The organism is Amycolatopsis thailandensis, from assembly GCF_002234405.1.
GTDB lineage: Bacteria > Actinomycetota > Actinomycetes > Mycobacteriales > Pseudonocardiaceae > Amycolatopsis > Amycolatopsis thailandensis.
Map to the genome: position 1 here is coordinate 1 of NZ_NMQT01000061.1, position 56,145 is coordinate 56,145.

Sequence of the window (56,145 nt, forward strand, 5' to 3'; positions counted from 1 at the left end):
TGACCGGGACGCCGATGCCGTGGGAAGACGGCATCGGCGTCCCGGTCACTCTCGGTTCTGCCTGATCGGGGCGCTCGTCGACACGGTTCAGCGATTACGGAACCGGGGCCGGATAACTAGCTTCAGCCCTGTGAAAAGGGCACTGGTGTTGATGACGGCCGGAACGCTCCTGCTGGCCGGGGGCGCTTTTCCCGCGCACGCGCAGGCTGTGGACATCCCGTCGGGCTGCACCGGCGGGGCCGCGCCGAACCCGAGCGTGGAGCAGGGCAGCCCGCCCACCGGGTACAAGTTCAACCCTGCCGCCCCGGTGCCCGCCGGCACGCCGAAGAGCAAGCACCCCCGGCTGTCGACGGCGGGCGGCTATCAGCAGGACGGCGGGAAGTACGCCCTGATCTCGACGCCGGACAAGATGGTCAGCACCGCCTACGCGGCGATGAAGTTCGTGCCCGGCGCCGTCTACACGCTGACCGACTGGACAGGCACGAACGACGTCAACCTCCGGCGCGCGGACGCCGTCGGAGAGACTGGACTGCGGTTCTACAACGCGTCGGACAAGGTCGTCCTGGAGAACAAGCTCAAGGTCGCGCACGCCGTCGAGACCGACGGCAAACTGGCCCGGCAGGACTTCGAGCCGTCGATCGCCCCGGCGTCGGCGAACTCGGTGAAGTTCTTTGCCGCCACCGACCACAACTGGGTCATGTGGGACTGCGTCCACCTGCGGATCGACTCGTTTTCGGCGAAGGCCGAGGTGCGGGATCCGGCGAGCGGTGCCTGGGGCGCCACGGCCACCCTCGAGGCGGGCACCACCGCGAACTACCGCTTCACGGTGACCAACGACGGCACCACGACGCTGACCGCGGTCAAGGTCGACGACCCGTACTGCGACGTCCAGCCCACACCGATCGCGGCGCTCGACGCCGGCAAGTCCGCGACCGTCACCTGCGACCACAAGAACGTCACCGAAGCCGACAACGGCCACGTCAGCACCGTGACCGTCTCCAGCGGCAAGCTGCCGAAGAAGACCTCCACCACCACGATCAAGGTCACCCCGCCGCCCGCGATCGACGAGATCGGCGAGTTCGTCTGGAACGACGTCGACCGCAACGGGCTGCAGGACTCCGCGGAGCCGGGCGTCCCGGGCGTGAAGGTGACGCTGAAGGACGCGTCGGGCACGGCGCTCGGCACGCTCACCACGGACGCCGACGGCAAGTACCGCTTCACCAAGCTGAAGGACGGCATCTACCAGGTCTGTTTCGACATCGGCGCGCTTCCGTATACGTACACGGCCAAGGACGCGGGTGACGACGCGAAGGACTCCGATGCCGATCCGGCGACAGGCTGCACGGCGACCACCACGGTCGGCCCTCGCAAGCGAACGGACCTGACGCTCGCCGCCGGCCTCAACGCGCCGACGAGCAAACTGGGCGACTTCGTCTGGCTGGACAAGGACAAGGACGGCCTGCAAGGCCGCGACGAGCTCGGCGTCCCGGACGTGAAGGTGACACTGAAGGACGCTTCCGCGAAGGAGATCGGTTCGACCGTGACCGGGCCGGACGGGCGGTACTCGTTCGGAAGCCTGCTTCCGGGCTCGTACCAGGTGTGTTTCGACGTCGGTTCCCGGCAGCTGACCAAGTCCGGCGCCGCGAAGTTCGACGGCACCGACTCGGCGGCGGATCCCGCGACCGGGTGCACGCCGCCGGCCGAGCCGGGGGTGCCGGAGGACCTGACCAGGGACGCCGGGCTGATCGAGCCGTGAGAATTGTCGGTGGGTGGCGCTAGCGTCGCCCACCGTGACCACCTCACATCTCGATGCCACCCGCGAGTCCTACGACACCGTCGCCGAGGACTACGCGGTAAGGGTCAGATCGCTCTTCGACCAGGAGCCGATCGGCCGCGCGATGCTGGCCGCGTTCGCCGAGCAGGTGCGCGGCCCGGTCGTCGACGTCGGCTGCGGGCCGGGTCATGTCACCGCCCACCTGGCGTCGCTCGGTCTCGACGTCGCCGGTGTCGACTTGTCGCCGAAAATGATCGAGGTCGCCCGCCGTCAGTACCCTGACCTGCGGTTCTCTGCCGGCTCGATGACCGCCCTCGACCTCCCGGACGGCGAGCTGGGCGGACTGGTCGCCTGGTGGTCGATCTTCCATCTGCCACCCGAGGAGCTCCCGGCGGTGTTCGCGGAGTTCCGCCGCACGCTCGCGCACGATGGTCGTCTGCTGGTCGGATTTCACGTCGGCGAAGAACGTCTGAGCCCGGAGACGGCGTACGGCCACCCGGTCACCTATGACGCGTACCTGCTGGAACCCGGCAAGGTCGCCGAGCTGATGGAGAAGGCCGGGTTCGAGGTCACCGCCCGGCTGACCATGGAAGGGAGGAAGCGACCCCAGTCCTGCCTGTCCGCCCGCGCGGTTTGACTCGCGGGCCGCGCGCCTGATCTCCTGCGCACGCAACCGAGCCGGGCGGAGCCATGACGCAGACGAACACGACCACGGGCGAAAACGCGCCTGACTGGCCTTCGCGCGCTTGGTTCCGGCGTCCGTCGACCTGGACGTGGTTCGGGTTCGGCCTGGTGCTGATGGTTTACGCCGACCTCGCCTGGCGTCGCCGCTGGATGAGCGACGACGGGCTGATCGTGCTGCGGACGGTCCGGCAGATCCTCGCGGGCAACGGGCCGGTCTTCAACATCGGTGAGCGGGTCGAGACCAACACCAGTCCTTTGTGGACGACGGTGCTGAGTGTCCTCGGGCTGATCCCGGGAGTGCCGCTGGAGTGGATCTCCGTGGTCACCGGGTTGGTCTTCTCGGTCGCCGGACTGTTCTTCGGCCTGGACGGCGCCCGGCGGCTCTACCAGCCGCTGGCGTTCCACGGGCTCGCGCCCGCCGGGGCGCTGGTGGTCTGCGCGCTGCCGCCGTTCCGCGACTTCGCGACGTCCGGCCTGGAGACCGGTCTGATCACGTTGTGGCTGGGCGGCACCTGGTGGCTGCTTGTCCGCCGTATGTCCACAATGGATGATCTGCGCACCTGGCCGGTCGCCCTGGTCGCCGGGCTGGGACCGTTGGTGCGGCCGGATCTCGCGCTCTTCAGCGCCGTCGCTCTGGTGGCGCTGCTCGTGCTTGCGTGGCCGGGACGTCGTCGCGTGGTGGGCTTGCTAGCCGTGGCGGCCGCGCTCCCGTTGGCGTATCAGGTGTTCCGGATGGGCTACTACGGTCTGCTGACGCCGAACACCGCCCTGGTCAAGGAGGCTTCGGAGGCGAACTGGGCTCGTGGATGGGCGTACTTCGTCGACCTCGTCCAGCCGTACTGGCTCTGGCTGCCGCTCCTGTTGCTCGCGGCCGCCGTCGTCACCGTATCGTCCACTGTGGACAAAACATTCGCGGTGCTGACCGCGGTCCCGGTCGTCGGCGCGGCGCTGCTCTCGCTGTACGTGGTCAGGGTCGGCGGGGACTTCATGCACGGGCGCATGCTGCTGCCGGCGCTGTTCTGCCTGCTGCTTCCGGTGCTGGCCCTGCCGGTGACGAGGCTGACCACGGTGTTCCTGGTGGGTGCCGGGATCTGGGCGTTCGTGGCCGTCGGGTCGCTCCGCCCGCCGTACTCCGCCGAGCCGCGTGCCGTCGGCATCACCGACGAACGGTCGTACTGGTCGCGCGCGACGGGGCACGAGTATCCGATCCTGGCCGAGGATTACGCCGATCACCCGCTGATGCCGTCGGCGCTGGACGCCGTCCACGGTGTGGACGGCCCGGCGGTGCTGGTCCAGGACTACGCGACCAGGCGCTGGTACGCGTACCCGACGGACCGGCCGTACGTGACCGTCGCCGCGGACAGCATGGGCGCGCTCGGCCTGCTGATCCCGCTCGACATGCGGCTGCGCGACGGTTACGGCCTCGCCAATCCGTTCGCCGCGCATTCGACGCCGCTCGCCAATGGCCGTCCCGGCCACCAGAAGTGGCTGCCTCCGGTGTGGGAGCTGGCGAATTCGGCGCGGCTCCCGATCGCCGAAGGCGGCCCGGCCCGCGCCGTCGACGTCGCGGCGGCGCGGGTGGCGCTCAGCTGCCCGGAGATCGCGGCGATCGACGCGTCCGTGCGGGATCCGCTGACGGCCGGACGGTTCGCGGACAACCTCATCGGGTCGTTCACGCGCGGTTCCGTGCGGTTCCCGCGGGTGGCGACACCGCCGGTCACCTGCGCCCCCTGACCGCCCCGCGATGTGTCGTCCGCCCAATCACACGTGATCGCCTTCCAATCACGCGAGATCGCTCTTCAATCACGCGAGTTCCGTCTCTGATCACGCGAGATACGCTTTCGAGCACGCGAGACCGCCGTACTAGCGTGGCGGCCATGGCTGATCTTCCCTTCGCTCTCGTCACCGGCGCCACCCGCGGTATCGGTGCCGCGGTCGCCCGCGCGCTCGCCCCCACGCACCGGCTGCTGCTCGGCGGCCGCGACGCCGACGCGCTCGGCGAACTGGCGGGCACGCTGCCCGGCGCCCGGGCGTGGCCGGTCGACCTGACCGATGCCGAGGCACTGGAAGCGGCGACAGCCGAGTTCGGCGAACTGAACGTCCTGGTGCACTCGGCGGGTGTCGCGCGACTCGGCACCCTCGAAGCCACGACCGACGCCGACTGGCGGGCGAACTTCGAGGTCAACGTGCTCGCCGTCGTCACGCTGACCAGGCAGCTGCTGCCCGCGCTTCGTGCCGCGAAGGGGCACGTCGTGGTGATCAACTCGGGCGCCGGGCAGAACGCGCGACCGGGCTGGGGACCGTACGCGGCGAGCAAGTTCGCCGTCCGCGCCTTCGCCGACGCGCTGCGAGAGGAGGAGTCCACGCTGCGGGTGACGTCGATCTACCCCGGCCGCACGGACACCGAAATGCAGCAGGCGATCATCGCCGACGAGGGCCGCGCCTACGAGCCGGAACGCTTCCTGCGCCCCGACTCCGTCGCGGCCGCCGTGCTCTCCGCCGTCACCGCGACCGGTGACGCGCACCCGACCGAAGTGACCCTGCGCCCTCGCGGCCTGGTCTAACCCACGTGCCGTTGTCCTGAAGGCCACGCGCCATTTCCGGTGGCGCCGTCCGCGTGTTCCCAATGTCGCATTTGAGTCGCTGAGCGTCCCGAATGCGACATTGGGAACCCTTGCTGCGCCCCGGCTCAGGCCGACGTGTCGCGAAAGCCACTTTCGGGACATCGGCACCCGCTCGGCGCCAGTTGTCCACAGCCTCGCACGGTTGTGGACAACCCCGCCCCCACCAGCACTTTCCCCCGGGTCCCGCCCCCAACTCCCGATAGACTGGCCTCGGGGCCGCCCCCTGGGACGGGTGGGGGGCTGGGTAGGTGAGTTAAGAGCGCAGGCGTGCGGAGGTTTCGGCGACTTCGGCCTGGACTTTCGCGCGGTCCACCCGCAGGGATTCGCCGTCGCCGACGACCTGCTCGCCTGCCACCCACACGTCGCGCACCCGGCGCGAGCCGGCGGCCCACACCAGGTTCGAGAGCAGTTGCTCGTCCGGGACGTCGAGGCCCGCCGCGAAGGCCGGGTCGTCGAGGTCGACGTGCACCATGTCCGCCCAGCGGCCGGGTTCCAGCGCGCCGATGTCGGTCCGGCCCAGCGCGTCGGCGCCGCCGCGGGTGCCGAGCAGGAAGGCGTCGGCCGCGGTCAGCACGGTCGAGTCGCCGGTCGCGAGCCGCGCGAACATCGCCGAGAGCTGGAGTTCCTCCCACAGGTCGATGTCGTCGTTCGACGCCGGGCCGTCGGTGCCGAGCCCGATGGCGACGCCCGCCTTCCGCAGCTCCGTGACCCGCGCGATGCCCGAAGCGAGCTTCGCGTTCGAGCCGGGGCAATGCGCCATCCCGACCCCGCGCGCCGCGAACAGCGCGATGTCCTCGTCGGACAGGTGGATGGCGTGCGCGGCCAGCGTCCGGCCCCGCAGCATCCCGACCTTCTCCAGCAGCGCGGGCACCGAACCATGCGCTTCGCGCTGCTTGACGTCTTCGAGTGCCGCCTCGGCCACGTGGATCTGCACCAGGGCGCCGCGTTCGGCCGCCGATTCCGCGGTCGCGCGCAGCGCTTCTTCGTTCAGCATGTACGCCGAGTGCGGCCCGTAGCCGACCTCGATCCGCTCACCGGGGCCGAACCGGAGACCGTCGGTGTCGATCCAGCGTTCGATGCCCTTCAACATCGCGCGCCAGTCCATCCCCGGCAGTTCCATGATCGGCGGACCCAGGATCACGCGGCCACCGGTGGTGAGCACCGCGTCGGCGAGCTGCTCGCCTTCGAAGTACATCTCCGCGCTGGTCGTGACACCGTGCCGCAGCATTTCGACCGAGCCCAGCACCATGCCGGTGCGGATGTCGGCGGGCTTCAGCTTCGCTTCGGCGGGCCAGATGATCTCGGTCAGCCACCGCAGCAGCGGCAGGTCGCCGCCCATCCCGCGCAACAGCGTCATCGGGCTGTGCGCGTGCGCGTTGACCAGACCGGGCAGGAGAAGACCGCTCAACCGGGTCACGGGAGCGGACGTTTCGGGAGCCTCGGACACGGGACCGACATGGGTGACACGCCCCGCCTCGTCCACGTCGACCACGGCGTCACGCAGCAACGAGCAAGCGGGGTCGGCGGGGAGAACGACAGGAGCGTGGAAACGGCGTTGCATAACCGAGAGCTTACTTTCAGTCGACGACGCCGCTACGCCACGCCCACGCCGCGATCTCCACCCGGTTCCGCGCACCCACCTTGCCCTGCACCGACGCCAGATGCGTCTTCACCGTCGACAGCGACAGGAACAGCTCCGCCCCGATCTCGGTGTTCGTCAGCCCCTTCGCGGCCGCCTTGACGACGTCCAGTTCCCGCGCGGTCAGCGGCTCCGAAGGCGGGACGACCTCGCGTTTCACCGCGCCGCCGTCGAAATGCTTCAGCAGCCGGACGGTGATCTGCGGCGACACCAGCGCGTCCCCGCGCGCGGCCGCGCGCACCGCCTCGATCAGCAAAGCCGGGCCCGCGTCCTTCAGCAGGAACCCGCTCGCGCCGTTCCGCAGCGCGGTGTGCACGTACTCGTCCAGGTCGAACGTCGTGACCACCACCACCTTCAGCGGATCGGCGACGTCCGGGCCCGCCAGCTGCTTGGTGACCTCGAGCCCGTCGATCCCCGGCATGCGGATGTCCAGCAGGCAGACGTCCGGCCGCAGTTCGCGCGCCTTCGCGACCGCCGAGACACCGTCCGGGACGTCGGCGACCACCTCGATGTCGTCTTGGGCGTCCAGGATCATCCGGAAGCCGATCCGCACCATGTCCTGGTCGTCGGCGATCAGTACCCGGATCACTCTTCTCCTTCAAGTGGTAGCCACGCTTCGACGCGCCATCCGCCGCCCGGCGCCCGGCCGGCGGAAAGCCGGCCGTGCAGCAGGGCGACCCGTTCGCGCATGCCGATCAGACCGTAGCCGCCCGACCCACCGGCCGGACGGCGATCCGGCTCGCGTCCGTCATCGGTCACCTGGAGGTGCAGTTCGCTCCCGGCCACCTCGGCGATGACCAGCGCCTCCTTCGCGCCCGACGCGTGCTTGCCGATGTTCGTCAGCGACTCCTGCACCAGCCGCAACGCCGATCGCCCGACCTCGTGCGGCACGTCCGACGGCAGTTCCAGCTTCATCGACGTCTTCACGCCGTGGTTCGACCGTTCGATCAGCGACCGCAGATCGGCGGCGAGATCGGTGGTGGCCTGCTCGCTGAACTCGCTGCTCCCGGCGGGCGCGTCACCGCGCATGCTCCGCACGAGCCGCCTCATCGCCGCGAGCGCCTCCACCCCGGCGTCCTCGATCCGGCCCATCGCCTCGACCGCGACCTGCGGGTTCTTCTCGCCCATCATCTTCGCCGCCTGCGCCTGCACGACGATCCCGGTGACGTGGTGGGCGACGACGTCGTGCAGTTCACGCGCCAAAGCCATCCGTTCCGACGTCTGCGCGTCGCTGATCGCCGACTGGATGACCTGCGTCCGCTCCGAATCCCGCGAACGCAGCGCCAGGCCGACCGCCACCGAGATACCGAGCAGCAGCAGACCCGCGATCGCGAACCCCGCGATGTCGTCCGGGTTGGTCATCAGCCGCGGATTCGGCCGCTGCGTGTTGAGCACGCAGGCGCCCATCACCACCCCGGTCAGCGCCGCGAGCCGTGACGTGGCCTTGCCCAGTCCGACCGCGCGGACCAGGGTGACGATCGCGCCCATCCCCGCGACGACCTGCGTCCCCGGCACACCGCCGGGCGTCGGGTAGTCGTAGCGGAGCCGGAGGAACGGGGTCACCAGCGCCGAAAGCAGCATGACCGCGGTGAGCGCGATCATCGCGTCGGCCGGCCGCCGCGGCGCCGCGATCGCGATGATCGCGGCGACGATCGAGCAGACCAGGATGGGCAGACCGTGCGCCCCGCTGGCGTAGGTGAAGGTGAATTCCAGGATCAGCGCGACGCTCAGCATGCCGATGAGCGGCCACTGGCCCAGCACCAGCTTGTTGAGCTTCTGCAGCTTCTCGTAGCTTCTCGGATTCGTCATGCGGTCGCGCCCGGGAATCGCGAAGACCAGCGTGCCGCCCAGCAGGATGCCCCCGAACAGCATCGCCTGCGCCATGGTGCCGCCCGACATGCCGTCCATGTACCGGCCGGACACCGCCGTCAGCGTCGCCAGCACCAGACCGGAGATCACCGCGAACGCGACGCCCGGCCGCGTCCGGCGCGCGGCGTAGAACAGGATTTCGACGCCGGCCACCACTTCGGTGATGGACAGGTTCGCGAGCACGCTCGAGTAGGTCGGGATGTTGAAGTAACGGACGACCAGCGTGTAGGCCACCAGCACGACCGAAGCCGCGACGGCGGCGACGGCGGCGCGTTTCTGCGCCCAGAGCGCGCAGAACACCATCCCGAAGATGCCGGGGAACAGCAGCAGGTCGATGACCTTGGGGCCGGCGTCGTCGAAGGCGGCGTCGGTGATGAACGCCAGGTCGAACGCGAACGCGGCCAGCAGGACGACCACGGGCATGCCGATACGGCGCGTGAGCGCGCTCGCCCGTGCGTAGAGCTTGTTCTGGGATGGACCTGCTGTCACACCGTGACGGTAGAGGATCCGCCACCGTCCGCACCTTGGCCGACCGGTCCGAGTCGCCTCGGCCGATCGGCCGAGGCGGGCGTGATCAGCACTGGCCGTCTGCCCGAAGTGGACACAGGCGGTTCACCGCGAAGCTCTTCCCCGAAGCGGAACACAAGTGACTGACTAGGGAGAATCACGGTGGTAGATCCACAGTGGACAGGGCAGCCGGTGCTTTCGGGCCGGGGGCTGGTGAAGCGGTACGGCACACAGCACGCGCTGGCCGGGATCGACATCGACATCCAGGCGGGTGACGCGGTCGCCATCGTCGGGCCCTCCGGCTCGGGCAAGACCTCCCTGCTGCACGTGCTCGCCGGGATCCTCCGCGCCGATTCCGGGCAGATCTTCCTCGCCGGGCAGCGCGTCGATCAGCTCAACGAGCGCAAGCGCAGCGAACTGCGGCGCACCGAGTTCGGTTTCGTGTTCCAATCCGGGATGCTCGTCGCCGAACTGAGCGCCGAGGAGAACGTCGCGCTGCCGTCGCTGCTGGGTGGCAAGGGGCGCAAGGAATCCATCGAGGCCGGCCGCGAATGGCTCGCGAAGCTCGGCTTGGCGGGCAAGGAAAAGCGCCGCCCCGGTGAGCTTTCCGGCGGTGAGGCGCAGCGCGTCGCGATCGCCCGTGCCCTGACCCACCGGCCGAAGGTGATCTTCGCCGACGAGCCGACCGGCGCGCTCGACACCCGCACCGGCCGCGCCACCATGGACGCGCTGCTCGCGGCGGCCGCCGACAGCGGCGCCGCGGTGATCGTGGTGACGCACGACCGCGAACTCGCCGAGGCCATGCCGCGCACGGTCTCCATCCGCGACGGCCTGATCGCGACGAGGCTGGCTGCCTGATGAACAGCTTCCAGCTGGCCATGCGGGTGCTCCGGGTCGACCGCCGGACCCGCACGTCGGCCATCCTCACCGCGGTCGGGGTCGCCGTCGCGACCAGTCTGGTGCTCCTGCTGGCCTCCCTCCCGGGTGCCACGCAGGCCCGCTCGCAGCGGGCGATCTGGCAGGACATCGGCAGTTACTACTCCCAGTCCGGGGAGAGCCAGCGTCCGGCGCCGCTGCTGATGGCGGCCAACAAGGACTACTCGGGCGACCGCGAGATCATCCGCGTCGACATCGCCCAGACCGGCACTTCGCCGATCCTCAGCCTGCCGCCGGGCATCCCGAAGCTGCCCGGCCCCGGCGAGGCGATCGTTTCGCCCGAACTCGGGAAACTGATCCAGTCGGCGCCGCAGGCCCAGCTCGGAGACCGGTTCGGCAAACTCGTCGACGCGCTAGGACCCGACTCCCTGATGTATCCGGAGCAGCTGGTCGCCGTGGTCGGCCACACCCCGGAGACGATGCCGAAGACGGCGCTCGCCGCGGACGGCTTCCCCGACAAGCAGGCGAAGCCCGACCCGATGCTCGAACTGCTCGCCTGGGTCGGCGTGATCGTCCTGCTCGTGCCGAGCCTGGTGCTCGTCGCGTCCTCGGCCCGGCTCACCGCCGCCCGGCGTGAGGTGCGGATGGCCGCGCTCCGGCTGGCCGGGGCGACCCCGGGGCAGGTGATGAAGATCGTCGCCGCCGAGACGGCGTTGTCCGCGGTGATCGGCGCCCTGCTGGGCATCCTGGTGGCACCGGCGCTCCAAGGCCTCTCGACGTTCGTTCCGTGGGCAGGCGGGACCTGGCTCGCGTCGGACTTCAGCCTCCCGGTCGGTTCGACCGTCGCGGTCGCCGTCGTGATCCCGTTGCTGGTCGTCTTCGCGGGTGTCCTCGGCATCCGTCGCGTCCTGAAGACGCCGCTGTTCGCGGCCTCGGCACACGCCCGCAAACCACTGCACTGGTGGCGGCTGCTCGCGGTCCCCGTGGCCGGTGCCTTCTTCCTGTTCGCGGTCACCCAGGACAACGGCAGCCTGGGGATGGTGATGCTCGGGCTGTTCCTGCTGGTCGGGTCGGCCGCGATCGTCGGGCCGTGGGTCACCTCGGCGGTCGGCGGCACCTTCGTCCGGATCTGGCGCAAACCGGCGTCGCTGCTGGCCGGACGCAGGCTCCGCGACGACCCGAAGAGCGCGTACCGGGCCACGGCGGGTGTCGTGCTCGCGGTGTTCACCGGCTCGATGGCGCTCACGCTGCTGCCCTCGTTCGAGTCGATGGCGGGCGGTGGACGGACCTTCAAGGACAACGTCCTCTACGCCGAATCCGACGCGACCCAGGCCCAGCGGATCGCCGACGACACCAACGCGTCCCTCGCCCGCAACGGGGTCACCGAAAAGGCCATCCCGGTGGGCCAGGTCTACCTGTCCACAGGCGCGCCAGGGACCCGTGACCAGACGCTGAGCAGGGCTTTCGTGATGACCTGCGAGGACGCCACGAAACTGCTCCGGGTGAACATAGGCGGCACCTGCCAGCCGGGTCCGGCGATCTACAGCCGGACCAGCCTCGACCCGGCGGTCTACAGCGTGACGAACGACTACGACAAGGCCGGCACGCCGCTCGACGCGAAGGCCCCGGTGCACCTCTTCCCGTCCAGTGACGAGGACACCTACGGCACGATCGTCATCGACCCGGCCCTGGTCCCCGCGGGGGTCACGCCGGAAAGGTTCGACGTGATCGTGCCGACGACACCGCAGAACGGCGAGGTCGTGCGAACCGCGCTGGTCGGGGCGGCCCCCGGACAGGAGGTCGGCAGCCGCGGCCTGCACCTGATCGGCCAGCAGCAGGAACTCGGCGACCTGCGCCGGGTCACCGTGATCGGCCTGATCGCCGCCGGCGTGCTCGCCGGATGCAGCGCCGCCGTGGCGACCGCCGGTTCGGTGATGGACCGCCGCCGCACCTTCGGGGCGCTCATCGCGGCCGGGACACCGGTCCGGGTGCTGGCGAGGGCGCTGCGGATGGAAGCGGCCCTGCCCGCGATGGTGGCCACCATCGGCGCGGGTGCGGTCGGGGTCGGAGTCGGCATCGGGCTCTACAGCCTGGTCGAGAAGGACGGGATCGTGCTGAGCCCGTGGCTGCTGGCGCCCGTGGTGCTGGGAATCGGGGTGGCGTTGCTCGGGGCATCCGTCTCGACCCCGGCGCTCAAGCGGGTGCAGTCGGAGCCGTTGGCCGACGAGTAAAAGGTTCGTCCGAATGGCGTCATGACGCCGGGGCGGGCAGGTCTCGTGGGTGGAGTCGGAGGTAACCACCCACGAGCCGGGTGCCCGGTCATCCCTCTGTCGGGGGATGGATGAACGGGCACCGGGGATGCGCAGGGGGCATCCCAAGGCACGGGGGTGTGAAGAAAGGGCCGGTCAGCGACGTGGGGACGCCGCTGACCGGCCCTTTCAGGCGTTTCTAGGCGCGTTCGAAGATCAGGTCGTGCGAGATCCGGCCTTCGACGTCGGCGCGGTTCTCGAACTTCGTGACCGGGCGCCACTCCGGACGCGGCGCCCAGCCGCCCGGCTCGGCGGCGTGGCGGTTGCGCAGGAGCGGCTCGGCCGAGCAGACCTCCATCATCTGCTCCGCGTAGTTCTCCCAGTCGGTCGCCATGTGGAACGTCCCGCCCGGCGCGAGCCGCGACGCCACCAGCGAGACGAACTCCGGCTGCACGATCCGCCGCTTGTGGTGCCGCTTCTTCGGCCACGGGTCCGGGAAGAACAGCCGGACCCCGGCCAGCGAACCCGGCTCGACATGCGAGGTCAGCAGCACGACGGCGTCACCGTGCATCAGCCGCAGGTTCTCCACGCCGAGCTTCTCCGCGCGCAGCATCAGCTGGCCGAGACCCGGGTCGTACACCTCGACCGCGACATAGTTGAGTTCCGGCGCGGCGGCCGCGAGCTGGGACGTGGTCTCGCCCATGCCCGAGCCGATCTCCACCATGACCGGGGCCCGCCTGCCGAACCAGTCGTCGAAATCCACCGTGCCTTCGGGCAGCTCGCCGACCGTGCGGCCGAGCGACGGCCAGAGCTCGTTCCAGGCTCGCTGCTGCCCGACGGTCATCCGGCCGCCGCGTTTGACATAGCTGACCACGCTGCGCATCCGTGGCTGGTCCTCGTTTTCCACCCGCCCATTAAACGCGGGGGCTGTGTTCACCGGCGAACCCGCGTCCGCGATCACGTCGGCAGGGCGCTCGTCGGCAAACTCCGTCGCCTCGGTCGGAGGGGCGCCCTGCCACCGCGATAGCGGGGCCTTCGGCCGGGGCGGGTTCGGCTTTTGGCTGATTTCCAGAATGCGCCTTCAGCTCCGCCTGCCGGTTACCGCACCGCTTCGAACTCCCCCAGCCGCGACCGCAGCCCGGCGAATCCGCCGACCGCGATCGGCGGCGGCGTCGTACTGGAATGGGCGGGGAGGACGTCGATCCAGCCGTCGTGACGGCTGGTGTTCAGCACCGTGGTCGGGATCGAATGCCCGGAAGCCCCGCGTTCGGAAGGCATGAACTCCCAGTAGCCGGATTCACCGTCCGCGGCCCACGGCACGAATTCCCAACCGGGACGCCTGCCGAGCAGACCGGAGATCCGATCTTCGATGCGGAAACCGAGTTCCCGCGATTCGAGCCTTCCTTCCACGACGGCGCGAAGCCACCACGGCGCGGGGATTTCGCCGTGCATTCCACTGGACGCGCGGTACAGCGCGACAACGAGATCTTCGGGTGCGCGGTGCACCCAGGCACGGCGGATATCGGACGGCCGGGTCGCCGACGCCACCGTTCGGGGTAGTTCGATCGCTTGGGACCATTCGAGGTCGAGCATGGGCTCGAGTCGTGGCCGGGTACTTTCCGTGCGGGCTTTCGGGATCGTGCGTTCCACTCCCTGACCGGAATCCACCGTCAAGGATCACCTCCGGGGCCGAGAGCCGAAAAAGCGGCTCATCCCGAGCATCGCCCGGTCAGGAACAGTATGTCCGCATCCTGTGAGAGAAGCCACAGGCTCTTAACGTGGACTTAACTCCTTTGGCCGCGGTAAAAGCTCACGCATCCCTTCGATGGGTGATCATCAGCGCGATCGCATAAACAATCACGCAGATGCCGCCGAAATAAGCCAAATAACCCCACGGCCCCAACGGCGGGTCGAGTTTCAGCATCGAAACCGTCAGATCCGGCCCCGAAAACTGATTCGCCGCGAAGAACGGCATCCACTGGTAGATGTCGTCGCCCACTCGCGGAATCAGGATCACGAGACCTTCGATCACCTGCGTCCAGGCCAGCGCGAACCCGAGGGCGAACGCGGGACTGCGGAACAGCAGGCCGAGGCCGACCCCGAGGAGACCGGTCAGCAGGAAGGTCAGTCCCTGGCCTGCCACCGCGCGCCAGTCGGCGCCCGAGTGCAGTCCGAGATCCGCGGCCGGTTTGACCAGGTACGCGATCCCCCACGAGCAAAAGCCCACGAGCAGGCCGATCAGCCCCGAGAAGACCCCGACGACGACGCCCTTCGCCACCAGCGCGGGCACGCGCGACGGCACCGCCTGGAAGGTGAGCTTCATCGTGCCCCAGTTGAACTCGGTCGCCGCCGCGAGGATGGCGAGCACGAGCACCACGGTGCGGCCGAGGTTGCTCGCGGTCTGCGTCGAGGCGACGGTCGCCTGTCCCTCCAGCGGCACCAGACCGAAGAACAACGCGGTGTAGCCGATCGCGAGCACCACCGCGATGGCCGCGCACCACCAGGGCGCCCGCGTGCTCAGCAGCTTGATCCGCTCCGCGCGGATCAGGTTCGCCGTGCTCATCGCGCCACCTCCGGGACACCGGCGCCGTACTCGACGGCTTCGGCGGTGAGTTCCATGTACGCCTGTTCGAGCGAGCCGGTGAGCGGCTTCAGCTCGTGAAGGGTCGCGCCCGCGGCGAACGCGAGCTCGCCGAGGTGATCACTGTCCATTTCGGACACGATGAGCGCGCCGTCCTCCTCGCGGAACTCGGCGCCCTTCTCGGTCAGCGCCGTCCGCAGTTCGGCGAGATGCGGGCTGCGGACCCGCACGCCGAGGCCCTTCGCGCGGCCGACGAAGTCCTCCATCGTCCCCTGATAGATCAGCTTCCCCCGGCCGATCACCACGAGGTCCTGCGCGGTCTGCGCCATCTCCGGCAGCAGGTGGCTGGACACGAACACGGTGCGGCCCTCGGCGGCGAGCGCGTGCATCAGCTGCCGGATCCACACGATGCCCTCGGGGTCGAGCCCGTTGACCGGCTCGTCGAACAGCAACACCCGCGGGTCGCCCAGCAGCGCCGTCGCGATCCCGAGCCGTTGCAGCATCCCGAGCGAGAACTGCCCGGCCCGCTTGCGCGCGACAGACTCCAGGCCGACCAGGCGGAGCACCTCGTCGACCCGCTTGTCGGCCAGCCCGTTCGTGGCGGCGACCCAGCGCAGATGCTCGCGGGCCGGTCGGCCGGGATGCCGCCACGCCGCGTCGATCATGCCGCCGACCGTCCGAAGTGGATCATGCAGCTCGCGGTAGGCCTTGCCGTCGATCGTCACCGAGCCGGACGTGGGGCTGTCGAGCCCCAGCATCATCCGCATCGTGGTGGACTTCCCCGACCCGTTGGGGCCGAGGAACCCGGTCACCCGGCCCGCTTCGGCGGTGAAAGAAAGATCGTTCACGGCGAGTTTGTCGCCGTAACGCTTCGTGAGTCCAGTGGCCTCGATCATCGACCCTCCCGCCAGTGGATTGCGACATTACCAACGGGGAAAGGACCGGGCTGCCCCCCGATCGGCGGCCCGGTCCTTGTTCCCCTTTTTCTCCCCGTCCGGATGTCCAGCTCCCCCGAGCGGACGTCCGGCCTTCTCCCCTGCGGAAGTTTCTTACGCGTCGCGTTTGTCGGCGACGACCAGCGAGATGATCAGCAGCACCAGCGCGAAACCGGCGAAGTAGGCCAGCGACCCTGCCTGGCTCAACGGCGCGTTCGCGGCGGCGGGACCCGAACCGGTGAGGAACCGGTCGGCGACGTGGAACGGCATCCAGTCGTAGATGTCCTTGCCGACCTTCGGGATCAGCTGGATCAGGTTCTCCACCGCGAGGGTGTAGATCAGCAGGAGCGAGATGGCGCCGGCGCTCTGCCGGATCAGGATGCCGACGGCGACCGCGATCACCGAGGCGAGCGCGAACACGACGCCGACACCGGCGACGCTGATCCACTCCGCGGTGGTGTTCAGCATGAGGTCTTCCGGCCGCATGATCGAAGCGAGACCCCAGGCGGCGAACGCGGCGATCTCGCCGATCACGAGCGAAAGCAGCGCGACGACGCCGGTCTTCGCCAGCAGCGCCGACTTGCGGTTCGGGACGGCCTGGAAAGTGGTGCGGATGGTGCCGAAGCGGTATTCGGTGGTCACCGAAAGCGCCGCCAGCACCATGATCACGGTCATGCCGAAGACGTAGCCGAACTGGGAGTTCGAGACGTCGGTGAACTCACCCGCCGGGGCGGCCCCGGCGAAGATGGCGGCGAAGCCGATCACGACCGCGAGGGTGATCAGCGCGCACCACCAGGGTGAGCGTGTGGTGAACAGCTTGATGCGTTCCACGGCGAGCAGAGTCATGGCTTTTCTTTCCTCGAGAGAGTGAGCGGCAGTGTTGGCTACTGGGCGGCGGCGACCACTTCGGCGGCTTCGGCTTCGAGACCGGTGTGGTACTCGACCGAATCGCCGGTGATCTGCATGAAGGCCTGCTCCAAGGAGCCGGTCTGCGGGCTGAGCTCGTGCAGCACGATCTGGTTGGCCGCGGCGATCTCGCCGATCTTCGCACTGTCCAAACCGGACACGATGATCGCGCGGTCCTCGTCGGTGACCTGGGCGCTCGCCTGCGTCAGCGCGGTGCGCAGCGCGGGCAGTTGCGGCGACCGGACCTTGACCGTGTTTTCGGCGGCCCGCGCCACGAAGTCCTCGGTGGAGGACTGGGAGATCAGCTGTCCCTTGCCGATCACGACCAGCTGGCTCGCGGTCAGCGCCATCTCCGAGAGGAGGTGCGAGGAGACGAACACCGTGCGGCCCTCGTCGGCCAGCCGGTGCATGAACTTCCGGATCCAGAGGATGCCCTCGGGGTCGAGGCCGTTGACCGGCTCGTCGAAGAGGAGGACCTCCGGGTCACCCAGCAGCGCGGCCGCGATCCCCAGCCGCTGCGACATGCCGAGCGAGAACCCGCCGGCGCGCTTTCCGGCGACGCTGGTGAGCCCGACGACGTCGAGCACCTCGTCGACCCGGCCCGCCGGGATCTTGTTGGACTTCGCCATCCACTGCAAGTGCGCCCGCGCCGACCGGTTGGGGTGTACCCACTTGGCGTCCAGCAGCGCGCCGACCGTCCGCAGCGGCTGCTTCAGCTCGCGGTACTGCTTGCCACCGATGCGAACCTGACCCGAGGTCGGATTGTCCAGGCCGAGGATCATCCGCATGGTCGTCGACTTTCCCGCCCCGTTGGGGCCGAGGAAACCGGTGACCTTCCCGCTCGCGACGGAGAAGGAAAGGTTGTTCACCGCCAGTGTCTTGCCGTACCGCTTGGTGAGGCCCGCTGCCTCGATCATGTCTGCTCCCCTCGGCGACTGCGAGAACAATCGTCGTCCATGTGGGTGGCCGAGCGCGTCATCCTGAGGTGCCAACCTGGTACCCGACCTGAGAAGTAGCTTGCCGTCTCCGGACGGCGTACGCGATCGGTGACACCCCTGAGAGTGACCCTGAATCGCCAGGGTTAATGAACCATGGTTCACTAATGGCATGGCGAGACCCCGTTCCATCACCGACGAACGACTGCTGGAAGCGGCGGGGACCGTGATCGGCAAGGTCGGCCCGGGTTTCACGCTGGCCCAGGTGGCGGCGGAGGCCGGGGTCGCGGTCGGCACGGTCGCTCAGCGGTTCGGCTCGAAAAACGGCCTCTTGCAGGCGTTGAGCCGGTTGAACACGCGATCCGTCGTAGGGCTGATGCGGGACTGTGGCGAGCTGGCCGACCCCGTGGAGGCCCTGCGCGCGGCGGTCATCGTGATCTACGAGGGCTTGGGGACGGCGGAGACCGCGGCGAACCACCTCGGGCAGTTGGGAGTGGACATCGGCGATCCGGACCTCCGCGCCCTGCTGGGTGACCATTTCACCGCCGTGGAAGCGGAACTGCGGCGGCTGACGCGGGCCGCGGCGCGTGACCTGCCGGGCGCGCCGGGGGTCGTCCGTGCGGCGCGAGTGCTGATGGGGGTGGCGAACGGGGCCGCGCTGGATTGGTCGATCCGGCCGAAGGGCCGGATCGTCGACCGAATGGGGCAAGACGTGGACGCGGTACTGACCGCGTGGAAAGGAGCGTCCTGAATGGACCGGAAAGTGGCCGTCGTCACGGGGGCGACGCGAGGATGTGGCCGGGCGATCGCGGTGGAGCTGGGCAGGCTCGGCTGGACGGTGTTCGTCACCGGCCGCACGACGAGGGATCAGCAGTCGCCGATGAAGCGGTCGGAGACGATCGAGGACACCGCGGAGCTCGTCGACGCGGCGGGTGGCTGGGGGATCCCCGTCCGCACCGACTTCACCGAAGTGTCCGATGTGGACGCGCTGAAGGCGCGGATCGAGTCCGAAGTGGACGGCCGGATCGACGTCCTGATCGACGACGTCTGGGGTGGCGACCCGCTCGCGGACTTCGACGGGGCGTACTGGAACTCCAGTCTCGACGACGCGCTCACGCTGGTGCACAACGCGATCGACACGCATCTGATCGCGTTGCACCGGCTGCTGCCGCTGGTCGTCCGGCAGGAGGGCGGACTCGTCATCGAGGTCACCGACGGCGACCACGACGAGTACGTCGGCGCGGGAATCCCGTATTTCCTCGCGAAATGCGGGATCCGCGCGATCGGCAGGGCGCTCGGCGCCGAACTGAAGAAGTACGGCTGCGTCGGCATGACCGTCACGCCGGGTTTCCTGCGGTCGGAGGCGATGCTCGACTACTTCGGGGTCACCGAGGAGACCTGGCGTGACGCGGTGGGCAAGGCCGCCCCGGTCGACTTCGCCATCTCCGAGACCCCGGCGCTGCTCGGGCGGGGTGTCGCGAAGCTGGCGACCGATCCGGAAGTGTCGCGGTTCGCGGGCAAGACGCTGGCGTCGTGGACGCTGATGAACGAGTACGGCCTGACCGACGTCGACGGCTCGCGCCCGGACTTCGGCAAGTGGATGGCCGAAGTCCGGGAGACGGGCAAGGACACGGCGACGGCCGACCACTCGCTCTACCGCTGAGCCCCGGCGGGAAGACCTGGGCTGGGTGGGTCGTGAGTGGTAAGTGTCGTTCTAACGACACTTACCACTCACGACCACCTGTACCGACGCGCTTCCGCACCGCCACTTCTTCCGCCACCGTCACCGCTACTTCTTCCCGGCCAGCACGTCCAGATAGTGCTGGTTGAACATGACACCGAGGACGTTGCCGAAGGGGTCGACGACGGCCGCGGTCACGAAGCCCGGACCGCGCTCGATGATCGGCTCGTACTCCTTCGCGCCCTTCTCGAGCAGCTTCGCGAAGGCGTCCTCGACGTCGTCGACGGCCCAGTTCGCGATGGCTCCGCCAGGACCGGGCTGGGCCGTCGACGGCCGGTAGTCGCCGCGGACCAGGCCGAACTCGTGCTGGTAGTCGCCGATCCGGAACTCGGCGTACGCCGGCTTCCCGTCATGGCCGTCGCGCACGAAGTACGGCTCGATCCCGAACAGATCCGAGTACCACTCGATCGCGGCGGCCATGTCGTCGGCGTAGAACGTGGTGGTGGTGAGACCTCGCAGCATTTCCTTCTCCTCCGGTAGTGGCACTGAGAAGAAGGATCCGCCGTAAAGTGCTCACCGAATGACCACTTTTCCGGACGGGTCTCGTGAGTGGCAAGGACGGTTAGAACCGTCCTTGCCACTCACGAGGCTCAGGTGACCCCGGGACGCGCCAGCCCGGTCTCGTAGGCGAGCACCACGGCCTGCACCCGATCACGCAGGTCCAGCTTGGACAGGATCCGCCCGACGTGCGTCTTCACCGTCGCCTCGGACAGGAACAGCGTCTCGGCGATCTCCAGGTTCGAGAGGCCCTTCGCGATCAGCACGAGCACCTCCCGTTCCCGCTCGGTGAGGACGTCGAGCTCGGCCGCGTCCCGCATCGGCTTCCCGCCGCCGCCGACGAACCGGTCGAGCAGCCGCCTGGTCACCGAAGGCGAGACAACGGCGTCGCCCGAAGCGACCGCCCGCAGCGCCGACACCAGGTGATCGGGCTGGGTGTCCTTCAGCAGGAACCCGCTCGCCCCGCCCTGCAACGCCGAATAGACGTACTCGTCCAGGTCGAACGTCGTCATCACGAGCACCCGTGCCGTCCCGGCCTCGACGATCCGCTTCGTCGCCTCGACCCCGTCCAGCACCGGCATCCGGACGTCCATCAGCACGACGTCGGGCCGCAGTTCCTCGGCGAGCTTGATGGCCTGCGCGCCGTCACCCGCCTCGCCGACGACATCGATGTCCGCCTGCGCGCCCAGGACCATCCGGAACCCGACGCGCATCAATTCCTGGTCGTCGACGACCACCACCCGTATCACGTCGCCAACCTAACCGGGAGCCTCGCGTGCACCTGCCACCCTCCACCGGGAGCGGGCCCGACCTCCAGCGTGCCGCCGAAGACGTTCGCCCGTTCCCTCATTCCGATCAATCCGTTCCCGCCTGGAACGGACAGCTTCCTCGGCGGCGCCGCCTGCGACGCCGTCTTCGTGGCGGCGGGCACCAGCTGTTTCGCGCGGCCGGCGCCGTCGTCGGTGACCCGGACGTCGATCACGTCCTTCTCCCGGCGCACCAGCACCTCCGCCTGCGCGCCCTGCCCGGCGTGTTTCAGCGTGTTCGTCAGCGACTCCTGCACGATCCGGTACACGCCGAGCGAGACACCGGCGGGCAGCCCCTCCAGCGCGTCCGACCCGATCGCCAAGGTCACCGGGACACCCGCCTGGCGGATCCGGTCCGCGAGGTCAGTCAGCGCGCTGGCGTCCGGCTGCGGCACGCGCGGCTCGTCGTCGCCGTCGCTGCGGAGCACGTCCAGCAGCCGCCGCAGCTCGGCGAGCGCGCCGCGGCCGGTCTCCGAAATCGTCTGCAAGGCCCGTTTCGCCATCTCGGGATTCCCGTCGACCGCGTAGGACGCGCCGTCGGCCTGCACGACCATCACGCTCACCGCGTGCGCGACGACGTCGTGCAGCTCACGGGCGATCCGTCCGCGTTCCTCACCGACGGCGATCCTGGTCGCCTGGTCCCGTTCCGTCTCAAGTAGATGCAACCTGGCTTCCACCTCCTCGTGATAGGCGCGCCTCGCTCCCGCGAACTCGCCGAGCGTCCAGCACAGCGCGGCGGAGAAGACGCCGATGATCACCAGCACCCACATGTCCTCCGGCGGGTCGATCCACATCTGGACCCCGGAGACGACGAAGGTCGCCAGCAGATAGAACAGCCCCTGCTTGCGTCCCACGTAGACGAGCACCGAGTAGATGCTGATCATCAACGCGAACGCGCTGGCCGCCCCCAGCTCCAGCGCCCCGTGCGGGATCCCGATCAGCAGCAGCAGGTACGCCGACCACAGCGGTGCCTTCCGCCGGAAGACCAGCGGGGCGACCATCGCGATGTCCAGCGGAAGGACCACGTACCAGGGCGGCATCGGGACTTCCGGCGTCTCGACCGCCGCCACGTAGAACAGCAGGTCGGTCAGCAACAGGACGACGGCGATGAGACTGTCCCCCGCCATGGGGTGGGCACGCATCCAGAGGCTCAACCGTCGCACCTGGTAACACTATGTCGGCCCGGGACGTCCCCGCGTCGGTCGCCGGTACCACCTTCGGTGCGACCCGAGGATGAGCGGCATGGCACGATTCGGGTCGGCTTGCTCGACGACTGGGAGGGTGTGGGCGCCGTGACCTCAGCGACGGAGCAGGGCCGTCTCGCCGGCCCGCTGTCGATGTCGGTGGCGAACCTCTGCCACCGCCTCCAGCCCCAGGTGTCCGCGCGCACCGCGGCCGGCTTCGCCGAAGTGCTGCGCAGGCTGGGCGGCCCGCTTCAGGTCGCCGTCGCCGGCCGGATCAAATCGGGTAAGTCCACGCTGGTCAACGCGCTGATCGGGCGCCGGGTCGCACCGACCGACGTCGGCGAGTGCACCCGGCTGGTGACCCGGTTCCAGTACGGCACGGTCGACCGCGTCGAGATCGTCTTCAACGACGGCCGCAAGCAGGTGCTGCCCTTCGCCGCCGACGGGATGATCCCGGCCGAGCTGGGCATCGACATCGACAAGGTCTCGCATATCGAGGCGTACCTCACGAACGCGGTCCTCCAGGGCATGACCGTCATCGACACCCCGGGTCTCGGGTCGCTCGACGCCGCTTCGGTGTCGCGGACCGAGCAGCTGCTGGGCGCGGCGAAGCACCGCAAGCCCGATGACGGCGACGAGGACGACGAAGAGGGCTCGGACGAGCTGGACGACACTTCGCGCAACGCCGTCGCGGGCGCCGAGGCCGTGCTCTACGTGGTCACGCAGGGTGTGCGCGCCGACGACCAGCAGGCGCTGGCCGCGTTCACCGCCGCCACCGCGAGCCGCGAGGCGGGCCCGGTCAACGCGATCGCCGTCCTCAACAAGGCGGACACCATCGCGCCCGAGTCGGTCGAAGGCTCGGGCGGCGACGTGTGGAAGGCCGCGACGCTGTTGTCGGAGAAGCAGGCCGCGACGCTGAAGCCCCGCATCGCGGACGTGCTGCCGGTGATCGGGCTGATCGCGGAATCGGCCGAGTCCGGCGGATTCACCTCAGGCGACGCCGAGGCGCTGCGGCAGCTGGCCGAGATGGACGACGACATCCTCGAAACCATGCTGATCTCGGCGGACATCTTCACCAGCTGGGAATGCGACGTCGCGTCGGGCACACGGCTGCGGCTGCTGGAGAAGCTGGACCTGTTCGGCGTCCGGTACGCCGTCGAAGCGATCCGCAAGGAACCGGAGATCACCGCGGGGTCGCTGCGGCGGAAACTGCTCGACGCCTCCGGGCTCGAAGCCGTCCGGCAGCGGCTGAGCATCGTCTTCGCCGCCCGCGCCGACGGCATCAAGGCGGCCGCCGCGCTCGCTTCGGTGACCGCGCTTGCCCACGCGTCGGGCGACCCGGCCGAACGGCAGCGCGTCCACGACGCGATCGAGGTCCTGCTCGCCAAGCCCGAGGCACACCAGCTCCGGCTGCTCGAAGCGCTCACGCTGGTTGCGTCCGGCGCCGTCGACATGCCCGAGGACCTGTCCGAGGAGGTCCTGCGGGTCGGCAGCAACGCCGACATCGGCGCCCAGCTCGGCAAGCCGGGCGCTCCCCGGGCCGACCTCGCCGCCCATGCGCTGGAACGCGCAGGCTGGTGGCGCTCCTTCGCGTCCTTCGGTGCGACGCCCGCCCAGAGCCGCGTCGCGCACGTCGTGCACCGGGCGTACTTCCTCATCTGGCAGCAGATCCGCGACTGACCCCCTCCCGCGTTTCGTCCTCTGGATGCGGTAGTTCGCGTTGCCAACTACCGCATCCAGAGGACGAAACGCGCCCTAATCAGGCCCCTGGATTGATAAACCGAGCGCTCGGTCTAATAATGGGCACCATGGAAACGATCGTCGACGAGCCCCAGTGGCTGCGCACGGCCTCCTGGCTCGGCTGCCCGCTGCTGGGCGCCGCCCTCGGCTGGTTCCTCCAGTCGATCTCGGGCTGGGTGGCCTCGCTGAGCTGGGTCCCGTTCAAGGGCCCGTTCCAGCTCGTCTCGGACATGCCCAGCCCCTGGGGCCTGGTCACCGGACTCGGCGTGGGCGTGGCCCTCGGCCTGGCGTTCGCCGCGGTCTGGGCGCACGAGCGGCTGATCGTCAAGGTGACGCCGACCCGCGTCACGCTGACCACCAAGGGCCGCAGCCGCGCTTACGAAGCCGAGCTCCAGGCGGTCTTCCTCGACGGCAAGGAGCTCGTCCTCATCGCCTCGGACGGCCGCGAACTGGCGCGGCAGAAGGGGGACGTCGACCGTGAAGCCGTCGCCAAGGCCTTCACCGAGCACGGCTACCCCTGGCACGCGGAACCGCCGGCGGTGAAATGAGGACGGTCGACCCGGCCAAGCACGAGGCGAAACGCCGCGCCATCCTCGACGCCGCCGCGTGGTGCTTCTCGGAGAAGGGCTTCGAGAAGACCACGACGGCGGAGATCTGCCGTACCGCGGGGATCAGCACCGGCAGTCTGTTCCACTACTTCCCGAACAAGCGCGCGGTGTTCGTCGGCATCTTCGAGCAGGACGGCGACGAGACGGCGGCCCTGATCGCGGCCGCTCACGAGCTCGAAGATCCATGGGAGGCGATCCTCCACGTCCTCTTCACCGTCTCCGAACAGCTCTTGAACCCGATGGCGGCGAGGCTCGTCCTGGAAGTCGCCGCCCAGTGCGCCCGCGACGCCGAGCTGGCCGAACTCGTCCAGGGCAACGACCGAGCCCTGCGTGACGCCCTGATCGGCCTCGTACGGCGGGCGGTGGACGCGGGCCGGATCGATCCCGGCCTCGACCCGAAGACGGCGGCCAGCTGGCTGGTCGCGCTGATCGACGCGCCGCTCTCCCGCGTGATTCTGGAGCCGGACCTCGACCCGGCCGCGGAACTGGCGGTGTTGAAGGTGCTTCTCATCAGATTCCTCCGCCCCGTTCTGCCGATTTCGCCCCCGGCGGGCGGCCGGGTGTCCGACACTGGTGAAATCTCCCCGGGCTGATCGGTCGGCCCGGGACACCAGTAACGGGGGTCGATTCGGTGGGTGCCTGGCTGCGCAAGAAGGCGGTCGAAGAGGAGAATCCTGACGACGTGCCGACCGGCCAGATCTCCGCGGTGAACATCGCGGCGATCATCGCCGAGGTCGACGGGGAGACTTCGCCGCCCGAGGGAACCGAGGCCGCCGAAGCCGCGTCGAACACCGATGTGGAGTCCACGACCACGGGTCCGGCCGACCTCGAACAGGCTCTCGCCGACAGGCAGGCGCTGATCCAGCTCTGCCTGTACGCCCTCGATCGCGCCCGCAGCGGCGGTGTCGTCGAGCGGCTCGAACACGGTCTCGCCGGGATCGGCGTCCGTGCCCTGCGTCCGGACGGTGAGCGGTTCGATCCCGCCGTGCACGAGGCGGGCGGCGCGGTCGCCACCGAGGACCCGGCGCTCGAAGGGCTCGTCGCGGAGACGGAGGTCGTCGGTTTCGCCGATCACGACCGTGTCCTGCGCGCGCCGATCGTCATCGTCTACGCGAAGAAGGCCCAGTGACCGCTCCGAGCGCGGCGGCCAACCTGCCGGCCCTCGTCAAGAGCACGCGCGAACAGCTCCTCACCGTCGTCCGCGAAGCCGATCCTCAGGCCGCGAAATGGGTCGAGGACATCCGGAAGGCGCGGCCGAAGAAGCCGTCGGTCGTGGTGGTCGGCGAGACCAACCGCGGCAAGAGCTCGCTCGTGAACGCGCTCCTGTCCATGCCGGGACTGTCCCCTGTGGACGCCGACGTCGCCACGGCGACGTACCTCGTCTTCGAGCACGCGGAGCAGTGGTCCGCGCAGGCCTGTTACCCCGGCCAGCTGGCGCCGGTGCCGATCAACCTCAACGACCTGATCCACTGGGTCTCGGCCGCGCACGAACTGCCGGAAGGGCAGATCCCGCCGCGCTATGTCGAGGTCTCCGGTCCGGTCCCGTTGCTCGAACGTGTGTCCATTGTGGACACGCCGGGCGTCGGCGGGCTCGACTCGATGCACGGCGAGCTGGCGAAGGAGGCGGCCGCCGGCGCCACCGCGCTGCTGTTCGTCGTGGACGCCTCGTCGCCGTTCACCGCGCAGGAGCTGCAATTCCTGCACGACATGGGCGAGCGCGTCGAGACCGTGCTGTTCGCCCTCACCAAGACCGACCAGTTCCGCGGCTGGCGCGAGGTCCTCGAAGCCGACCGGCGGCTGCTCGCCGAGCACGCGCCCCGGTTCGCCGACGCGGTGTTCCACCCGGTGTCCGCGCGCATGTTCGAGACGGCGGCCAAGGCCCCGAACGAGCAGATGGCGATGATGCTGCGCGAGAAGGCCGGGATCGCCGCGCTCCAGGGCGCGTTGCAGGAGATGCTGGTCGGCCGCTCGGCGATGCTGGGCGAGGCCAACACCCTGCGAGCGCTGTCGAGCGCGCTCGCCGAGCTCAAGGCGAAGGCGCAGGCGGAGAGCCGTGCGTTGTCCGCCGGCGAGGCCGAAGCGGAACAGCTGCGCCAGCGTCGCGACGACCTGAGCACCGAACGCCGGTCTTCGACCCGGGGCTGGCAGCTGAAACTGCGCGCCGAGATCCAGCGGACCCGCGTCGAGGTCGGGCACGAGACCAGCAGGCAGATGCGCGACGCGTCGACGCATTTCCGGCAGCGGATCGACGGCTCGAAGCGCGACGATCTCGCCGCGCTGCCCCAGCAGGTCGACATCGCGTTGCAGACGACGTCGCAGCGGATCTCGATGCTGCTCTCCCAGCGGCTCAACCAGGTCACCAACGTCGCGCTCGCCGAGCTGTTCTCGGCCGAGGAGCTCGACATCATCCGCGGCCAGTTCGCCAGGGCGGGCGGCCCGCCGGTCGTCCTGCGCCCGCCGGACAAGAAACCGCCGACGGCCGAGGACAAACTGCTCATCTTCATGGGGGTTTCCGGCGGTCTCGGCGCCGGGAAGGTCGCCGCGCTGCCGCTGGCGGGCGTCGCGATCCTGAACCCGGTGATCCTGCCCGCGACGATCATCATCGGCCTCGGCGCCGGCTGGTGGATGGCGCGGACCCGCAAGCACGCGTCGGACAAGCAGCACATGAAGCAGTGGCTGGTCGAAGCGATCGCCGACGCGCGGTCCACGTTGGACCAGCTCGTCGCGGAGCAGCTGATCGAAGCCGAACAGCAGCTGTCGATGGCGCTCGACGAAGCCCTGGGCCGCCGCATCGACGCGATCGAGGCGGAGCTGAAGGAAGTCGACAAGACGATCAAGATGGGCGCGCAGGAACGGGCGAAGAAGATCTCGATCGTCGCGAAGCGCTTGAAGGACGTCTCCGACGGCCGAGACCGCGCCGAAGCCCTCCTCGGTCGCATTCGGTCACTGCGCGACAATCAAGCGTGACCTTTCCCCAGCGACCACAGCAGCCTTTCGGACAGCAGCAGCCTCCGTACGGACAGCAGCCGCCCTTCGGGCAGCAGTTCCCGCCGCCGGGACCAGCGGGAAGCCCGTTCCCTCCGCTGCCGCCTCAGAAGGGGTTTCCCGCGAAGCTGCAACGGCTGAGCGAGGCCGTTCGTGATCCGAGGCGCCGCAAGAAGCTGATCCTCGGAGTCCTGCTCGGCATCGTCGGGATTTTCGTCCTCGTCGTCGGACTGGTCTTCCTGATCGGTGTCGTCCTCACGAAGTAGCCACCGGAACCGAACGGGCCTACGGTGAGTCATAAGCTTCGACACACCAGCAGGTCAACGAGGGGGTTATCCCATGTGGGTCGACGAGAGCGGCGGCACGGACACCGAGGCGGGCTCCACGGAGGCGGTCACGGTCCACGTTGACGGCGAGGAGTACCAGGCCGAGCTCAACTACGACCTCGACAAGGACGGCGTCAACGACGCGGCCGTCATCCAGCACGACGACGGCACCGGCCAGGCGTTCGTCGACACCGACGGCGACGGCGAGGCCGATCAGTACGCGGTGCTCGACGAGAACGGCAAGGTCGTCCAGGAGGCCGTCTACGACGAGGCCTCCGGTGCCTGGGTCGAGGCCGGTGGCGGCGGCCACGACGACGGTTCGGACGCGGGCACCAGCGGCACCATGCACGCCGACATGCCCAGTGGCGACGTCGAGGTCGGCCCCGCGACGATCGACACCGACGGTGACGGCAATCCCGACACCGCCGTCGTCCAGACCCAGGACGGTCGCACGATCGCCTTCACCGACAAGGACGGTGACGGCAACGCCGACATCGCGGTGGAGACCGACGCCTCCGGCAACTCCAAGACCTACGAGCACACCGGACCCGGCCAGTGGACCGAGACCGGCAGCGGTGTGGTCAATGAGGACATCGGCTCGGCCTTCGCGAACACCCCGGCGGCTGCCGAGGGCGACCCCGCGGGCGACGCGGCCTGGGGCGGCGCGGGCACCGAAACACTCGAAGGAGTGGCGAAGATCGATTCCGCCACCGGCCAGTGGATCAGTCCCAACTAAATCCTGAAATGGACTAAACCAATAGAAGAATGGTTTAGTCCATTTCGATGGGCCAATTCGTGTAATCCTGGTCACAGAACAGCCCGGTACGAGACCTCGTGCCGGGCTTTCTCATGTCCGATTCGCGCTGCGGATGCCCCGAGGTTGTGCCTTCGATCACCGGAAGAATTTCTGCTTATGGCCCATTCCGGTGATACTGAATCGATTCCCTTATCGTTCTTGTGAGAGAACCGACAGGTCAGCTCTCGGTTACCTGCCGGTCATCCGGCTACTCTCGGGGAATCCCAAAACCTGCACACCGGTCTTCCCGCCGGTGTGCGAAGCCATTCGGTCGCCGGCATCGAAGCCCGCATCGGAACAGCGTCGTTCCCGATGTGGGCTTCTGCCGTCGGAAGTCAGGAGTAGAGATGACCGCAGTCGCCATCCCTGGACTGGAAAAAGCGCCGACGACGCACAGTGGCGTCCTGTCCTGGGTCCGGGAGGTCGCCGAACTGACCACTCCGGACCGCGTGGTGTGGGTCGACGGGTCCGACGAAGAGGCCGCGCGCATCAACGCCGAACTGGTCTCCGCCGGCACGTTCGTGCAGCTCGACGCCAAGCCCAACTCGTACTGGGCCGCCTCCGACCCCAACGACGTCGCCCGCGTCGAAGAGCGCACCTTCATCTGTTCGGATGACGAAGAAGACGCCGGTCCCACCAACAACTGGATGGACCCGGCCGAGATGAAGGCCACGATGACCGAGCTGTACCGCGGGTGCATGCGCGGTCGCACGATGTACGTCATCCCCTTCTGCATGGGCCCCCTCGGTGCGGAAGACCCCAAGCTCGGCATCGAGATCACCGACTTCGCCTACGTCGTCGCCTCCATGCGCGTGATGACCCGCGCCGGCCAGGCCGCGCTGGACAAGTTCGTCACCGAGGACGGCACCGAGCGCTCGTTCGTCCCCGCCCTGCACTCCGTCGGCGCGCCGCTGGAGCCGGGTCAGAAGGACGTCTCCTGGCCGTGCAACACCACCAAGTACATCTCGCACTTCCCCGAGACCCGCGAGATCTGGAGCTACGGCTCCGGCTACGGCGGCAACTCGCTGCTGGGCAAGAAGTGCTACTCGCTGCGCATCGGCTCGGTCATCGCCCGTGACGAGGGCTGGCTGGCCGAGCACATGCTGATCCTCAAGCTGATCTCGCCGGAGGACAAGGTCCACTACGTCGCGGCGGCGTTCCCGAGCGCCTGCGGCAAGACCAACCTCGCGATGCTCCAGCCGACCATCCCCGGCTGGCGTGCCGAGACCCTCGGCGACGACATCGCGTGGATGCGGTTCGGCGAGGACGGCCGCCTGTACGCGGTGAACCCCGAGTTCGGCTTCTTCGGCGTCGCGCCGGGCACCGACTGGCACACGAACCCCAACGCGATGCGCACCATCGAAAAGGGCAACACGGTCTACACGAACGTCGCGCTCACCGACGACGGCGACGTCTGGTGGGAGGGCATGGGCGAGAAGCCCGCGCACGCCACCTCCTGGAAGAAGCAGGACTGGACGCCGGAGTCGGAAGAGAAGGCCGCGCACCCGAACTCGCGCTACTGCACGCCGATGTCGCAGTGCCCGATCCTCGCGCCGGAGTGGGACGACCCGCAGGGCGTGCCGATCTCGGCGATCCTGTTCGGCGGCCGCCGCAAGACCACCGTTCCGCTGGTGAACGAGGCCCGCGACTGGCAGCACGGCGTGTTCATGGGCGCCACCATGTCGTCGGAGACCACCGCGGCCGCCGCCGGCGCGGTCGGCAACGTGCGCCGCGACCCGATGGCCATGCTGCCGTTCCTCGGCTACCACGCCGGTGACTACTTCAAGCACTGGCTGGACCTCGGCAAGAACGCCGACGCGAACAAGCTGCCGAAGATCTTCTACGTCAACTGGTTCCGCCGTGGCGACGACGGCCGCTTCCTGTGGCCGGGATTCGGCGAGAACTCGCGCATCCTGAAGTGGGTCATCGACCGCGTCGAGGGCAAGGGCAACGCGAACGAGACCCCGGTCGGTTTCGTCCCGTCCGCCGAGGACCTCGACACCGACGGCCTCGCGGAGCCGCTGGCCGACATCCAGGCCGCCCTGGACGTCTCGGCCGACGAGTGGCGCAAGGAACTGCCGCTGATCGAAGAGTGGTTCGAGAAGATCGGCGACAAGGTCCCGTCTTCGCTGCGTGACGAGCTGGACGCGCTGAAGCAGCGCCTCGGCTAGTACGAACGCCGGAGCAAAGCCTCATCCCCAGGGTCGTTCCTGGGGATGAGGCTTTACTCTTTCGCGCTGGGTACCGTGGGCGCATGGTCAAATTCGGCGTCAACATGGTCGTCCCGGACACCAGGGCCGCCTGGGTCGGCAAATGCCGCAAGGCCGAGGATCTCGGCTTCGACGTCATCGGCGCGGCCGACCACCTCGGCATGGCACCGCCGTTCCCGGCGCTCGTGCTCGCCGCCGAGGTGACGAGCCGCCCGCGCCTCAACACCTTCGTCATCAACACCGCGTTCTACAACCCGGTGCTGCTGGCCCGCGACGTCACCGGCACGGACCAGTTCACCGAGGGCAGGCTGGAGCTCGGCCTGGGGGCCGGCTACGTGAAGGCCGAATTCGAGGCGGCGGGGATGGAGTTCCCCCGCGCCGGAAAGCGCGTCGACCACCTCGAAAACACCATCAAAGAGCTCAACCGGCTCTATGCCGACGAAAAACACAAACCGCCCACGGTGCAGAAACCGGGCCCGCCGCTGATGATCGCCGGCCGCGGCGACAGGTTGCTCACGCTCGCCGCCGAACACGCCGACATCATCGGGTTCACCGGCACGGCGGCCGTTCCCGACGGCGGCGCGCTCGTACCCGATGACGCGGCCGGTATCGAAGAGCGGGTGGATTTCGTCCGCGGGAAACTGAACGGCCGCGAAGCCGAATTCAATATCCTCCCGCACTTCATCGCCGTGGTCGAAGACCGGCAAGAGGGGCTGGAGAGCCTGCGGGAGCTGCTCGACGGCAAGCTCACGGTCGAACAGCTCGCCGAGCTGCCGACCGCCCTGGTCGGCACGCACGAGCAGATCGCGGAACAGATCCTGGCGCATCGCGAGCGATTCGGCTTCGGCTATTTCACCGTGCTGGAGCACAACATGGACGCGTTCGCGCCGGTGATCGAGTTGTTGCGCGGCCGATGATCGACGTACGCGGGCTCGGTGTCCAAGCCGGGGAGCACTGGTTGTTCGACGGCCTCGATTTCGAGGTCGAGGCGGGCGAATGCGCGGTCATCGTCGGCCCGAACGGGGTCGGGAAATCGACACTGCTGCGGTGCCTTTACGGGACGCAGGCCGCGCAGCGGGGCCGGGTCGTCGTCGCGGGCGGAAAGCCCGATGAACGCGATGTCTCCTTTCGCCGCAAGGTTTCCGTGTTGTTCGACGATTCCGATTTCTTCGCCGAATTGACCCCGCTCCAGCATCTCGAATTGCTGGAGGGTTCGTTCGGAGCCGATCTCGGCGACCACGAGGCTTTGCTGGCCGACGCGGGATTGTCGGAACGCGCGAAGGTCACCGCGGGCAAGTTCTCGGCCGGGCAGCGCCGCCGGCTGCTCCTCCTCGGCGCGACGGCGCGGCCGCACGACGTGCTGCTGCTCGACGAGCCCGAACGGGCGCTCGACGTCGCCGGGAAGGAATGGCTGACGTCGCTGATCGCGCGGTCGACCAAAGCCGGGGCGGCCGTCGTCGTGGCCACGCATCATCCCCCGCTGCTCGAAGCGGCCGACTCGACCCTCGAGTTGTGGTGAGCACCAAGGCCCCCACGCGTGTTCCGGGACGACAGCGATTCGGCGGGCTGCTCAACGGGGACTACCAGACTTTCCTGGCGCTGTTCGGTTTCGGCGCGTTGTTCACCGCGTTCGAGAACCTCCCGAAGCTGCGTTCATTCCTTTTCGGACTGTCCTCTGTGGACTTCCCGGCGGTGTTCGGTCTGCTGGTCGTGCTGTGCGCGATGTTCTGGCGCAGCCTGTTGCGCCGCGGTTTCGTCTGGGCCGAACCGGCGGCACTGACGTGGATGGACTTCGCGAGCGTCGACAGGCGCCGCGTCGTCGTGAAGCGGATGTGGACCCTTTGGCTCGGGCTGGTCCTGGTGGTCGGCTACACGGGGGCGCTGGTCACCGCGATCGGTGGCGGGTCGAAGGACGTATGGATCGCGATGTCGGCGCTGACCGCGTCCGGGGCGATCCTGGCGGCCGTCACCGCGCGGCGGACGGCGATCCGCGGGGAGACCGCGGGGCCGGTCGTGCTGGCGCTGGCCGGGCTGGCGGTGGCCGCCGCGGGGCTGGGCCCGATCGCGATCGAGGTGCTGGCCGGGGTGCTGTTCGTCGTGGCGGTGGCGGTGGCCTTCGGCGGCGAGCCGATGTCCGGGGTCGGGCGCCAGGAACTCGTCGACGGCTGGAACGCGCGGCTGCTGCGGGCGATGGCCGCGGTGTTCATGGATCCGATGCTGCTGATCCCGGAGTCGAAGCCGGTGCCGTGGCTTTCGCTGCGACCTCCGACGACGCTGCGGCTGGCGTTGGCCGGGGTGTTCGGGCGCCTGCGTTACGCGTCGGCGAGTGTGGTGATCGCGTGCCTGGTGGGTGTCGGGCACCTGGCCTTCCCCGCCGTTCCGCCGGGGCCGCTGTTCGCGGTCGGCGCGTACGCGGCGCTCGTGCCCTTCGTCGGCGGGCTCGGTGAACTGTGGCGCAATCCCGGCCGTAGGCGGTGGCTCGGCGCGTCGGACTGGGAGTTGCGGCTGGTCAACGGGCTGGTGGTGGCCGTGCTCGGCCTCGGCTGGGGAGTGCTGCTCGGCTTGGTGACGCTGACGCTCGGGGTGACCCCGGCGTGGCCGGTGTGGCTGGGTGTCCCGCTCGCCGTGGTCGCCGCCTTGCGGACGGCGACGCGGCCGCCGATGAACTACGACGTCAGCGGCGGCGGCGCGGCTCTCCAGGCGATGCGGGGCGTCGACGTGCTGGTGGTCGGCTCGGTGCTGCTCAGCGTGATCGGCTGAGGTCACCCGTTCCCGCGTTCGGATCATTCGGATAGGCCGAACGCGGGTTACCCTCGATGCGACGAAAGGAGCACGAGTGGGCGGCGGGCACGCACCGGGAAACGGGCGGCGGGCGACCAGCGAGTTCCCCGTGGGCTGGACCGACGAGCAGATCATCGCGGTGATCAAGGACGTCGCGAACGATCCGAGTGAACCGCGCCGCAGACAGTACAACGGCCGCTGGCGCTGTGCCGGCGAACGGTACGGCGTGCATCTCATCGTGCTGGTCGAGGACAACGGCAACGTCAAGACGGGCTACCCGGTCGCAGGCCCCGGCGTGGTCCGCAATCCCGACACCGCGGCGGATCCGGCGAACCCGACCGTCGCCGACCTCGCCGCCGGCCGCATCAGCTTCTTCGGCGACAGCCTGCTCGACCAGCTCGGCAACCGCGTCGCGCCGGACGTCCTGGCCTTCTATCGCACCCTGCACTGGTCGGGCGAATGGGAAGAACTGGCGGACGTCCTCGTCGCGCACGCGATGGCCGAGAACCTGCGGCTCTCCGTGGACGAATACGCGACCCTGGAAAGCCTGCTGAACAGCTTCGACCTGCCGATCGACGGCTTCCTCTACCTGAACGACCGGGCCCACGCCCTGGCCACCCTGCACCCCTGACCCGCGTGATCCGCCCCCAATCACGCGAGTTCCGTGCTCAATCACGCGAGTGCGGGTTCTGATCACACGAGATCGGCCTAACTCGCTTCGGCGACGTCCTCGGCACTGCCTTCGGCGACCGCCCTCAGCGTGTCCAGCGGCAGCCCGACGGCGTCCGCGAGCGCCATCACCGTGAAGAAGGCGGGCGTCGGGATCCGCCCGGTCTCGATCTTCCGGAGCGTCTCCACCGAGATCCCGGCCTCCGCCGCGACCTCGACCATGCTCCGCGACGCCGACGCGCGCGCGTCCCGGAGCGCCAGCCCCAGCCGCTCGCCGCGTTCGCGTTCCTCGTCCGTCAACGGCACTCGCACCATGGGTCCAATACTAATACCGGTCCCGTTGGTCGTGAGTGGCGATTCGGGTTCTGGTCGACTCGTCTTTGCCTGCCCACTTGTGTGACCGGCGACTGTGGAGGATTTGGGACGTTCAACGTCCCGGTTCTTCCACGCTCGGTCTGGTTGGTGTGGGAGTCGGGGCGGTGAACGTCCTGGGTTCTGTCGTCGGTGGGGCCCTGTTTCGTCGTGGTGGTGGATGGTGGTGTGGTCGACGGGGGAGGATTCCGGCCGTTGAGCGTCCGGGATCTTCCCCTGTCACCTCGTCGGCCACCCCACGGTGAAGGAATTGGGACGTTCAACGTCCCCATTCCCGCATCGTCGCGCCCTGGCAGCCGCTGAACCACCACTCTCGCCCAGTCAGGCGTGGGTAGGTAAATACCGGTCCACCAGAATCCGAATCGCCACTCACGACCCACCTGTCACAGAGTTACCCCCAGCCTGTGGACAACTCTGTGCACAGGTCTGTGGACCGTTCAAAAGCAGGGCCCCGCCGAGCCGAAACTCGACGGGGCCACAATCCCTAGGGGCTTCAGCCGCCCGCGGGCACCGGAAGTGGGAGTCCGGGGAGGCTCTGGTCGTTCGGCACCTTGCCGTCGACGAGGTAGTCCTCCACGACCTTGTCCACACCCGTGTTGCCGCCGGCGTAGATGCCGTGGTCACCCTCACCGGTCACGGTGATCATCCGCGAGTTGGCGAACGCGCGGTGCGCACGGGTCGCGCCCTCGATCGGGGTCGCCGGGTCGTGCACCGACTGGACGATCAGCACCGGCGGGACGCCGCGGCCGTCGAGCTTCGGCAGGTCGACCGGCTTGTTCTTCCAGAAGATGCACGGCTGGATCAGCCAGCCGGCGCCGAGCAGCGGCAGATCGCGGTCGATCAGCTTCTGCGACTGGCGGATGACGCTCTGCCGGTTGCCGGTCCACGGGCCCTCGTTGCAGGGGATGGACCAGAAGCTGGCGTTGTAGGCGTCGCCGTCGCTCGGGACGAACAGCGGCTGCGGGCCGATGACGCCGTCGGCGTCCACGGTCTCCGCCTTGACCTTCTGCGCGGCCGTGGCCTTCTGCTGCTGCGAGCCGGAGCCCTCGGTCAGCGTCTTCAGGTTGACCAGGTAGTCGGCCAGCGCCGTGAAGTTGCGCTTCGAGTACAGGTACGAGGCGATGGTCGAGTCGAGCGCGTTGGCCGACACCGGGACGCCGTCCACCTCGACCGGGTTCTGGGTCAGCGCGAAGCGGACCTTCTCGTAGCTCTGACGCGCGGCTTCACCGTTCTTGCCGAAGCCGTAGACCTTGTCGTACTTGCCCATCCACGGCAGGAAGTCCTGACGCCAGCGGCGCTCGAAGCCGAGCGGCTGCCCGTCGAACGAGTTCTGCCAGGTCGTCGTGAACTCGGTCGACGAGTCGAGCAGGAAGCGGCCGGTCCGGGTGGGGAACTGCTGCGCGTAGTGCGCGCCCAGCCAGGTACCCGCCGAGTAGCCGACCCAGTTGATCTTGTCGCGGCCCAGGAGGACACGCAGCAGGTCGATGTCGCGGATGGTCTGGGCGGTGTTGATGAGCGGGCCCAGCTCGCCGGACTTCACCTGGCACGAGTCCGCCGCGTACTTGGTGGCGTCCAGGATCAGGTTGAGGTTCGCCCGGCTGCGGTCGCGCGGGTCCAGGTCGGAACCGGTGCCGATCGCGTTGCCGCAGGTGATGTTGGTGCTCTTGCCGGTGCCGCGCGGGTCGAGACCGATGATCTCCTGGTTCGCGCGCAGCTTCGTCTGGTTACGCAGACGGGCCGGGAAGTTACGGCCCGGAGCGCCGGGGCCACCCGGGTTCGTGATGACGCTGGCCGTCGCGTTGCCGCTGGTGGCGGCGAGGCGGCTGACGGCGATCGTCAGGTCGATGCCTTCGTTGGACTTGTACCAGTTGCGCGGCGAGCGGTAGGTCGCGCATTCGATGTTCTCGGCGCCGGGAGGCGGCGCGGACGGCAGCTCGTTCGCCGTGCACTTGTGCCAGTCGAGCTTCTGGTTCGCGTACTGCGCAGGAATGTTGGTGGAGTTCAGAGGCTGCTGTTTGGCAGCCTCCGGTCCTGCGAACGCAGGAGTGAACCCGGCCAGCATGGTGCCGGCGACAGCCGGGATCACCACCGCATAGCGGAGTTTCTTCATCCGATGCCCCTTTGATCTTGCGTGCGAAGTTCCGTTCGCGACTGCGGCTATTGATATCCGGCGAAGAGCGGGACGGCAACCGCCCTTCGTCGGATGGGGCGTCGCTGATCAAATCGATATCCGGCGGGCGTGACCCGGATGGGCGAGAGGTTCTAGGGTCATCGGGTCCATCCGGGGTACGGGAACGTTAGGTGAGGTCCGATGGCGTCAGGTAAGGCAGACGGGAAGGTGAGGGGCTTTCAGTTCAGCCCTTGGAACCTCCTGTTGATCATCCCGTTGCTGGTGCTGGTCACGTCCTTGTTCAATTCGGACGGCCCCCGGCTGTTCGGGATGCCGTTCTTCTACTGGTTCCAATTCGTGTTCGTGGCGGTCGGCGTCCTGTGCACGTGGATCGTCTTCGTGATGACGAAGGACAAGCCGACCAGTGACCGTCCCGACCGGCTGTCCGTGGACGAGCTCGACGAGGGGGACGTCAAGTGACCGAGATCCAATGGCCCGAGCTGATCATCTTCGCGATCCTCTTCGCGGTGGTCACCGTGCTCGGCTTCGTCGCCTCCCGCTGGAAGGCCGGCAACACCCTCGACCACCTGGACGAATGGGGCCTCGGCGGCCGCAAGTTCGGCTCGTGGATCACCTGGTTCCTGCTCGGTGGTGACCTCTACACGGCGTACACGTTCGTCGCCGTCCCCGCGCTGATGTTCAGTGCCGGCGCGATGGGCCTGTTCGCGCTGCCGTACACGATCATCGTCTACCCGATCGTGTTGATGCCGGCGCTGCGCATGTGGTCGGTCTCGCGGGTCCGCGGCTACGTCACGCCCGCCGACTTCGTCCGCGGCCGGTTCGGTTCGCCGACGCTGGCGCTGCTGATCGCGATCACCGGGATCATCGCGACGATGCCGTACATCGCGCTGCAGCTCGTCGGCCTCGAAGCGGTGCTGCGGACCATGGGCATCAACGGTTCCGGCATCGTCGGCCACCTGCCGCTGCTGGTCGCCTTCATCATCCTGGCGGTCTACACCTACCAGTCCGGGCTGCGCGCGCCCGCGCTGATCGCGTTCGTCAAGGACATCCTGATCTACATCGTGATCCTCGTGGCGATCATCTACCTGCCCTCGAAGCTCGGCGGCTGGTCGGCGATCTTCGACTCGGCGCAGGCGAAGTTCGACCAGACGCCGTCGAAGGCGGACGGCATCCTGCTCAACGCCAACAACCAGCTGCAGTACGCCACGCTGGCGCTCGGTTCGGCGCTCGCGCTGTTCCTGTACCCGCACTCGCTCACCAGCGTGCTCGCCTCACGCGGCCGCAGCGTGATCAAGCGGAACATGGTCGCGCTCCCGGCGTACTCGCTGGTGCTCGGCCTGCTGGCGCTGCTCGGCTACGTGGCGATCAGCGCCGCGGTCAAGCCGATCACCAACAACGCCACCGGCAAGCCCGACACGAACACCGTCGTCCCGGTGCTGTTCGACACGCAGTTCTCGTCGTGGTTCGCCGGTATCGCGTTCGCCGCGATCGGCATCGGCGCACTGGTGCCCGCGGCGATCATGTCGATCGCGGCGGCCAACCTGTGGACCCGGAACATCTATAAGGAGTACATCAAGAAGAACGCGACGCCGGGCCAGGAAGCGAAGCAGGCGAAGCTCGCTTCGCTGATCGTGAAGTTCGGCGCGGTGGCGTTCATCCTGTTCATCGACCCGCAGTTCTCGATCGACCTGCAGCTGATCGGTGGCGTGCTGATCCTGCAGACGCTGCCCGCGGTCGCGATCTCGCTCTACACGCGGTGGTTCCACCGGTGGGGCCTGATCGCCGGCTGGGTGGTCGGGATCGGCTGGGGTCTGATCATGCTCTACAACATCCCGAACCCGGCGACCGGCAAGGCGCACTTCGGTGGCTCCGCGCTGGCGCTGGACAAGCTGTCGATCTTCGGCTGGCACCCGTTCAGCGGTTCGCCGGTGCAGATCTACGTCGGGTTCGTGGCGTTGGTGGCGAACCTGCTGGTCGCCGTGATCTTCACGGTGATCGCACGGCGGATGAAGGTCTTCAACGGCACGGACGACACCGCGCCCGAGGACTACCACGCCGACGAGCACGACAAGGATCTCCGCGAAATCGGCGTCCACTAGTCAGTTCCGCGAGAGGGCCGCGTCCGGTTCGGACGCGGCCCTTTTCGTATTCAGGAGGCTGGGTCGCAGGAGGTCAGGCGCCGGGTGAGGAAGCGGCGTTGCGGTTCCGAGCACGGCAGCGTGAGCGCTCGCCGGTAGTGGACCGCGGCGCGTGCCGGGTCGCCGGCCCGCAGCCAGAGCGCGCCGAGGACGGCGGGCAGCAGCGTGTAGTCCGGTAGATCGGCCTCGACGGCTTCGAGTTCGGCGATCCCGGCGACGGCGCCCTCCACCATCGAAAGCGCGATCGCGCGGTTCAGCCGCGCCACCGGCGACGGGCGCAGCGCGAGCAGGTCGTCGTACAGGCCGACGATCCGGCGCCAATCCGGCGGCGGAGCCGTGCTGTGGCACAACGCGATCGCCGCCTCGACGTGGTACGCCGACATCTCCGGCCCGGTGCACGCCCGCTCGAACAGCCGCTTTCCGTCGGCGATCATCGCGTGGTCCCAGCGGGCCCGGTCCTGCTCGTCGAGCAGCAGCAGATCGCCGTCCCGGTCGACCCGGGCGGGCAGCCTGCTCGCCTGGAGCAGCATCAACGCGACCAGCGCCCGCACCCTCGGCAGATCCGTTTCCGGCCCGGCCAGCAGCAGCCGTCCCAGCCGGATCGCCTCGCCGCACAGTTCGCCGCGCACCGCGACCGCTCCGGTCGTCGCGTCGTAGCCCTCGTTGAACAACAGATAGAGCACGGCCAGCACACTGTCCACTCTGGACTCAAGCGCGTCCGGTCCGGGGAGCGCGAGCGGTTTCCCGGACTCCCGCAGCCACTTCTTCGCCCGCACGAGCCGCTGCGCCACAGTCGCCGGTTTCGTCAGCAGCGCCGCCGCGATCTCGTTCACCCCGAGCCCGCCGACGGTCTTCAACGTCAGCGCCACCTGCGACACCATCGGCAGCGCGGGATGACAGCACAGCAACATCAGCACGAGCTCGTCGTCCGTGCGCTGGTCGTCTTCGATTCCGCCGAGCTCCACGAGCCGCGGCAGCAGCGCGCGCAGCGTTTGTTCACGCCGGACGACGTCCATCGCCCGATTCCGCGCGGCCCGGAACAGCCAGCCCCGCGGGTTGTCCGGCACCCCGAACTGCGGCCAGGTGCGCAAAGCCTGCTCCAGAGCGTCGGCGACAGCCTCTTCGGCCAGGTCCAGCCGTTCGGGGCCGAGCGCCCTGGCCAGCGTGGCGACGATCCGCCCGGCGCTGTGCCGGAACAGATGCTCCACCACGCCGGCCGGGCGGCTCATGACAGCCCGAGGCGGCTCAGGTGTTCCTCGCGTGAGGTGTCGAGATCGAGCGCGATCTCGCTGACCACGAACATCCCGGCACCGTCCACCGCGATCGGATGCGTCTCGAACAGCTTCGCCGCCTCGTCGAGATCAGCGGCTTCGACCACGAGATACCCGGCGACGATCTCGCTGGCCTCGGTGAACGGGCCGTCGGTGATCGTCCCGGCGCGCACCACCCGTGATTCCGGGGCCAAGCCGGCGGCCGCGATCAGCTTGCCGGACGCCCGCAGCTCGTCCTGCCAGGCGAAATACCGCTCGATGCCGTCACCGGCGGGCTCCGCCGACGAGATGTCCTGCGAAAAGGTCATCAGACCGACGAACTTCGGCATCAGTCCTCGCAGCCGCGTTCGCCGATCTTGCGCACCTCGATCGGCCCGAACTCCAGATGCGGATGCGTCGCGAAGATCTTCTCCGCCTGGTCGAGGTCCGCGGCCTCGATCACCTGGTAGCCGCCGACGATTTCGGTGGCCTCGGTATGCGGCCCGTCGGTCGCGCCGACCTCGCCGCCGGAACCGCGCAGTACCCGGCCGCGCTTCGACAGGCCGCCGCCACTGACGAACCGGCCCTCCTTCGTGCGCTCGTCCGCCCAGGCCATGTAGTTCTCGAGCACGCGTTGTGCTTCGTCGGGGCCTAGGTGTTCGTGCGAGTCCTTCGTCGCGCGGATGAAACCGATGTAGTTCGGCATGGCGTCCTCCCTGGGATCGATGGTCCCTAGACGAACAAGCCCGCCGCAAATCGACGCCGGTGGTGAAAGACGGTCAAAACTCCAGCCGCCAGGTCTGACCGGTGAGCTCATAGCCGAAGCCCGGGATCGTCTCTTCGCTCACCAGCCGGAAGCCTGCCTTCTGGTAGATCGCCCTCGCCGCCTCCAGCAGCGAGACCGTCCAGAGCTCCATCGCCGGATAGCCGGCCGCCCTCGCGAACTCGACGCACTCGGTGACCAGGCGTTTCCCGACGCCGCGCCCCCGTGCCGACGGTTCGAGGATCAACATCCGCAGCTTGGCCGTGACACCGTCTTCGGCTGGCATGCAGAAGACACTGCCGACGCGCTCTCCGGCGAGTTCGGCGATCCAGCCCGCCTGCCGGGGTTCGCCGCGGTTGTCGACGTATTCCGCGACGACACGGGCGACGAGGGCTTCGAAGCGTTCGTCCCAGCCGTACTCGCGGGAGTACAGGGCGCCGTGGCGGTGGACCACCCAGCCGAAGTCGCCCGGGCGGGGCGGGCGCAGGACCAGCGTGGGATCCGACGGGCGCTCGCCGACCAGCGAGGTGATCGTGTCCATCGCGCCGAGCAGCCGCTTCTGGTCGTCGTCGCCGAACCGGCCGAGCAGCGAGCCGATCCGGCCCACCGAGCGGGCGTCGAGGACGGCGAAGGCCTGGTGGCCGTTCTCGGTCAGCCTGACGATCTGACGGCGGGCGTCCTCGTCGCTGCGTTCGCGCGTGAGAAGACCTCGTTCTTCGAGTCGCGCCAGCAGCCTGCTCGCGTACCCGGCGTCGAGGTCGAGACGTTTGCGCAGGTCGGTGACCTGGGTCGGATCCTGCTGCGCGAGCTCGAACAGAACCCTGGCCTCGCTCAGGGAGTACTCGGCGTCGGCCGGTCCTTCGTCGAGGATGCCGATCACGCCGGTGTACAGGCGGTTGAAGGCCCGGACGGTGGCCACCCGGTCTGCTGCGCGAGTCATTTGACTATCTCAACAGATTCGTTGACCAAGTCAAGTGTTACTTCGCGAAGCGGTGACGTCGCGAAATCTTTCGGGGGTGGACATATGGAAACCCCGTGATGCTGCCAGGTCGGGGGTCCGCCAGCATCACGGGGTCGTAGTGGGTATCGACGCCGCGTTCCGCGGCGTTACACCTCACGCACTATGTGTCGTAGGTCACTCGAATGGGCGACACCTACAACGGTTGTTGTCGGATCAGCGCATGTGCGTGTGATGCGCCTGGGAGATAGCGATGAGCTCCTGACGAACGGTCGCGGTGGCCGCGGTGTCGATCGCCCGGTTCAGGGCCCGGCGAGTGCGAGCCTCGGCGCGACGGGCACGGAGCTTGGCGGCGATGTTGTTCATCGGTTTAAGTCATCCCCTTGAGGGTCTTGTGTCTCGGTGGCTGTGCTTCTAGTATGCACCCTTTTTCACAAGGAAGCCAACGATTATCCGGTGATGTGGCACACCTGCCGATGAATCATCGGCAACGAGAGGTGAAATCCGGAGAGATTTGGTGTCGCCGGTCACTTCTTGATAACGCTGAGCATCTCTGGCGGCGTTTCCGGACGGCTGCGTACACCCGTTTGGAGCAGCTCAGGGCTGTCGACCGGAGGTTTGGGGCGCCCGTGGCTCGCGCGCCGAGGTTTCATCGGCGCGCGTAGGGCTCTCTACGGCTTTCTAGGTTTGACGCTATAAAGCTTGAGAGAGGCTTAGTCCCGCCCGAGCAAGTAGTGGCCGAAATGCGGGACGGTGAAGGCGATGTGCCCACGCTCGGCGGAGTAGACCAGGCCCTTCTTCATCAGGCTGTCCCGCGCCGGCGACAGTGACGAAGGCTTCCGCCCCAGGTAGACGGCCACATCGGCAGTGCCGGCGGCCTCGTCCCTGCCCTGGGTCAGCTCGGCCATCGCGAGCAGGTACTCGCGTTCGGCGGGCGTCGCGCGCTCGTAGCGGGAGCCGAAGAAGCCGACCGCCAGTTCCGATTCGGCCTCCGGGGCGGCGACGTGGACGTCCTTCACGGTGATCGGATCCGCGGGCGCGGCGTCCCAGGCCGCCTTGCCGTACGCCTGGATGAAGTACGGGTAGCCGCCGGACGCGTCGAACAGGGCGTCCAGCGCCTCCGGTTCGATGCCCGCGTCCTCGCGTTCGATGGGCGCCATTACGGCCAGGTCGGCGTCTTCGCGCTCCAGCCTGTCGATGCGCGCGTAGCGGAAGAGGCGTTCCGAGTATGACTTCGACGCCGAAAGGACAGCGGGCACGTGCGGCAGTCCCGCGCCGACCACGACCAGCGGCGCCCCGGACTGCGAGAGCTCGTGGCAGGCGGCGCAGAGCGCGGAAACGTCCTCGGGCAGCAGATCCTGGATCTCGTCGATCAGCAGCGCGACCCCGGTGCCGACGTCGGCGGCCAGTTCCGCGACCTCGGTGAACAGCTCGACCAGATCGATCTCGATGTCGCCGGAATCGGCGCGGCCCTGCGCGGCGGGCACGTCGATGCCGGGCTGCCAGCGGTCGCGGAGCTTCGCGTCCGGTTTGTTGGCGCGCAGCGCGAACGCCTTGAGCACGCCGAGAACCTGCTCGACACGGTCCGGCGCACGATGGCGCACCGCGAGGTCGCGGATCGCGCGGTGCAACGCGGCCGAGAGCGGCCGCCTGAGTTCGGTGTCCGGGCGGGCCTCGATCTTGCCCGCGCCCCAGCCATGCTTGATGGCCTTCGAGCGCAGTTCGCCCAGCAGCACTGTCTTCCCCACGCCGCGCAGACCGGTCAGCATCAGGCTGCGCTCCGGTCTTCCTCGCGCGACCCGTTCGAGCACGACCTCGAAGGCCTGCAGCTCGCGCATGCGACCTGCCAGCTCGGGCGGCCGTTGACCGGCGCCCGGAGCGAAGGGGTTGCGGATGGGATCCACTCTCACACGCTATCGGCGTTTCTAGCGTGGACCCGATATTCGGTGATATTCGCCTACGGCGTGTCGCGCTGACGGAAAAGCGCCGAAGAGGCGCAGTTCCGGTTTGCGCTCACCTTGATCAAAATGGCGCCCCTTCATCGCGTTTCCGTGGCCTTCGGCCAAAAGCCGCGCGCGACGTGAAGTCTCCGTCGGGCGCTGAGCGCCCTTTGGGAGACCTCGTGGTTCAGCCGGGGGACGGGTCTGCAGCCCCGTCCACCTTCCTAGTCGCGCAAGTTGCGCTCGGCGTAGACCGCCATCGCGTCACGGATGTACTCCGCGGTGCCGGCGCCGTGCTTCTCGTCGTACTGCCCGTAGCGCGGGTCGTCGACGTACAGCTGCCCGAGACCGGCGAAGTAGCCCTTCGAGACGGCTCGCACCGCCGGGCGGAGCCACTCGTACAGCCGCCGCGTGATCGCCTGAGCCTCGTCACCGTCCGCGGGCAGACCCAGGGCGCGGGCCTCGCCGAACGCGGCCGCGATGTCCTTCTGCTCCTGCTGGTGCGCCTTCTTGTCCTCGGCGCTCAGCGACTTCCACCAGCGGTCACCCTGCTTGTAGGCGTCGGCGCCCCAGCGCTCGGTGACCTCCTTCTCGTACTTCGTGTGGTCGAAGCCGTCGAACACTTCCGTTGCCATCAGTCGTTCACCTCTCTCCGTCTTCTTCAAGGTCGTCCTGACCGATTCGATCTGCCGTCCGAGCCGCTGTCGCTCCTGCTCCAGCCACTCCAGGTGCGTGCGCAGCGCCGCCGTCGTGTCCCGCTCTCCTTCGAGCACTTCGGCGATCGCGGGCAGGCTCAGCCCGAGTTCGCGAAGCAGCAGGATCCGTTGCAGCCGCACCAGCGCGTCCTGGTCGTAGTAGCGGTATCCGTTGCTCCCCACCCGGCTCGGTTCGAGCAGCCCGATGTCGCCGTAGTGGCGCAGCGTGCGGCTCGTGGTCCCGGCCGAGCGGGCGATGTCCTGGATCGACCACTCCTTCTCGTTCGGCATGTCCACGAAGGTAGAGGTTGACGTTGCGTCAAAGTCAATCGAAGTTCACCCGGCCGTGGCATGGTTCCCGGATGAAGACATTCGCGCTGGTCATGGCCGCTGCGCTGACCCTCGGCACGGCCGGGGTCGCCGACGCGCATCCGCGTCGCTCCTTCGACATCCAGGCCCACCGCGGCGGACTCGGTCTCACGGTCGAGAGCACGCTCGCGTCGTTCGGCAAGGCGATGGAGCTGGGGGTGACCACGCTCGAACTCGACCTCCAGATCACCAAGGACGGTCGCGAGGTGATCACCCACGACCGCAAGACGACAGCCGCGAAGTGTCGCGACACCGCGCCCGCCACGCCCGGCGACCCGGCGTACCCGTATGTCGGCAAATACGTGAAGGACCTGACGTTCGCGCAGGTCCGCACGCTGGACTGCGGTTCGATCCGGCAGCCCGCCCACCCCGGCCAGACGCTCTCCCCCGGCGCCAAGATGCCGACGCTCGCCGAGCTGTTCCAGCTCGCGCGCGACCACCGCGCCTGGGGGATCAAGTTCAACATCGAGACCAAGGTCGAGGCCGCCGCCCCGCAGGAGACCGCGCCGCGCGAACAGTTCGTCCGGCGGGCGGTGCGCGAGATCCTGCGTGGCGGATTCGCGCACAACGTCACTGTCCAGAGCTTTGACTGGGGCGCCCTGATGCTCCTGCGGAAGGTCGCGCCGTGGATTCCGACGGTCGCCCTCACCCAGCCGGAGTTCCTGCAGGTCGGGCAAACCGGCAAGTCGCCGTGGCTCGGCGGGCTCGACATCGACGACTTCGGCGGCAGCCCCGTCCGCGCGGTGAAGTCGTTCGGCGTGAGCGCTCTTTCACCGGTGCACGGCAACCCGCAGGGCGGCAAGGTCGGCGACCCCGGCTACCAGCCGTTCACGACGAAAGCGCTGGTCACCGAGGCGCATCGCGCGGGCATCAAGGTCGTGCCGTGGACGATCGACGATCCGGCCACCATGCACAAGCTGATCGACGACGGCGTCGACGGGATCATCACCGACTACCCGGACCGGTTGCGGGAGGTCGCGGCCGATCGCGGCTTCAAGCTGCCGAGGGCGTATCCGGCCCGCTAGTGAAATCTAGCGTCGTCTAGCGCCAGAGAAATATTTTAGGATACTCCGTTAGCGCGGTTCGGCGAGGTGGCGGGCGGGAAGACTGGGGATAGGTTTGTTTCCCGGGCCCGGATCCAGAAAGGTTACGACCGTGATTCTCCGTCGCGTCGCACGTCCGCTCCTCGCCGCGATCTTCATCTCCGGTGGGATCGGCGCGCTCAGGGACACCCAGGGGCACGCCAAGGCCGCGGAGCCGTTCCTCACCGAGTCCTTCGACAAGCTGGAAGGCGTGGTGCCGGAATCGGTGCCGCGCGACCCGGCCACCCTCGTCCGCATCGACGCCGCGGTGAAGGTCGGCGTCGGGGTGGCGCTCGCCGCGGGCAAGGCGCCACGCCTGGCCTCGCTGCTGCTGCTCGGCAGCCTCGTCCCGACGACGCTGGCCGCGCACCGGTTCTGGGAGGTCAAGGAACCGGCCGAACGTCAGCAGCAGCAGATCCAGTTCATCAAGAACGCCGGTCTCGCCGGTGGCCTGCTGCTCGCCGCTGCGGACACCGCCGGCAAGCCTTCGCTCGGCTGGCGCGCCAAGCGTGCCGCTTCCAAGACGGAGAAGCGCGCCGAGAAGCTGGCGAAGCGCGCCGAGAAGGCCATCACGAAGTAGCTCGGCTCCAGAGAGTGTCATGAGGGGTCCCCATAGGACGAAATGTGTCCTATGGGGACCCCTCATGACATTTACGGGACCGAGGGCTCACCCGGTGAAGGCCTCGATGTCTTCCATCTCGACGACCGTGCGGACCTCGACCTCGATCTCGTCGAACAGCGCCGCGTAGGTCTCCGCGAAAGCGACGGCCTCCGCCAAGTCCTTCGCGTTGATGAGCGCGAACCCGCCGATGACCTCCTTGGTCTCGGTGAACGGGCCGTCGGTCGCGGTGATCTTGCCGCCGCGCGCCTTGCGGACCTTCGCGCCCCGCTCCGACGGGTGCACGCCCTCCGCCGTGATGAGGATGCCCTTCTTGAACGAGTCCTCGACGAAGGCGCCCATCTGCTCGATGAACTCCTTGCTGGGGTTCCAGGCTTCCGGGGCGCTCTCGTCCAGCCGGTGCATCATCAGAAACCGCATCGCTGCTCCTCAGTGTCTTGGCGGGGCTGTTTCTACCTCGCCTTCAACGACGCGTCGAGCGGCTCGACGGCGCTTCGACATTTCCGCACAAAAGTTTTCTAGCGGCTCGCGACCTTCTTGTACTGGGCCGTCGCCAGCGGCGCGAAGATCGCGATGATGGCGATGCAGCACAGGATCGCGTACAGCGAGGCGTGCTCGGCGGGCCAGCCCGTCGGGGCCACGCCGAACCGGTTGCCGAACAGGTCACGCGCCGAATTGATCACCGCGGTGAACGGGTTCCAGTCGGCGATCGCCTTCAGCACGCCCGGCAGCTTGTCCGCCGGGACGAACGCCGTCGAGATGAAGCTCAGCGGGAACATCCACATCAGCCCGGCGCTCTGCGCCACCTCGACACTGCGCGCGACGAGCCCGATCCACGCGCCGACCCAGGACAGCGCCCAGGCGAACATCAGCATCACCAGGTAGCCGAGCACCGCGTCGAGGAAACTGCCGCGGATCCGCCAGCCGACGAGCAGCCCGCACAGCGACATGACGACCAGCGCCACGACGCTGATCACCAGGTCGGACGTCGTCCGCCCGAAGATCACCGCGAGCCGGGAGATCGGCAGCGACCGGAACCTGTCGATGATGCCCTTCTGCAGGTCGTTCGCGAACCCGATCACGGTGAACGCCGAGTTGAACGCGACCGTCTGCGCGAAGATGCCGGCGATCAGGAACTCGCGATACGCGAGGCCGCCCGCTTCGCCGCCGATCGCGTCGCCGAAGACGTACGCGAACAGCAGCACGAACATGATCGGCTGCAGCGTCGCCGCCATCAGCCAGTCCGGGTTGCGCTGGACGTTCTTCAGGTTCCGCCAGGTGATCACGCCACCGTCGGAAAAGGCCTTCGCGACCGCGCTCACTTTTTCTCCCCCTCGTCCGTGGCGTGCCCTGTCAGCGAAAGGAAGACGTCGTCGAGCGTCGGCCGGTGCAGCGCGACGTCCTGGACGGCGACGCCCTGCGCGTCCAGCCGCCGCAGTGCCTCGATCAGTGCCTTCGGCCCGCCCTCGACCAGGACGTCGACCTTGCGGGTGTGCTCGTCGACCGACGGCGTCCCCGAGCCGACCTCGGCGAGCACCTGCGTGGTCGCCGCGAGGTCGTCGGCGGAGGCCACGACCAGTTCCAGCCGTTCGCCGCCGATTTCCTGCTTGAGCTCGTCTGCGGTGCCGCGCGCGATGACCTTCCCCTTGTCGATCACGACGATCGAGTCGGCGAGCTGATCGGCCTCCTCCAGGTACTGCGTGGTCAGCAGCACGGTGGTGCCGTCGGCGACGAGTTCCTTGATGACCTCCCAGGTGTCGATCCGGCCGCGCGGGTCGAGCCCGGTGGTCGGTTCGTCGAGGATCACCACCGTCGGCTCGGCGACCAGCGCTCCCGCGAGGTCGAGCCGTCGCCGCATACCGCCGGAATACGTCTTGGCGGGGCGGTCCGCCGCGTCTTCCAGCCGGAACCGCGCGAGCAGCTCGCGCGCCCTCGACTTCGCCGCGGCCTTCTTGCTCCCGTACAGCCTGCCGACCATGTACAGGTTCTCGAACCCGGTGAGGTTCTCGTCCACGGCGGCGTACTGGCCGGACAGCCCGATCGACCGCCGGACGGCGTCGGGCTGGGCCAGCACGTCGTGCCCGGCCACCTCCGCTTCGCCCGAATCCGGGCGGAGCAGCGTGGTCAGGATGCGGACGGTCGTCGTCTTGCCGGCGCCGTTCGGCCCCAGCAGGCCCAGCACCTTGCCCGTCGGGATCGACAGATCGACCCCGTCGAGCGCCCGGGTGGAGCCGTAGGTCTTGACCAGGGCTTTCGCCTGAACTGCGAACATGCGGACAAACTAGACCCCGGCGCCGACAAAGGCACCGGGGTTTTTCCCCGATCCGCTCCAGGCGAACCGGCTACTTCTCGAGGATGGCGGTGACGCCCTGTCCGCCCGCCGCGCAGATCGAGATGAGGCCGCGGCCGGATCCCTTCTCGTTCAACAGCTTCGCGAGGGTGGCGACGATACGGCCGCCGGTCGCGGCGAACGGGTGCCCGGCCGCCAGCGAAGAACCGTTGACGTTCAGTTTCGCCCGATCGATGGAGCCGAGCGGCTCGTCGAGGCCCAGCTTCGACTTCGCGAACTGCGGGTCCTCCCACGCCTTGAGGGTGGCGAGCACCTGCGAGGCGAAGGCCTCGTGGATCTCGTAGAAGTCGAAGTCCTGCAGGGTGATCCCGGCGCGCGTGAGCATCTGCGGGACGGCGTATGCGGGCGCCATCAGCAGGCCTTCGTCACCGTGGACGTAGTCGACGGCCGCGGTCTGCGAGAACGTCAGGTACGCCAGCACCGGCAGCTTCCGCGCCTTCGCCCACTGCTCGGTCGCGAGCAGGACCGTCGACGCGCCGTCGGACAGCGGCGTCGAGTTGCCCGCGGTCATCGTGCCCTCGGGGCCACCGAAGGCGGGCTTCAGCTTCGCGAGCTTCTCGACACTGGAGTCCGGGCGCAGGTTCTGGTCGCGGGCCAGCTTGAGGTACGGCGTCACCAGGTCGTCGAAGAAGCCCTTGTCGTACGCGGCGCCGAGACGCTGGTGGCTGGTCGCGGCGAGTTCGTCCTGTGCCTCGCGCGTGATCTCCCAGACCTTCGCGGTCAGCGCGGCGTGCTCGCCCATGGAAAGGCCGGTGCGCGGCTCGGAGTTGCGCGGGATCTCCGGGACGATGTGACCGGGGCGCAGCTTCGCGGCGAGCTTCAGCCGTTCGGGGAGCGTCTTCGCGGCGTTGAGCTGCACGAGGATCTGGCGCAGGTCGTCGTTGACCGCGAGCGGCGCGTCGGACGTGGTGTCGACGCCGCCCGCGATGGCCGAGTCGATCTGGCCGAGGGCGATCTTGTTGGCGACGTTGACGATCGCCTGGAGGCCGGTGCCGCAGGCCATCTGCACGTCCGACGCCGGGGTGGCGGGGTTCAGCCTGCTGCCGAGGACGCTTTCGCGGGCGAGGTTGAAGTCGCGGGCGTGCTTGAGCACCGCGCCGGCGGCGACCTCGCCGATCACCTCGTCCTGCAGGGAGAAGCGGCTGACCAGGCCGTCGAGGGCGGCGGTGAACATGTCCTGGTTCGACGCCTTCGAGTACGGACCGTTCGAACGGGCGAAGGGGATCCGGTTGCCGCCGATGATCGCGACCTTGCGCACGGGTGCCGTCCTTTTCGTGGCCATTTTTCCACTCCTCCGTAGGCTCTCTCACACTGTAACCTACTCACGGGTAGGTTAGAATGCGACGTGATGCTCACTGCACGGGAGGCACGAGATGGCTGACAGGTACCAGCAGTTCACGAAATCCCCCGTGGGGAAATTCGTGGTGCCGAAGCTCGGCCTGCCGAACCCCGCGACGCTTCGCCGGTACAAGCCCGGCCAGCCCGCTCTCGAAGGTCCCGCACTTCTCGGCGCCGCGCCAGGTGGCCGCCTCGAAAAGGTGATCGAGGCTCAGCTGCACCGCGCGGGCATCGAGGTCATCTCGACGGCGGCCGACAAGCACGCCGCGCTCGTCTTCGACGCGACAGGTGTGAAGGACCCGAAGCAGCTTCGCGAGGTCTACGACTTCTTCCACCCGGTGATCCGGAGCGTCGGGCCCTCGGGCCGCGTCGTCATCCTCGGAACGCCTCCTGAACTGGCCGAAGGGCACGAGCGGATCGCCCAACGCGCGCTCGAAGGCTTCGTCCGTTCCGTCGGTAAGGAACTGAAGCGCGGCGCGACCGCTCAGCTCGTGTACGTCGCCGAAGGTGCCGAAGAGGCCACTGAGTCCACGCTCCGCTTCCTGCTGTCGTCGAAGTCCGCCTTCGTCGACGCGCAGGTCATCCGCGTCGGCACGGAGACCAAGACCGCCTCGGCCCCGGCCGACTGGACCAAACCCCTCGACGGCAAGGTCGCACTGGTCACCGGCGCCTCCCGCGGTATCGGCGCCGCCATCGCCGAGGTGCTGGGCCGCGACGGCGCGCACGTCGTCGCGCTCGACATCCCCGCCCAGGGCGCGGATCTGTCGAAGGTGGCCAACAAGGTCGGCGGTTCGGCGCTGCAGCTGGACATCACCGCCGCCGACGCGCCGGAGAAGCTCGCCGAGTACCTGACCACGCGCCACGGCGGCGTCGACATCGTCGTGCACAACGCCGGCATCACGCGGGACAAGACGCTGGGCAACATGACCGAAGGCGGCTGGGACTCGGTCATCTCCGTCAACCTCGCGTCGCAGCTCGCGGTGAACGAGAAGCTCCTGGCGGACAAGGTGCTGCACGACAACGGCCGGATCATCGGCGTCTCCTCGATCGCCGGCATCGCGGGCAACGTCGGCCAGACCAACTACGCCACCAGCAAGGCGGGCGTCATCGGCATGGTGAACGTCGGCGCGCCGACGCTCGCCGAATACGGCGGCACGATCAACGCCGTCGCGCCCGGGTTCATCGAGACCAAGATGACCGCCGCGGTGCCGCTGTTCATCCGCGAGGCCGGGCGGCGGCTGTCCAGTCTCGGCCAGGGCGGGCTCCCGGTCGACGTCGCCGAGACGATCGCCTGGTACGCGAACCCGGCTTCGGCCGCTGTCAACGGCAACGTGGTCCGCGTCTGCGGCCAGGCACTGCTGGGGGCGTGAGAATGGGCGTCAAGGAACTCCACGAGTCGCCGAGTCTGTCTTCGTTGTACCCCAAGGCGCTGCTCGGCTCGCTGCGCAAGAGCGGCGGGAGCACGCTGCCGTCGACCGAGTTCGTCCGCGAGGGCGTCGTCGTCGACCCGGCGCACCTCGCCGCGTACAACCAGGTGTGCGGATTCCGGCTGGACGACGTGCTCCCGGCGACGTATCCGCACATCCTCGCCTTCCCGTTGCAGATGGCGCTGATGACCGAGGCCGACTTCCCGTTCCCGTTGCTGGGCATGGTGCACGTCGCCAACCGGATCACCCAGCACCGTCAGCTGCGGCTCGACGAATCGTTCACCCTGCGCGTGCGCGCCGAGGATCTGCGCCCGCACGAAAAGGGCAAGCAGTTCGACGTGGTCAGCGAGCTGCTCGTGAACGACAGTCCGGTGTGGACGGACGTCAGCACGTACCTGCGCCGCGGTGGCGGCAGCGGCGAGAAGACCTCGCGCGGTCAGCTCTCGCAACCGTCGCCCAACGCGATCTGGCCCGTGCCGGGTGACATCGGCCGTCGCTACGCCGAGGTCTCCGGCGACCGCAACCCGATCCACCTGCACCCGATCACCGCGAAGGCGTTCGGTTTCCCGGCCGCGATCGCGCACGGCATGTGGACGAAGGCGCACGCGCTCGCCGCGTTCGAAGGCAGGCTTCCGGAGGCCTTCACCGTCGACGTCAAGTTCAAGCAGCCGGTCCTGCTGCCCGCCAAGGTGGCTTTCACCTCGTGGAGCGAAGGCGACGGCTGGGCCTTCGAGCTGTGGAACGCGCGCAAGCCGAAGCCGCATCTGGAGGGCTCAGTCGTCGCTCTCTGACGGCTTCCAGATCTCGCCCTCGACGAGGTCGTTGAACCCCAGCCAGACGAGGTTCATCAGCCACGAGGCGAGCACGCCGTCGGAGACATCGGGGTGGTCGAGCGCCCAGTCGGCCAGCGACTCGGCCGCCCCGACCAGCGCGGCGGACAGCCCGGCGCCGGAGAACTCGGCCTGCTCGCCGAGGCCCTTGCGGGTGCCCGCGGAGACGACCAGCGCGGCGACCAGCTCGATCGCGCGGGTGCGCATGTCGGTGATCTCCGCGGCGAAGGCGCCGCCGACGGTCATGGCCTGGCGGTGCAGCACCGTCCAGGACTCGCGGTACTCGGCGACGAACCGGTAGAACGCACGGAGCCCGTGCCAAAGCTGCATGTCGGGCGGCAGATCGGGCTTGATCCCGTCCTGCACCGCCTCCAGCAAGCGGGTGGCTTCGCGGCGGATGCACGCGCCGAAGAGGTCTTCCTTGGAGCCGAGGTAGGTGTAGATCATCGGCTTCGAGACGCCGGCGACCTCGGAGATCTCGTCCATCGACGCGGAGTGATAGCCGTAGCGCGAGAACACCGAGACCGCTGCGTCCAGGATCTGGCGTTCCCGCACCGCTCTCGGCAGCCTTTTGGCGCGTTCGGCGGGACGCGGTACTTCCTCGGACACTCAGGACCTCCCATTAGTCGCGTAAGACGCTACCGGGCCCCTTCGGGCAAAGGTGATTTCGGCACGCTTGCCCGCCTACCTACTGGCGGGTAGCCTTACGCCTTGGTAGGCGGAGCTGGAGGGAAAATGACCGAGATCGTGGGGCTGACCGGCCGCGCGCTGGTCGACGCGCTGGAACGGATCGAGCCGGATTCGGCCGAGGCGCACTCTCTCGACGTCAACGAGGTCGCGGGCGCCATCGACCCGAAGGACCTCGGCAAGGACGACGTCCGGCGGCTGCTGACCGCGCTGGGACGGCTCGCGGAATCCGCGCCCGCGTTCGACCTTCGCAAGGTCGACCCGGTCCGGTTCGCGAACCTCGTCGCGCGAGCCTCGCGCACGCAGCTCGAGAGCGTCGTCGCCGAACGGCCGCTCCGCGAACGGGTGCTGCGCGAGATCTTCGACCGCATGGGCGCTCACATCCGGCAGGACCGGGCGAAGACACTGCACGCCGTCGTCCACTGGCGGCTGTCCGGCGGCGTCGGCGAAGGCGGCTACGACCGCTACGAGACGGTGATCTCGCACGGCGAGTGCACGGTCGACCGGGACATGCGGGAGAAGCCGCGGGTGACGATCACGATCGCGCCCGTCGATTTCTTCCGGCTCATCACCCATCAGGCGACCCCGGCTGTGCTATTCGTCACCGGAAAGATCAAAGTAAAAGGTGACCTGGCATTCGCGGCGGGCCTGATCGGTTTCTTCGACCTTCCCAGAACGCACGAACCGTCCTGAACCCGGCCGAGCAGATACACTTCCGTGCCGTGCCCCGAAATTCTCCGAACCGGCGCTGGCGGGACAAGGTTCGCCTTTCCCGTCCGTTGCGGCTGCACAAGACACGCACCGCGGGCGAGCACGTCATCAACGCTTTCGCGGAGAAGCTGGAGCTCGCCAAGCTGAGTCCCGAACAGTTCACCCAGGTGCTGGAAACCCTGCACATGCTGGGCGAAACCGGTGCGGGCATCGAGCTGAGCTCACTGGAGACCGAGGTGCTCGTCGACGTCGTGCAACGCGCGTCACGAGAGCAGCTCAAGGCGATCGCCGATCACGCGGAACTGCGTTCGGCGTTCCTCGACGAGATTTTCCGCAGAATGTCGGACCATTTCGTTCCGGAACGCGCGCGGCATGTCGACTTCGTCGTCGCTTGGCGTTTCACCGATGGCGACGGAGAAGACGGTTTCGATCGTTTTCAAACGGTCATCGAGGACGGGGTCTGCGTTTCGAGCACCGATCTCGCGCGCACTCCGGACACCACCATCACGTTGTCCGTCGACGACTTCATCCGGATGGCGACCGGCAACGCGGCGGTGGCGGCGATGTTCGTGACCGGCAAGGTGAAGGTGAAGGGCGAGTACGCGCCGGCCGTCCGGTTCAGCGGGTACTTCGACATCCCGAAGCCGAGCGGGAGCTGAAGGGCGCTTTCGCCCCGTGCGATGCGGGGAAAGTCCCTTCAGTCCTCATCGAGAGTTCGCTTGGACGTGCGGCGATAACGGACGTTGGGGCTCCGCAGATTTCGCTCGGTGGCTTCGATCAGTCCTTGCCGGAGCAGGACGGTCAACCATCGCGTCATCGTGCGGTCGTGCAGCCCGGTCGCCGCCACCAGATCGGCGCGGGTCGCCTCATCGTCACCCAGTGCGTCAAGGATTTCTTCGCGCCGGTCGGCGCGGCGTTTCGGAGGTGTGGGACTGTCCGCAGGGGCGGGAGCCGCGTCTTCGGCGAGCGTGTAGTGCGCGTATCGGCGACCACCGGCCGGGACCAGAAGCCCCCGCGCGACAAGATCGCCGAGCTCCTCGGTGGCCACCCTCGAATCGAGTTCGTTGGCGTTTCGATAGGCCTGATTGTTGAGCGTCTCCCCGTGGAACAGCATCGCGAGGCCGTGGCATTGGCTGTCGGTGAGGCCGTGCTCGTCCAGTGAAGCGATCCAATGGACCGCGTCATCACCCATCAACGTGTGGTTCGGGAAGGTCGCCGTGAAGGTGGAGATGTCATCGGCGAACCGAGGCGGGCTGAGCTTGGCATCGCGCATCGCGGTCAGCATCGCCGGGATCCCGGAGCCGCGGTTTTCGCAGATCGGACGATCCGAACCGGGTAACGGCGTGTCTTCGAGGATCTTGAGCAGCGTCGCGTTGCGAGCCGAGGAAGTCCCCTCGACGCCGAGGTTCTCTTCGCGGACCGACCCGTAGAGGCCGCCGGGGTTACGAATGAGCAGGCGATCGGGATACATCTCGACCTGCACCTGTGTCCCGTGGGAAGGGCCCGAGTAGTCGCGGTGCACCAGCGCGTTCACGACTGCTTCTCGTAGCGCGGTCTCGGGGTACTCGTAAGCTTCGGCCCGACCGGCGCCGCGAACGGTGGATCGCCGTTTCATATTGCGACGGAGAGCGATGAGCGCTTCGTCCACCATTACCGGAATCGGCCCCTCGGCCGCGACGTTGTCGATGAACCGCGTCCCGTTTCGTGGGTCAGGACCCGATTTCGTCGGATAGTGCACGAAAGTCAGCATGAGCTGTGGGAAGAATTCCTGAGGGTATTCCCCCAGTGCCAGCAGCCCCGCGAGGGAAAGCTCGGTGCCGACGAGAACCTTCGCGCGGCGCAGTGCCCCGGTGGTGTCCAAGTTCGCGAACGCCCTGCTGCGGTGGCGTCGGAGCCGGCTCAGAAAAGTGTCGACCAGGGCGCTGTCGAGATTCGCGATGGTCGTACCCGCGACAGGCTGCTCGTCGTCCCGAGGTTGCCCTCGGTTCGCCAGCATCAGTTGTACTTCGTACGGGCTCAGCCTGCGATCTCCGTCTGCGACCCTGACGAAGCTCATGCCGGTGCCGCGGTTGCACGAAGGCTTGCTGCCCGGCGGCAGTTCGGGGATCTCCGCGACCACCAGAGCCGCGCCCTCGAAACGGTGAGTCCCGATGAGCGGGCGTAGCGGTGGCTCCAGGTTTTCCGAGCACAACGCCGCCAGATCGGCTTCCATCTTCGCCGGGTCGCGAACTCCGGTGGCCTCGAACCCGCGGGTTTCGTCGAGGCCGAGGATCAGGATGCCCCCGTTGGTATTGGCGAACGCCGAGAGGGTTTCGCGGACACTCTTCGGCAGCTTGGTCTCAGCTCGTTTGGCCTCGACAAAAGCGTGGTCGCCACCGAGATCGCGAAGATTCGCGATGATCTCGGCGAGTTCGTCGTGGAGCATGCCGCCGTCCTAGCTTAGACACTAGCTTAGACACTAGCTTAGACACTGGAGTCCAGTGGCGAAGCTAGTGTCTAAGCTAGGACGGCGGTCAGCCCTCGACGATGCGGCCTTCGATCACCGGCGGCTGCTTCTTCACG

General features: G+C 68.4%; 56 protein-coding genes (1 of these 56 only partly in view). 28 read left to right on the forward strand and 28 right to left on the reverse strand.

Features of this window, described 5'->3' with window-relative positions; genetic code table 11:
- Positions 1 to 130 precede the first annotated feature (130 nt).
- The 4 genes from CFP71_RS17740 to CFP71_RS17755 all read left to right on the forward strand — a co-directional run bounded on the left by CFP71_RS17740 (position 131) and on the right by CFP71_RS17755 (position 5,022).
- Positions 131 to 1,756, forward strand: coding sequence for a DUF7850 domain-containing protein (locus tag CFP71_RS17740; RefSeq protein ID WP_244199717.1), 1,626 nt, complete (start codon positions 131 to 133; stop codon positions 1,754 to 1,756).
- A 34-nt stretch (positions 1,757 to 1,790) separates the two neighbouring features.
- Positions 1,791 to 2,411 carry a class I SAM-dependent DNA methyltransferase gene (locus CFP71_RS17745; RefSeq protein WP_093934978.1) on the forward strand — a complete coding sequence of 207 codons (621 nt, stop codon included), beginning with the start codon at positions 1,791 to 1,793 and terminating at the stop codon, positions 2,409 to 2,411.
- Between the two features lie 53 nt (positions 2,412 to 2,464).
- The gene (locus CFP71_RS17750; RefSeq protein WP_093934979.1) at positions 2,465 to 4,192 is read left to right on the forward strand and encodes an arabinofuranosyltransferase AftB family protein; all 1,728 of its coding nucleotides are present in this window, start codon (positions 2,465 to 2,467) and stop codon (positions 4,190 to 4,192) included.
- Between the two features lie 143 nt (positions 4,193 to 4,335).
- Positions 4,336 to 5,022, forward strand: coding sequence for an SDR family oxidoreductase (locus CFP71_RS17755; protein WP_093934980.1), 687 nt, complete (start codon positions 4,336 to 4,338; stop codon positions 5,020 to 5,022).
- Positions 5,023 to 5,335: 313 nt separating this feature from the next.
- On the opposite strand, the gene CFP71_RS17760 is transcribed toward CFP71_RS17755, so the two are convergent.
- Genes CFP71_RS17760 through CFP71_RS17770 form a run of 3 tightly spaced genes read right to left on the reverse strand, consistent with a single transcriptional unit; the run spans position 5,336 to position 9,079 of the window.
- Positions 5,336 to 6,643, reverse strand: a complete 1,308-nt coding sequence (locus CFP71_RS17760; RefSeq protein WP_093934981.1) for an amidohydrolase family protein — start codon at positions 6,641 to 6,643, stop codon at positions 5,336 to 5,338.
- Between the two features lie 16 nt (positions 6,644 to 6,659).
- On the reverse strand, positions 6,660 to 7,310 hold the full coding sequence (locus tag CFP71_RS17765; protein WP_093934982.1) for a response regulator: 651 nt from the start codon (positions 7,308 to 7,310) through the stop codon (positions 6,660 to 6,662).
- Positions 7,307 to 9,079 (reverse strand): sensor histidine kinase, encoded by a 1,773-nt coding sequence (locus CFP71_RS17770; RefSeq protein WP_093934983.1) that lies wholly within the window; start codon positions 9,077 to 9,079, stop codon positions 7,307 to 7,309. Before CFP71_RS17770 ends, CFP71_RS17765 begins: the two co-directional genes overlap by 4 nt.
- 180 nt (positions 9,080 to 9,259) lie before the next feature.
- On the opposite strand from CFP71_RS17770, the gene CFP71_RS17775 reads away from it, so the two are divergent.
- Both CFP71_RS17775 and CFP71_RS17780 read left to right on the forward strand, forming a co-directional pair.
- Positions 9,260 to 9,955 (forward strand): ABC transporter ATP-binding protein, encoded by a 696-nt coding sequence (locus CFP71_RS17775; RefSeq protein WP_016338261.1) that lies wholly within the window; start codon positions 9,260 to 9,262, stop codon positions 9,953 to 9,955.
- Complete coding sequence (locus CFP71_RS17780; RefSeq protein WP_093934984.1) at positions 9,955 to 12,204, forward strand: FtsX-like permease family protein; 2,250 nt, start codon at positions 9,955 to 9,957, stop codon at positions 12,202 to 12,204. The genes CFP71_RS17775 and CFP71_RS17780 overlap by 1 nt, the downstream gene beginning before the upstream one ends.
- Before the next feature lie 217 nt (positions 12,205 to 12,421).
- Here CFP71_RS17780 and trmB read toward each other — a convergent pair whose 3' ends face one another.
- The 6 genes from trmB to CFP71_RS17810 all read right to left on the reverse strand — a co-directional run bounded on the left by trmB (position 12,422) and on the right by CFP71_RS17810 (position 17,561).
- Positions 12,422 to 13,105, reverse strand: a complete 684-nt coding sequence (gene trmB, locus CFP71_RS17785) for a tRNA (guanosine(46)-N7)-methyltransferase TrmB (protein WP_244199719.1) — start codon at positions 13,103 to 13,105, stop codon at positions 12,422 to 12,424.
- Between the two features lie 215 nt (positions 13,106 to 13,320).
- Entirely contained in the window at positions 13,321 to 13,872 is a 552-nt protein-coding gene (locus tag CFP71_RS17790; RefSeq protein WP_093934986.1) for a hypothetical protein, read from the reverse strand.
- 160 nt (positions 13,873 to 14,032) lie between these two features.
- Positions 14,033 to 14,785, reverse strand: coding sequence for a hypothetical protein (locus CFP71_RS17795; protein WP_093934987.1), 753 nt, complete (start codon positions 14,783 to 14,785; stop codon positions 14,033 to 14,035).
- Positions 14,782 to 15,699 (reverse strand): ATP-binding cassette domain-containing protein, encoded by a 918-nt coding sequence (locus CFP71_RS17800; RefSeq protein WP_093934988.1) that lies wholly within the window; start codon positions 15,697 to 15,699, stop codon positions 14,782 to 14,784. The genes CFP71_RS17795 and CFP71_RS17800 overlap by 4 nt, the downstream gene beginning before the upstream one ends.
- 153 nt (positions 15,700 to 15,852) lie before the next feature.
- Entirely contained in the window at positions 15,853 to 16,584 is a 732-nt protein-coding gene (locus tag CFP71_RS17805; RefSeq protein WP_093934989.1) for an ABC transporter permease, read from the reverse strand.
- A gap of 38 nt (positions 16,585 to 16,622) precedes the next feature.
- On the reverse strand, positions 16,623 to 17,561 hold the full coding sequence (locus CFP71_RS17810) for an ABC transporter ATP-binding protein (RefSeq protein ID WP_093934990.1): 939 nt from the start codon (positions 17,559 to 17,561) through the stop codon (positions 16,623 to 16,625).
- A 190-nt stretch (positions 17,562 to 17,751) separates the two neighbouring features.
- Here CFP71_RS17810 and CFP71_RS17815 point away from each other — a divergent pair, with 190 nt between their 5' ends.
- Positions 17,752 to 18,330: a TetR/AcrR family transcriptional regulator gene (locus CFP71_RS17815; RefSeq protein WP_093934991.1), complete on the forward strand. Its 579-nt coding sequence runs from the start codon at positions 17,752 to 17,754 to the stop codon at positions 18,328 to 18,330.
- Positions 18,331 to 19,242 carry an SDR family NAD(P)-dependent oxidoreductase gene (locus CFP71_RS17820; RefSeq protein WP_093934992.1) on the forward strand — a complete coding sequence of 304 codons (912 nt, stop codon included), beginning with the start codon at positions 18,331 to 18,333 and terminating at the stop codon, positions 19,240 to 19,242. It abuts the gene before it with no gap.
- 126 nt (positions 19,243 to 19,368) lie between these two features.
- Here CFP71_RS17820 and CFP71_RS17825 read toward each other — a convergent pair whose 3' ends face one another.
- The 3 genes from CFP71_RS17825 to CFP71_RS17835 all read right to left on the reverse strand — a co-directional run bounded on the left by CFP71_RS17825 (position 19,369) and on the right by CFP71_RS17835 (position 21,766).
- Positions 19,369 to 19,782 carry a VOC family protein gene (locus tag CFP71_RS17825; protein WP_093934993.1) on the reverse strand — a complete coding sequence of 138 codons (414 nt, stop codon included), beginning with the start codon at positions 19,780 to 19,782 and terminating at the stop codon, positions 19,369 to 19,371.
- Between the two features lie 128 nt (positions 19,783 to 19,910).
- A complete protein-coding gene (locus tag CFP71_RS17830; RefSeq protein ID WP_093934994.1) occupies positions 19,911 to 20,567 on the reverse strand; it encodes a response regulator in 657 nt (218 codons plus the stop codon).
- Positions 20,564 to 21,766, reverse strand: coding sequence for a sensor histidine kinase (locus CFP71_RS17835; protein ID WP_425266622.1), 1,203 nt, complete (start codon positions 21,764 to 21,766; stop codon positions 20,564 to 20,566). The genes CFP71_RS17830 and CFP71_RS17835 overlap by 4 nt, the downstream gene beginning before the upstream one ends.
- A gap of 195 nt (positions 21,767 to 21,961) precedes the next feature.
- On the opposite strand from CFP71_RS17835, the gene CFP71_RS17840 reads away from it, so the two are divergent.
- From CFP71_RS17840 to CFP71_RS17895, 12 genes are all read left to right on the forward strand, one after another.
- The gene (locus CFP71_RS17840; protein ID WP_093935028.1) at positions 21,962 to 23,488 is read left to right on the forward strand and encodes a dynamin family protein; all 1,527 of its coding nucleotides are present in this window, start codon (positions 21,962 to 21,964) and stop codon (positions 23,486 to 23,488) included.
- A gap of 128 nt (positions 23,489 to 23,616) precedes the next feature.
- Positions 23,617 to 24,096: a YqeB family protein gene (locus CFP71_RS17845; RefSeq protein WP_093935029.1), complete on the forward strand. Its 480-nt coding sequence runs from the start codon at positions 23,617 to 23,619 to the stop codon at positions 24,094 to 24,096.
- On the forward strand, positions 24,093 to 24,749 hold the full coding sequence (locus tag CFP71_RS17850) for a TetR/AcrR family transcriptional regulator (protein WP_093934996.1): 657 nt from the start codon (positions 24,093 to 24,095) through the stop codon (positions 24,747 to 24,749). Before CFP71_RS17845 ends, CFP71_RS17850 begins: the two co-directional genes overlap by 4 nt.
- 38 nt (positions 24,750 to 24,787) lie before the next feature.
- Complete coding sequence (gene grpE / locus CFP71_RS17855; protein WP_093934997.1) at positions 24,788 to 25,285, forward strand: nucleotide exchange factor GrpE; 498 nt, start codon at positions 24,788 to 24,790, stop codon at positions 25,283 to 25,285.
- Positions 25,282 to 27,123, forward strand: a complete 1,842-nt coding sequence (locus CFP71_RS17860) for a dynamin family protein (RefSeq protein ID WP_093934998.1) — start codon at positions 25,282 to 25,284, stop codon at positions 27,121 to 27,123. Before grpE ends, CFP71_RS17860 begins: the two co-directional genes overlap by 4 nt.
- Entirely contained in the window at positions 27,120 to 27,407 is a 288-nt protein-coding gene (locus CFP71_RS17865; RefSeq protein ID WP_093934999.1) for a hypothetical protein, read from the forward strand. The genes CFP71_RS17860 and CFP71_RS17865 overlap by 4 nt, the downstream gene beginning before the upstream one ends.
- Before the next feature lie 73 nt (positions 27,408 to 27,480).
- A complete protein-coding gene (locus CFP71_RS17870; RefSeq protein ID WP_093935000.1) occupies positions 27,481 to 28,203 on the forward strand; it encodes a hypothetical protein in 723 nt (240 codons plus the stop codon).
- A 407-nt stretch (positions 28,204 to 28,610) separates the two neighbouring features.
- Complete coding sequence (locus CFP71_RS17875; protein ID WP_093935001.1) at positions 28,611 to 30,434, forward strand: phosphoenolpyruvate carboxykinase (GTP); 1,824 nt, start codon at positions 28,611 to 28,613, stop codon at positions 30,432 to 30,434.
- An 83-nt stretch (positions 30,435 to 30,517) separates the two neighbouring features.
- Positions 30,518 to 31,390 carry an LLM class F420-dependent oxidoreductase gene (locus tag CFP71_RS17880; protein ID WP_093935002.1) on the forward strand — a complete coding sequence of 291 codons (873 nt, stop codon included), beginning with the start codon at positions 30,518 to 30,520 and terminating at the stop codon, positions 31,388 to 31,390.
- Positions 31,387 to 31,992, forward strand: coding sequence for an ABC transporter ATP-binding protein (locus tag CFP71_RS17885; RefSeq protein ID WP_093935003.1), 606 nt, complete (start codon positions 31,387 to 31,389; stop codon positions 31,990 to 31,992). The genes CFP71_RS17880 and CFP71_RS17885 overlap by 4 nt, the downstream gene beginning before the upstream one ends.
- Positions 31,986 to 33,233 (forward strand): DUF6297 family protein, encoded by a 1,248-nt coding sequence (locus tag CFP71_RS17890; RefSeq protein ID WP_093935004.1) that lies wholly within the window; start codon positions 31,986 to 31,988, stop codon positions 33,231 to 33,233. Before CFP71_RS17885 ends, CFP71_RS17890 begins: the two co-directional genes overlap by 7 nt.
- 76 nt (positions 33,234 to 33,309) lie before the next feature.
- Positions 33,310 to 33,885: an EndoU domain-containing protein gene (locus CFP71_RS17895; protein WP_093935005.1), complete on the forward strand. Its 576-nt coding sequence runs from the start codon at positions 33,310 to 33,312 to the stop codon at positions 33,883 to 33,885.
- 77 nt (positions 33,886 to 33,962) lie between these two features.
- On the opposite strand, the gene CFP71_RS17900 is transcribed toward CFP71_RS17895, so the two are convergent.
- Complete coding sequence (locus tag CFP71_RS17900; protein ID WP_093935006.1) at positions 33,963 to 34,238, reverse strand: helix-turn-helix domain-containing protein; 276 nt, start codon at positions 34,236 to 34,238, stop codon at positions 33,963 to 33,965.
- A 550-nt stretch (positions 34,239 to 34,788) separates the two neighbouring features.
- A complete protein-coding gene (locus CFP71_RS17905) occupies positions 34,789 to 36,405 on the reverse strand; it encodes an alpha/beta hydrolase (protein ID WP_093935007.1) in 1,617 nt (538 codons plus the stop codon).
- A gap of 201 nt (positions 36,406 to 36,606) precedes the next feature.
- Between CFP71_RS17905 and CFP71_RS17910 the strand changes: the two genes are divergently transcribed.
- On the forward strand, positions 36,607 to 36,885 hold the full coding sequence (locus CFP71_RS17910; protein WP_093935008.1) for a DUF3311 domain-containing protein: 279 nt from the start codon (positions 36,607 to 36,609) through the stop codon (positions 36,883 to 36,885).
- Complete coding sequence (gene mctP / locus CFP71_RS17915; RefSeq protein ID WP_093935009.1) at positions 36,882 to 38,525, forward strand: monocarboxylate uptake permease MctP; 1,644 nt, start codon at positions 36,882 to 36,884, stop codon at positions 38,523 to 38,525. The genes CFP71_RS17910 and mctP overlap by 4 nt, the downstream gene beginning before the upstream one ends.
- 50 nt (positions 38,526 to 38,575) lie before the next feature.
- Here the strand turns inward: mctP and CFP71_RS17920 are convergent, their stop codons facing one another.
- The 7 genes from CFP71_RS17920 to CFP71_RS17945 all read right to left on the reverse strand — a co-directional run bounded on the left by CFP71_RS17920 (position 38,576) and on the right by CFP71_RS17945 (position 44,461).
- On the reverse strand, positions 38,576 to 39,793 hold the full coding sequence (locus tag CFP71_RS17920; RefSeq protein WP_093935010.1) for an RNA polymerase sigma factor: 1,218 nt from the start codon (positions 39,791 to 39,793) through the stop codon (positions 38,576 to 38,578).
- Entirely contained in the window at positions 39,790 to 40,164 is a 375-nt protein-coding gene (locus CFP71_RS17925; RefSeq protein ID WP_093935011.1) for a YciI family protein, read from the reverse strand. Before CFP71_RS17925 ends, CFP71_RS17920 begins: the two co-directional genes overlap by 4 nt.
- Positions 40,164 to 40,520, reverse strand: coding sequence for a YciI family protein (locus tag CFP71_RS17930; protein ID WP_093935012.1), 357 nt, complete (start codon positions 40,518 to 40,520; stop codon positions 40,164 to 40,166). Before CFP71_RS17930 ends, CFP71_RS17925 begins: the two co-directional genes overlap by 1 nt.
- 73 nt (positions 40,521 to 40,593) lie before the next feature.
- Positions 40,594 to 41,517, reverse strand: a complete 924-nt coding sequence (locus tag CFP71_RS17935; protein WP_093935013.1) for a bifunctional helix-turn-helix transcriptional regulator/GNAT family N-acetyltransferase — start codon at positions 41,515 to 41,517, stop codon at positions 40,594 to 40,596.
- Between the two features lie 234 nt (positions 41,518 to 41,751).
- Positions 41,752 to 41,901: a hypothetical protein gene (locus CFP71_RS44195; protein WP_005155873.1), complete on the reverse strand. Its 150-nt coding sequence runs from the start codon at positions 41,899 to 41,901 to the stop codon at positions 41,752 to 41,754.
- A 347-nt stretch (positions 41,902 to 42,248) separates the two neighbouring features.
- Positions 42,249 to 43,439: an ATP-binding protein gene (locus CFP71_RS17940; RefSeq protein WP_093935014.1), complete on the reverse strand. Its 1,191-nt coding sequence runs from the start codon at positions 43,437 to 43,439 to the stop codon at positions 42,249 to 42,251.
- A 260-nt stretch (positions 43,440 to 43,699) separates the two neighbouring features.
- Positions 43,700 to 44,461, reverse strand: a complete 762-nt coding sequence (locus CFP71_RS17945; RefSeq protein ID WP_093935030.1) for a MerR family transcriptional regulator — start codon at positions 44,459 to 44,461, stop codon at positions 43,700 to 43,702.
- A 71-nt stretch (positions 44,462 to 44,532) separates the two neighbouring features.
- Between CFP71_RS17945 and CFP71_RS17950 the strand changes: the two genes are divergently transcribed.
- Together CFP71_RS17950 and CFP71_RS17955 are read left to right on the forward strand one after the other, a co-directional pair.
- Positions 44,533 to 45,564, forward strand: coding sequence for a glycerophosphodiester phosphodiesterase family protein (locus CFP71_RS17950; RefSeq protein ID WP_093935015.1), 1,032 nt, complete (start codon positions 44,533 to 44,535; stop codon positions 45,562 to 45,564).
- Between the two features lie 130 nt (positions 45,565 to 45,694).
- Positions 45,695 to 46,201, forward strand: coding sequence for a DoxX family membrane protein (locus CFP71_RS17955; RefSeq protein WP_093935016.1), 507 nt, complete (start codon positions 45,695 to 45,697; stop codon positions 46,199 to 46,201).
- Positions 46,202 to 46,288: 87 nt separating this feature from the next.
- Here CFP71_RS17955 and CFP71_RS17960 read toward each other — a convergent pair whose 3' ends face one another.
- The 4 genes from CFP71_RS17960 to CFP71_RS17975 form a co-directional block, all read right to left on the reverse strand.
- Positions 46,289 to 46,660 (reverse strand): YciI family protein, encoded by a 372-nt coding sequence (locus CFP71_RS17960; RefSeq protein WP_093935017.1) that lies wholly within the window; start codon positions 46,658 to 46,660, stop codon positions 46,289 to 46,291.
- 98 nt (positions 46,661 to 46,758) lie between these two features.
- A complete protein-coding gene (locus tag CFP71_RS17965; protein WP_093935018.1) occupies positions 46,759 to 47,562 on the reverse strand; it encodes an ABC transporter permease in 804 nt (267 codons plus the stop codon).
- The gene (locus CFP71_RS17970; RefSeq protein ID WP_093935019.1) at positions 47,559 to 48,512 is read right to left on the reverse strand and encodes an ATP-binding cassette domain-containing protein; all 954 of its coding nucleotides are present in this window, start codon (positions 48,510 to 48,512) and stop codon (positions 47,559 to 47,561) included. Before CFP71_RS17970 ends, CFP71_RS17965 begins: the two co-directional genes overlap by 4 nt.
- A 70-nt stretch (positions 48,513 to 48,582) precedes the next feature.
- Positions 48,583 to 49,872 (reverse strand): acetyl-CoA C-acetyltransferase, encoded by a 1,290-nt coding sequence (locus CFP71_RS17975; protein ID WP_093935020.1) that lies wholly within the window; start codon positions 49,870 to 49,872, stop codon positions 48,583 to 48,585.
- Between the two features lie 91 nt (positions 49,873 to 49,963).
- On the opposite strand from CFP71_RS17975, the gene CFP71_RS17980 reads away from it, so the two are divergent.
- Complete coding sequence (locus tag CFP71_RS17980; protein ID WP_093935021.1) at positions 49,964 to 51,298, forward strand: 3-oxoacyl-ACP reductase; 1,335 nt, start codon at positions 49,964 to 49,966, stop codon at positions 51,296 to 51,298.
- A 2-nt stretch (positions 51,299 to 51,300) separates the two neighbouring features.
- The gene (locus tag CFP71_RS17985; RefSeq protein WP_093935022.1) at positions 51,301 to 52,146 is read left to right on the forward strand and encodes a MaoC family dehydratase; all 846 of its coding nucleotides are present in this window, start codon (positions 51,301 to 51,303) and stop codon (positions 52,144 to 52,146) included.
- On the opposite strand, the gene CFP71_RS17990 is transcribed toward CFP71_RS17985, so the two are convergent.
- Complete coding sequence (locus CFP71_RS17990; protein ID WP_005155885.1) at positions 52,129 to 52,794, reverse strand: TetR/AcrR family transcriptional regulator; 666 nt, start codon at positions 52,792 to 52,794, stop codon at positions 52,129 to 52,131. The two genes, CFP71_RS17985 and CFP71_RS17990, sit on opposite strands and share 18 nt — an antisense overlap.
- A gap of 126 nt (positions 52,795 to 52,920) precedes the next feature.
- Between CFP71_RS17990 and CFP71_RS17995 the strand changes: the two genes are divergently transcribed.
- On the forward strand, positions 52,921 to 53,565 hold the full coding sequence (locus CFP71_RS17995) for an SCP2 sterol-binding domain-containing protein (protein WP_093935023.1): 645 nt from the start codon (positions 52,921 to 52,923) through the stop codon (positions 53,563 to 53,565).
- 86 nt (positions 53,566 to 53,651) lie between these two features.
- The gene (locus CFP71_RS18000) at positions 53,652 to 54,242 is read left to right on the forward strand and encodes an SCP2 sterol-binding domain-containing protein (protein WP_208635980.1); all 591 of its coding nucleotides are present in this window, start codon (positions 53,652 to 53,654) and stop codon (positions 54,240 to 54,242) included.
- 38 nt (positions 54,243 to 54,280) lie between these two features.
- Here CFP71_RS18000 and CFP71_RS18005 read toward each other — a convergent pair whose 3' ends face one another.
- A complete protein-coding gene (locus CFP71_RS18005; protein ID WP_093935024.1) occupies positions 54,281 to 56,008 on the reverse strand; it encodes an ATP-binding protein in 1,728 nt (575 codons plus the stop codon).
- An 88-nt stretch (positions 56,009 to 56,096) separates the two neighbouring features.
- Positions 56,097 to 56,145, reverse strand: the 3' end of a protein-coding gene (locus CFP71_RS18010) for an FxsA family protein (RefSeq protein ID WP_093935025.1). 434 nt of this gene lie beyond the right edge of the window; the window shows 49 of its 483 coding nt (coding positions 435-483); its start codon lies off the right edge, out of view; it ends in the stop codon at positions 56,097 to 56,099.

Coding starts and splice junctions, on each gene's coding strand:
- CFP71_RS17750 (WP_093934979.1), top strand. CDS start 2,465: ATGACGCAGACGAACACGACCACGGGCGAAAACGCGCCTGACTGGCCT.
- CFP71_RS17755 (WP_093934980.1), top strand. CDS start 4,336: ATGGCTGATCTTCCCTTCGCTCTCGTCACCGGCGCCACCCGCGGTATC.
- CFP71_RS17760 (WP_093934981.1), bottom strand. CDS start 6,643: ATGCAACGCCGTTTCCACGCTCCTGTCGTTCTCCCCGCCGACCCCGCT.
- CFP71_RS17780 (WP_093934984.1), top strand. CDS start 9,955: ATGAACAGCTTCCAGCTGGCCATGCGGGTGCTCCGGGTCGACCGCCGG.
- trmB (WP_244199719.1), bottom strand. CDS start 13,105: ATGCGCAGCGTGGTCAGCTATGTCAAACGCGGCGGCCGGATGACCGTC.
- CFP71_RS17795 (WP_093934987.1), bottom strand. CDS start 14,785: ATGAGCACGGCGAACCTGATCCGCGCGGAGCGGATCAAGCTGCTGAGC.
- CFP71_RS17800 (WP_093934988.1), bottom strand. CDS start 15,699: ATGATCGAGGCCACTGGACTCACGAAGCGTTACGGCGACAAACTCGCC.
- CFP71_RS17805 (WP_093934989.1), bottom strand. CDS start 16,584: ATGACTCTGCTCGCCGTGGAACGCATCAAGCTGTTCACCACACGCTCA.
- CFP71_RS17810 (WP_093934990.1), bottom strand. CDS start 17,561: ATGATCGAGGCAGCGGGCCTCACCAAGCGGTACGGCAAGACACTGGCG.
- CFP71_RS17815 (WP_093934991.1), top strand. CDS start 17,752: ATGGCGAGACCCCGTTCCATCACCGACGAACGACTGCTGGAAGCGGCG.
- CFP71_RS17820 (WP_093934992.1), top strand. CDS start 18,331: ATGGACCGGAAAGTGGCCGTCGTCACGGGGGCGACGCGAGGATGTGGC.
- CFP71_RS17825 (WP_093934993.1), bottom strand. CDS start 19,782: ATGCTGCGAGGTCTCACCACCACCACGTTCTACGCCGACGACATGGCC.
- CFP71_RS17835 (WP_425266622.1), bottom strand. CDS start 21,766: ATGCGTGCCCACCCCATGGCGGGGGACAGTCTCATCGCCGTCGTCCTG.
- CFP71_RS17840 (WP_093935028.1), top strand. CDS start 21,962: ATGTCGGTGGCGAACCTCTGCCACCGCCTCCAGCCCCAGGTGTCCGCG.
- CFP71_RS17845 (WP_093935029.1), top strand. CDS start 23,617: ATGGAAACGATCGTCGACGAGCCCCAGTGGCTGCGCACGGCCTCCTGG.
- CFP71_RS17850 (WP_093934996.1), top strand. CDS start 24,093: ATGAGGACGGTCGACCCGGCCAAGCACGAGGCGAAACGCCGCGCCATC.
- CFP71_RS17870 (WP_093935000.1), top strand. CDS start 27,481: ATGTGGGTCGACGAGAGCGGCGGCACGGACACCGAGGCGGGCTCCACG.
- CFP71_RS17875 (WP_093935001.1), top strand. CDS start 28,611: ATGACCGCAGTCGCCATCCCTGGACTGGAAAAAGCGCCGACGACGCAC.
- CFP71_RS17880 (WP_093935002.1), top strand. CDS start 30,518: ATGGTCAAATTCGGCGTCAACATGGTCGTCCCGGACACCAGGGCCGCC.
- CFP71_RS17885 (WP_093935003.1), top strand. CDS start 31,387: ATGATCGACGTACGCGGGCTCGGTGTCCAAGCCGGGGAGCACTGGTTG.
- CFP71_RS17900 (WP_093935006.1), bottom strand. CDS start 34,238: ATGGTGCGAGTGCCGTTGACGGACGAGGAACGCGAACGCGGCGAGCGG.
- CFP71_RS17905 (WP_093935007.1), bottom strand. CDS start 36,405: ATGAAGAAACTCCGCTATGCGGTGGTGATCCCGGCTGTCGCCGGCACC.
- CFP71_RS17910 (WP_093935008.1), top strand. CDS start 36,607: ATGGCGTCAGGTAAGGCAGACGGGAAGGTGAGGGGCTTTCAGTTCAGC.
- CFP71_RS17920 (WP_093935010.1), bottom strand. CDS start 39,793: ATGAGCCGCCCGGCCGGCGTGGTGGAGCATCTGTTCCGGCACAGCGCC.
- CFP71_RS17925 (WP_093935011.1), bottom strand. CDS start 40,164: ATGCCGAAGTTCGTCGGTCTGATGACCTTTTCGCAGGACATCTCGTCG.
- CFP71_RS17930 (WP_093935012.1), bottom strand. CDS start 40,520: ATGCCGAACTACATCGGTTTCATCCGCGCGACGAAGGACTCGCACGAA.
- CFP71_RS17935 (WP_093935013.1), bottom strand. CDS start 41,517: ATGACTCGCGCAGCAGACCGGGTGGCCACCGTCCGGGCCTTCAACCGC.
- CFP71_RS44195 (WP_005155873.1), bottom strand. CDS start 41,901: ATGAACAACATCGCCGCCAAGCTCCGTGCCCGTCGCGCCGAGGCTCGC.
- CFP71_RS17945 (WP_093935030.1), bottom strand. CDS start 44,461: ATGCCGAACGAGAAGGAGTGGTCGATCCAGGACATCGCCCGCTCGGCC.
- CFP71_RS17950 (WP_093935015.1), top strand. CDS start 44,533: ATGAAGACATTCGCGCTGGTCATGGCCGCTGCGCTGACCCTCGGCACG.
- CFP71_RS17960 (WP_093935017.1), bottom strand. CDS start 46,660: ATGCGGTTTCTGATGATGCACCGGCTGGACGAGAGCGCCCCGGAAGCC.
- CFP71_RS17970 (WP_093935019.1), bottom strand. CDS start 48,512: ATGTTCGCAGTTCAGGCGAAAGCCCTGGTCAAGACCTACGGCTCCACC.
- CFP71_RS17975 (WP_093935020.1), bottom strand. CDS start 49,872: ATGGCCACGAAAAGGACGGCACCCGTGCGCAAGGTCGCGATCATCGGC.
- CFP71_RS17980 (WP_093935021.1), top strand. CDS start 49,964: ATGGCTGACAGGTACCAGCAGTTCACGAAATCCCCCGTGGGGAAATTC.
- CFP71_RS17985 (WP_093935022.1), top strand. CDS start 51,301: ATGGGCGTCAAGGAACTCCACGAGTCGCCGAGTCTGTCTTCGTTGTAC.
- CFP71_RS17995 (WP_093935023.1), top strand. CDS start 52,921: ATGACCGAGATCGTGGGGCTGACCGGCCGCGCGCTGGTCGACGCGCTG.
- CFP71_RS18005 (WP_093935024.1), bottom strand. CDS start 56,008: ATGCTCCACGACGAACTCGCCGAGATCATCGCGAATCTTCGCGATCTC.